The 57671-nt window shown below is 53.2% G+C and carries 54 protein-coding genes (1 of these 54 running past the window's edge); 30 read left to right on the top strand and 24 right to left on the bottom strand.

What is annotated here, in order from left to right; genetic code table 11:
* The 19 genes from NZ823_03950 to NZ823_03860 form a co-directional block, all read right to left on the bottom strand.
* Positions 1–19: the 5' end (the start) of an NADH-quinone oxidoreductase subunit J gene (locus tag NZ823_03950; protein ID MCS6804281.1), read on the bottom strand. The gene continues 623 nt to the left of window position 1, outside the view; the window shows 19 of its 642 coding nt (coding positions 1–19); its start codon is at positions 17–19; its stop codon lies off the left edge, out of view.
* A gap of 3 nt (positions 20–22) precedes the next feature.
* Positions 23–1036, bottom strand: a complete 1014-nt coding sequence (gene nuoH, locus NZ823_03945; protein ID MCS6804280.1) for an NADH-quinone oxidoreductase subunit NuoH — start codon at positions 1034–1036, stop codon at positions 23–25.
* 130 nt (positions 1037–1166) lie between these two features.
* Positions 1167–3356 (bottom strand): molybdopterin-dependent oxidoreductase, encoded by a 2190-nt coding sequence (locus NZ823_03940; protein MCS6804279.1) that lies wholly within the window; start codon positions 3354–3356, stop codon positions 1167–1169.
* Positions 3357–3369: 13 nt separating this feature from the next.
* The gene (nuoF, locus tag NZ823_03935) at positions 3370–4632 is read right to left on the bottom strand and encodes an NADH-quinone oxidoreductase subunit NuoF (GenBank protein MCS6804278.1); all 1263 of its coding nucleotides are present in this window, start codon (positions 4630–4632) and stop codon (positions 3370–3372) included.
* Between the two features lie 91 nt (positions 4633–4723).
* On the bottom strand, positions 4724–5188 hold the full coding sequence (gene nuoE / locus NZ823_03930) for an NADH-quinone oxidoreductase subunit NuoE (protein ID MCS6804277.1): 465 nt from the start codon (positions 5186–5188) through the stop codon (positions 4724–4726).
* Positions 5189–5198: 10 nt separating this feature from the next.
* Positions 5199–6404 carry an NADH dehydrogenase (quinone) subunit D gene (gene nuoD, locus NZ823_03925; protein ID MCS6804276.1) on the bottom strand — a complete coding sequence of 402 codons (1206 nt, stop codon included), beginning with the start codon at positions 6402–6404 and terminating at the stop codon, positions 5199–5201.
* Between the two features lie 3 nt (positions 6405–6407).
* Complete coding sequence (locus NZ823_03920) at positions 6408–6872, bottom strand: NADH-quinone oxidoreductase subunit C (protein MCS6804275.1); 465 nt, start codon at positions 6870–6872, stop codon at positions 6408–6410.
* Between the two features lie 61 nt (positions 6873–6933).
* Positions 6934–7509: an NADH-quinone oxidoreductase subunit B gene (locus tag NZ823_03915; protein ID MCS6804274.1), complete on the bottom strand. Its 576-nt coding sequence runs from the start codon at positions 7507–7509 to the stop codon at positions 6934–6936.
* Positions 7510–7589: 80 nt separating this feature from the next.
* Positions 7590–7970, bottom strand: coding sequence for an NADH-quinone oxidoreductase subunit A (locus NZ823_03910; GenBank protein MCS6804273.1), 381 nt, complete (start codon positions 7968–7970; stop codon positions 7590–7592).
* Positions 7971–8431: 461 nt separating this feature from the next.
* Positions 8432–9565, bottom strand: coding sequence for a glycosyltransferase (locus NZ823_03905; GenBank protein ID MCS6804272.1), 1134 nt, complete (start codon positions 9563–9565; stop codon positions 8432–8434).
* 209 nt (positions 9566–9774) lie between these two features.
* Complete coding sequence (locus NZ823_03900; protein ID MCS6804271.1) at positions 9775–10950, bottom strand: glycosyltransferase family 4 protein; 1176 nt, start codon at positions 10948–10950, stop codon at positions 9775–9777.
* The gene (locus NZ823_03895) at positions 10947–11996 is read right to left on the bottom strand and encodes a glycosyltransferase family 4 protein (GenBank protein ID MCS6804270.1); all 1050 of its coding nucleotides are present in this window, start codon (positions 11994–11996) and stop codon (positions 10947–10949) included. Before NZ823_03895 ends, NZ823_03900 begins: the two co-directional genes overlap by 4 nt.
* Before the next feature lie 52 nt (positions 11997–12048).
* Positions 12049–14256 (bottom strand): glycosyltransferase, encoded by a 2208-nt coding sequence (locus NZ823_03890; GenBank protein ID MCS6804269.1) that lies wholly within the window; start codon positions 14254–14256, stop codon positions 12049–12051.
* Complete coding sequence (locus NZ823_03885) at positions 14256–15719, bottom strand: O-antigen ligase family protein (GenBank protein ID MCS6804268.1); 1464 nt, start codon at positions 15717–15719, stop codon at positions 14256–14258. The genes NZ823_03890 and NZ823_03885 overlap by 1 nt, the downstream gene beginning before the upstream one ends.
* A 190-nt stretch (positions 15720–15909) precedes the next feature.
* Complete coding sequence (locus tag NZ823_03880) at positions 15910–16668, bottom strand: class I SAM-dependent methyltransferase (protein MCS6804267.1); 759 nt, start codon at positions 16666–16668, stop codon at positions 15910–15912.
* Between the two features lie 3 nt (positions 16669–16671).
* Positions 16672–17802 (bottom strand): glycosyltransferase family 4 protein, encoded by a 1131-nt coding sequence (locus NZ823_03875; GenBank protein ID MCS6804266.1) that lies wholly within the window; start codon positions 17800–17802, stop codon positions 16672–16674.
* Positions 17789–18952, bottom strand: coding sequence for a glycosyltransferase family 4 protein (locus NZ823_03870; GenBank protein MCS6804265.1), 1164 nt, complete (start codon positions 18950–18952; stop codon positions 17789–17791). Before NZ823_03870 ends, NZ823_03875 begins: the two co-directional genes overlap by 14 nt.
* Positions 18953–18963: 11 nt before the next feature.
* Entirely contained in the window at positions 18964–20211 is a 1248-nt protein-coding gene (locus tag NZ823_03865; GenBank protein ID MCS6804264.1) for a glycosyltransferase family 4 protein, read from the bottom strand.
* Positions 20208–21182 (bottom strand): glycosyltransferase family 2 protein, encoded by a 975-nt coding sequence (locus tag NZ823_03860; GenBank protein ID MCS6804263.1) that lies wholly within the window; start codon positions 21180–21182, stop codon positions 20208–20210. The genes NZ823_03865 and NZ823_03860 overlap by 4 nt, the downstream gene beginning before the upstream one ends.
* Positions 21183–21309: 127 nt before the next feature.
* Here NZ823_03860 and rpmH point away from each other — a divergent pair, with 127 nt between their 5' ends.
* The 12 genes from rpmH to dnaN all read left to right on the top strand — a co-directional run bounded on the left by rpmH (position 21310) and on the right by dnaN (position 33833).
* Positions 21310–21453 carry a 50S ribosomal protein L34 gene (gene rpmH / locus NZ823_03855; protein ID MCS6804262.1) on the top strand — a complete coding sequence of 48 codons (144 nt, stop codon included), beginning with the start codon at positions 21310–21312 and terminating at the stop codon, positions 21451–21453.
* Between the two features lie 361 nt (positions 21454–21814).
* On the top strand, positions 21815–22090 hold the full coding sequence (yidD, locus tag NZ823_03850; protein MCS6804261.1) for a membrane protein insertion efficiency factor YidD: 276 nt from the start codon (positions 21815–21817) through the stop codon (positions 22088–22090).
* 31 nt (positions 22091–22121) lie between these two features.
* Positions 22122–23936 (top strand): membrane protein insertase YidC, encoded by a 1815-nt coding sequence (yidC, locus tag NZ823_03845; GenBank protein MCS6804260.1) that lies wholly within the window; start codon positions 22122–22124, stop codon positions 23934–23936.
* 126 nt (positions 23937–24062) lie between these two features.
* Positions 24063–25451 (top strand): tRNA uridine-5-carboxymethylaminomethyl(34) synthesis GTPase MnmE, encoded by a 1389-nt coding sequence (gene mnmE / locus NZ823_03840; GenBank protein ID MCS6804259.1) that lies wholly within the window; start codon positions 24063–24065, stop codon positions 25449–25451.
* An 8-nt stretch (positions 25452–25459) separates the two neighbouring features.
* A complete protein-coding gene (gene mnmG / locus NZ823_03835) occupies positions 25460–27367 on the top strand; it encodes a tRNA uridine-5-carboxymethylaminomethyl(34) synthesis enzyme MnmG (GenBank protein MCS6804258.1) in 1908 nt (635 codons plus the stop codon).
* Positions 27342–28061, top strand: a complete 720-nt coding sequence (gene rsmG, locus NZ823_03830; GenBank protein ID MCS6804257.1) for a 16S rRNA (guanine(527)-N(7))-methyltransferase RsmG — start codon at positions 27342–27344, stop codon at positions 28059–28061. The genes mnmG and rsmG overlap by 26 nt, the downstream gene beginning before the upstream one ends.
* Before the next feature lie 225 nt (positions 28062–28286).
* Positions 28287–29075, top strand: coding sequence for an AAA family ATPase (locus NZ823_03825; protein MCS6804256.1), 789 nt, complete (start codon positions 28287–28289; stop codon positions 29073–29075).
* Positions 29044–29895: a ParB/RepB/Spo0J family partition protein gene (locus NZ823_03820; GenBank protein MCS6804255.1), complete on the top strand. Its 852-nt coding sequence runs from the start codon at positions 29044–29046 to the stop codon at positions 29893–29895. The genes NZ823_03825 and NZ823_03820 overlap by 32 nt, the downstream gene beginning before the upstream one ends.
* A 14-nt stretch (positions 29896–29909) precedes the next feature.
* Positions 29910–30332: a polymer-forming cytoskeletal protein gene (locus NZ823_03815; GenBank protein ID MCS6804254.1), complete on the top strand. Its 423-nt coding sequence runs from the start codon at positions 29910–29912 to the stop codon at positions 30330–30332.
* A 21-nt stretch (positions 30333–30353) separates the two neighbouring features.
* Entirely contained in the window at positions 30354–30545 is a 192-nt protein-coding gene (locus NZ823_03810; GenBank protein ID MCS6804253.1) for a hypothetical protein, read from the top strand.
* A 524-nt stretch (positions 30546–31069) separates the two neighbouring features.
* Entirely contained in the window at positions 31070–32455 is a 1386-nt protein-coding gene (gene dnaA / locus NZ823_03805; protein ID MCS6804252.1) for a chromosomal replication initiator protein DnaA, read from the top strand.
* Between the two features lie 265 nt (positions 32456–32720).
* Positions 32721–33833 carry a DNA polymerase III subunit beta gene (gene dnaN / locus NZ823_03800; protein ID MCS6804251.1) on the top strand — a complete coding sequence of 371 codons (1113 nt, stop codon included), beginning with the start codon at positions 32721–32723 and terminating at the stop codon, positions 33831–33833.
* A 78-nt stretch (positions 33834–33911) separates the two neighbouring features.
* On the opposite strand, the gene NZ823_03795 is transcribed toward dnaN, so the two are convergent.
* Positions 33912–34103, bottom strand: coding sequence for a twin-arginine translocase TatA/TatE family subunit (locus NZ823_03795; GenBank protein MCS6804250.1), 192 nt, complete (start codon positions 34101–34103; stop codon positions 33912–33914).
* Between the two features lie 247 nt (positions 34104–34350).
* On the opposite strand from NZ823_03795, the gene NZ823_03790 reads away from it, so the two are divergent.
* The 11 genes from NZ823_03790 to NZ823_03740 all read left to right on the top strand — a co-directional run bounded on the left by NZ823_03790 (position 34351) and on the right by NZ823_03740 (position 45273).
* Positions 34351–34779 (top strand): ATP synthase subunit I, encoded by a 429-nt coding sequence (locus NZ823_03790; GenBank protein ID MCS6804249.1) that lies wholly within the window; start codon positions 34351–34353, stop codon positions 34777–34779.
* Positions 34776–35660: a F0F1 ATP synthase subunit A gene (gene atpB, locus NZ823_03785; protein MCS6804248.1), complete on the top strand. Its 885-nt coding sequence runs from the start codon at positions 34776–34778 to the stop codon at positions 35658–35660. Before NZ823_03790 ends, atpB begins: the two co-directional genes overlap by 4 nt.
* A gap of 257 nt (positions 35661–35917) precedes the next feature.
* Positions 35918–36253, top strand: coding sequence for an ATP synthase F0 subunit C (locus NZ823_03780; GenBank protein ID MCS6804247.1), 336 nt, complete (start codon positions 35918–35920; stop codon positions 36251–36253).
* A gap of 79 nt (positions 36254–36332) precedes the next feature.
* The gene (locus NZ823_03775; protein ID MCS6804246.1) at positions 36333–37250 is read left to right on the top strand and encodes a sulfurtransferase; all 918 of its coding nucleotides are present in this window, start codon (positions 36333–36335) and stop codon (positions 37248–37250) included.
* Positions 37243–38481: an MFS transporter gene (locus tag NZ823_03770; GenBank protein ID MCS6804245.1), complete on the top strand. Its 1239-nt coding sequence runs from the start codon at positions 37243–37245 to the stop codon at positions 38479–38481. Before NZ823_03775 ends, NZ823_03770 begins: the two co-directional genes overlap by 8 nt.
* Positions 38465–38932 carry a tRNA adenosine(34) deaminase TadA gene (tadA, locus tag NZ823_03765; GenBank protein MCS6804244.1) on the top strand — a complete coding sequence of 156 codons (468 nt, stop codon included), beginning with the start codon at positions 38465–38467 and terminating at the stop codon, positions 38930–38932. The genes NZ823_03770 and tadA overlap by 17 nt, the downstream gene beginning before the upstream one ends.
* 240 nt (positions 38933–39172) lie before the next feature.
* Positions 39173–39955 (top strand): thiazole synthase, encoded by a 783-nt coding sequence (locus NZ823_03760; protein ID MCS6804243.1) that lies wholly within the window; start codon positions 39173–39175, stop codon positions 39953–39955.
* Positions 39956–40030: 75 nt separating this feature from the next.
* Entirely contained in the window at positions 40031–41557 is a 1527-nt protein-coding gene (locus NZ823_03755; GenBank protein ID MCS6804242.1) for a DASS family sodium-coupled anion symporter, read from the top strand.
* Positions 41558–41603: 46 nt separating this feature from the next.
* Entirely contained in the window at positions 41604–42902 is a 1299-nt protein-coding gene (locus NZ823_03750) for a hypothetical protein (GenBank protein ID MCS6804241.1), read from the top strand.
* A 91-nt stretch (positions 42903–42993) separates the two neighbouring features.
* Positions 42994–44493, top strand: coding sequence for a hypothetical protein (locus NZ823_03745; GenBank protein MCS6804240.1), 1500 nt, complete (start codon positions 42994–42996; stop codon positions 44491–44493).
* 39 nt (positions 44494–44532) lie between these two features.
* The gene (locus tag NZ823_03740) at positions 44533–45273 is read left to right on the top strand and encodes an ABC transporter ATP-binding protein (protein MCS6804239.1); all 741 of its coding nucleotides are present in this window, start codon (positions 44533–44535) and stop codon (positions 45271–45273) included.
* A gap of 138 nt (positions 45274–45411) precedes the next feature.
* On the opposite strand, the gene NZ823_03735 is transcribed toward NZ823_03740, so the two are convergent.
* Genes NZ823_03735 through NZ823_03720 form a run of 4 tightly spaced genes read right to left on the bottom strand, consistent with a single transcriptional unit; the run spans position 45412 to position 48414 of the window.
* Positions 45412–46527, bottom strand: a complete 1116-nt coding sequence (locus NZ823_03735) for a right-handed parallel beta-helix repeat-containing protein (protein ID MCS6804238.1) — start codon at positions 46525–46527, stop codon at positions 45412–45414.
* 47 nt (positions 46528–46574) lie between these two features.
* Positions 46575–47087: a hypothetical protein gene (locus NZ823_03730; GenBank protein MCS6804237.1), complete on the bottom strand. Its 513-nt coding sequence runs from the start codon at positions 47085–47087 to the stop codon at positions 46575–46577.
* Complete coding sequence (locus tag NZ823_03725) at positions 47071–47481, bottom strand: nucleotidyltransferase domain-containing protein (protein MCS6804236.1); 411 nt, start codon at positions 47479–47481, stop codon at positions 47071–47073. Before NZ823_03725 ends, NZ823_03730 begins: the two co-directional genes overlap by 17 nt.
* 48 nt (positions 47482–47529) lie before the next feature.
* Positions 47530–48414, bottom strand: a complete 885-nt coding sequence (locus tag NZ823_03720; GenBank protein ID MCS6804235.1) for an NAD(P)-dependent oxidoreductase — start codon at positions 48412–48414, stop codon at positions 47530–47532.
* A gap of 30 nt (positions 48415–48444) precedes the next feature.
* Here NZ823_03720 and NZ823_03715 point away from each other — a divergent pair, with 30 nt between their 5' ends.
* From NZ823_03715 to csm5, 7 genes are all read left to right on the top strand, one after another.
* Positions 48445–49599 carry a hypothetical protein gene (locus NZ823_03715; protein MCS6804234.1) on the top strand — a complete coding sequence of 385 codons (1155 nt, stop codon included), beginning with the start codon at positions 48445–48447 and terminating at the stop codon, positions 49597–49599.
* A 571-nt stretch (positions 49600–50170) separates the two neighbouring features.
* Complete coding sequence (gene cas6 / locus NZ823_03710; GenBank protein ID MCS6804233.1) at positions 50171–51253, top strand: CRISPR system precrRNA processing endoribonuclease RAMP protein Cas6; 1083 nt, start codon at positions 50171–50173, stop codon at positions 51251–51253.
* 136 nt (positions 51254–51389) lie between these two features.
* Positions 51390–53972, top strand: a complete 2583-nt coding sequence (cas10, locus tag NZ823_03705) for a type III-A CRISPR-associated protein Cas10/Csm1 (protein ID MCS6804232.1) — start codon at positions 51390–51392, stop codon at positions 53970–53972.
* Positions 53973–53975: 3 nt separating this feature from the next.
* Positions 53976–54410: a type III-A CRISPR-associated protein Csm2 gene (gene csm2 / locus NZ823_03700; GenBank protein MCS6804231.1), complete on the top strand. Its 435-nt coding sequence runs from the start codon at positions 53976–53978 to the stop codon at positions 54408–54410.
* A gap of 19 nt (positions 54411–54429) precedes the next feature.
* The gene (gene csm3, locus NZ823_03695; GenBank protein MCS6804230.1) at positions 54430–55266 is read left to right on the top strand and encodes a type III-A CRISPR-associated RAMP protein Csm3; all 837 of its coding nucleotides are present in this window, start codon (positions 54430–54432) and stop codon (positions 55264–55266) included.
* Positions 55266–56300 (top strand): type III-A CRISPR-associated RAMP protein Csm4, encoded by a 1035-nt coding sequence (gene csm4, locus NZ823_03690; GenBank protein MCS6804229.1) that lies wholly within the window; start codon positions 55266–55268, stop codon positions 56298–56300. Before csm3 ends, csm4 begins: the two co-directional genes overlap by 1 nt.
* 55 nt (positions 56301–56355) lie before the next feature.
* A partial coding sequence (gene csm5 / locus NZ823_03685; GenBank protein ID MCS6804228.1) for a type III-A CRISPR-associated RAMP protein Csm5 occupies positions 56356–57671 on the top strand: 1316 nt, incomplete at its 3' end.

The raw sequence follows: 57671 nt of genomic DNA, 5'->3' as shown, positions 1-57671 counted from the left end.
ACTGGCCACTGCCAATCAACGACTACCACAACGCCAGCACCGCCGAGATGACGATGTTGAGCATTGCCATCGGCACAAGAAATTTCCAACCGAATCGCATCAACTGGTCATAGCGGAAGCGCGGCAGCGTACCCCGCAACCAGATGTACACAAACAACAACGCCCCCACCTTGAGGGCAAAATAGACAACACCGAGCAACGGCACGCGATCAGCGCCTGGCCCGTTCCATCCACCCAGAAACAGCGTCGTCGCTAGGGATGAAACAGCAAACATCGCGGCATACTCGGCGACAAAGAAAATAGCAAACTTGATGGAACTGTATTCGGTATGATAACCGGCGACCAGTTCGGTTTCCGCTTCGGGCAAATCGAACGGCACGCGATTGGTCTCGGCCACTGCTGCGATAAAGAAAATCAGAAAACCGAGCGGCTGATACCAGAACACGTACCATCTGGGAATGAATCCCAGGTAGGTTCCCGCTTGTTGTTGCACAATCTGTTGCAGATCGAGCGTGCCAGCTTGAATCAACACACCGACGACAGACAGCGTCAAGGCCAGCTCGTAGCTGATCATCTGCGCGGCTGACCGCAATCCGCCCAGCAGGGCATATTTGCTGTTGGATGCCCATCCGGCCAGCACCACGCCATAGACTTCCAAGCTGCCCAACGCCAAGATGTATAACACGCCGACATTGAGTGTGGTAATGTACAATCCGATTTCCTGCCCAAAGAGCGTCATCGAGCCGCCAAACGGAATAACGGCGAGCGTCATCATCGCCGGCACAAACGACAGCAATGGCGCGAGCGTGAATAGAATTTTGTTGGGCGTATCCGGCGTGACGTCTTCTTTGGCCAGAAACTTGAGCAAATCGGCCAGCGGTTGTAACAATCCCCACGGCCCAACGCGATTCGGTCCCACGCGATACTGAATCCAGGCCAACACCTTCCGCTCAATCAGCACCAGGTAGGCTAACGTCGTCATGATCACAAAGAGCGCCACGACGATCTTGAGCGTTGCTTCAATGGCTATGTTCATTGATGTTCTTTCCCACCACGAATTCAGTGGTCAGTGGACAGTTGATGAGCGCTGTCCACCGTCCACTCTCCCATTCAGTGACCAGTGGAGAGGTGACGCGTGCTGTCCACCGTCCGCTCTCCACAGTCCACTACTCCTGCCCATTCCACCCAAACACCTTGGCCAGCAACGGCACGTGTTCCACCAGCGAACCGCGCTCGAATAATCCTTCGCCAAGCGGCGGCGGCTCGTTGATCATTGCGCGGGTCCGATCCACTGCCTCGACTTGCGCTTTGAGTCGGCTCATAATCTTTTCAATATTGATGCCGTGAGCCATTGGTCGTTGCGTTTGCACAGCTCCCTGTTGACCAAGCAACGCGTAGGTGATGCCTTCATAGCCCGGAATCTGTTCGGCCATGTCTTTGAACAGCGCTGGGGCCGAACTCTTCAAATCCATATCCTGACCCATGCATTTGGCGACCAGACGAATAATCATCCAATCGGGCCGACGTTCGCCGGGCGCATCCAGCGCGCGACGCACGCGTTGCACCTGACCGCCGTCGTTGGTAAACGTGCCGTCAATTTCGGCGAAGCTCATCGCCGGCAGCACCACATCGGCGCGTTCGCATGATGGCGTCATGAATAACTGGTGCATGACGACAAATTCGGCTCGTTCCAACGCATCGCACCACTGAGCGCCGCCATAGCGGATCAGCTCCGCGCCGACCAGATAGAGCGCCTTGATGCTTGGCCCGACATCTTCCGGCGCTGGCAAGTCGTCGGTGAGTCCCATATCGAGTGCGCCGAGCGAATTGTTAAATCGCAAGAGCGGCAGCAAACGTACCTGACGGCCATCCGTTGACCATCGTTGGCCAAGCATCGCTGCTGCTTCCATCGCCGCGCCGCGAACCTCCGGTCCGATTAGGAACACGACATCCTGGCTTTGTTCGAGCGTATGGCGCAGGCCGCGTAGCTGCTCGATGCTGAGATTGGTGCAGGCTGCGGCCGTTTCCAACTGCGTCTCATCAAGCAGCGCCAAGATGAGCGCCGGTTCTGAGCCAGACCGGATATGCAAGAACTCTGCCGCGTGTTGCATGCGCCGCAGCGGTCGCGCGTTGGCATAGATCAGTCGTGACCCATTCTCTCTGACGGCAAACCGCAGGCTGTAGGCAGTCAGCGGGTTGTATTCGGGTGGATTACCGCCAATGAGCAGCAGGGTTTTTCGCCCTGTGCGAATCTCTTCCTGCGTTGCCAATGGTGAGCTCAGATGCTTGAAGAACGGGCGCCAGTCGTCGGCCACCAAGCTGACACGGGAAGCGCCAATCACCTCACGCGCAAACTTGTTGAACACGTAGAGCACTTCATTAGTCAATCGTGGCGAGCCGATGCAGGCAATACTATCCGCGCCGTACTTGGTTTTGATTTCTTTCAATCGGGCAGCAACGAGCGCGATAGCTTCGTCCCAGCCGGCCGGTTCCAACTGGCCGTTGCGACGAATCAGCGGCGTGCGAATACGGTCCGGGCTATTAGCAAATTCATTTCCGTAGCGTCCCTTGATACACAGGAATTCGTGATTGATGCCGGTCATGTCTTTGGCCCAAGCGCGTACGATTTTGCCTTCACGCACGCTCAATTTCAACTGGCAGCCGTCAGCGCAGTAGGTGCAGGTCGTGATCGTGTCCTCAATATCCCATGGACGCGCTTTGAAGCGGAAATTGGCGCTGGTCAATGCCCCGACCGGACAGACCTCAACGCAATTGCCGCACTGCTCGCATTCGAGCGTCCCATCTCGCTTATTGCCGATGATGACCGAACGCGCGCCGCGTCCCAGCACGCCGAGCGCATGGTCGCCAACCCACTCATCGCAGGTGCGAATGCAACGATAACAGAGAATGCACCGCTGCGGGTCCAGATAAATGAACGGGCTGAGCGCTCGCTCGTCCTGATGGTTCTTTGTCTCCATCATGCGAGCGAACAGATTGCCGAAGGTGAAGCTCATGTACTGCAATTCGCACTCGCCGCCCTTGTCGCACATGGGGCAATCCAGCGGGTGATTTGACAGGATGAAATCAACCATGCCTTGCTGCGCTTGCTTGATTTCATCCGATTGTGTCGTCACGATCATGCCGTCTTGCACGCGCACAGTGCAGGCTGTTTGCAGTTTCGGCATGCGCTCAATCCGCACCAAACACATGCGGCAAGCGGCCTGCGGTTGCAGTTTGTGATAATAGCAGAAGTTCGGCACATAAATGCCGTTCGTTTCGCAAACTTCTAACAGGTACTCTCCCTTGGGCGCTGTGAACTCTCGACCATCAATGGTCACTTTCACCAACTCTGTCATGACCCCTGATTCCTCATACGGCGACGCTGACTCGCCGTTGAACGTAGCGCTCAAACTCGGCGCGGAATTTCTTGACCGCCGGCGCTACCGCCCATGCAGCGGCATCGCCCAGCGGACAATGTGTGCGACCAAACATGTTGTCGGAAAGCTCGATCAACATGTCAATGTCCCGCTCGGTGCCGCCGCCGCGCAGCAAGCGTCGGAAAATTTTTACCAACCAATTCGTGCCTTCGCGGCAGGGCACACACCAGCCACAGGATTCATGTTCGTAAAATTTGATGGAACGATAGGTGGCTTGCACGATGTCGGTCGTCTCATCCATGACGATCACGCCGCCGCTGCCGAGCATGGAACCGATCGCGGCCAGGGCCTCAAAGTCCAGCGTGATGGTTTCGGCCTCCTCGGCTGTGAGAATCGGCGCTGATGTGCCGCCGGGAATAACAGCTTTCAGTTTTCTGCCGCCGCGCACGCCGCCACAATCTTCGATCAATTGCTTGAGCGGATAGCCAAGCGGGCGCTCATAGACGCCGGGTCGCTCGACGTGTCCACTGACCGCGAACAAGCGTGTGCCACCGCTTTTCTCGGTGCCTAAGCGTCGGAACCAATCGCCGCCGTTGACGATAATCGGCGGAACCGAAGCAATCGTCTCGACATTGTTGACGACTGTCGGACAGCCGTATAAACCGACCAGCGCGGGAAACGGCGGCTTGATGCGCGGATAACCGCGCTTGCCTTCCAATGATTCCAGCAACGCCGTCTCTTCGCCACAGATGTACGCGCCGGCGCCCGGATGAACGATCACGTCGCAATCGAAGCCGGTGCCCAGGATGTTCTTGCCAACGTATCCACGGGCGCGCGCCTCCTCGATGGCCTGCTCGAGCCGCTCCTTCAAATACCAGTACTCCCCGCGAATGTAGATGAACGCCAGATGCGAGCTGATGGCATAGGCGGCAATCATCATGCCTTCCAGCAGCGCGTGTGGGTCTTTCTCCATGATCGGCCGGTCCTTGAACGTTCCCGGTTCACTTTCGTCGGCGTTGACGACCAGATAGATTGGCTTCGGGCTATCCTTCGGCACAAAGCTCCACTTCAAGCCGGTCGAAAAGCCAGCGCCGCCGCGCCCGCGCAATGCCGATTTCTTGACCTCCTCGGTGATTTGCTCCGGCGTCATCTCGGTGAGCGCTTTCTGGAGCGCCCTATATCCACCGTGCTGCAGGTAGACATCCAGCGTGTGTGAATTGGGAATATCGAATCTGGCACTGAGCACTTTTTCCATAACCAAACACATCCAACCGCCACATCACACGAACTGACGCCACGCTTTCGCCGTTGCGTCTATCGGCGATGTCGCGGCGACAGACGCGCTGCTAGGGCAGCGCGTCCAAAATCTGATCCACCTTGTCGGGTGTCAGATTCTCGTGATAGTCAAAATTGACTTGCATGGCCGGCGCCCCACCGCACGCGCCTATGCATTCAACTTCGACGAACGTGAATTTGCCATCGGGCGTCGTTTCGCCCAAACGAATACCGAGTTTGCGCTCGATGCACTTCTCAATGTGGTCCGAACCCATCAACCAGCAAGAAACATTGGTGCACAATTGAACCACGTATTTGCCCACCGGCCGGCGATAAAACATCGTATAGAAGCTGGCTGTGGAGAGCACGTCCAGATAGGTCAATCCCATACGTTGGGCGACGTACTCCATCACGTCATCGCTCAAATAGCCGTTCTCAGCTTGAGCGACATAGAGAATCGGCAGCAAGGCCGAGCGCTTCTGCGGGTACTTGGCTAACAATTCATCAATTCTCTTTTCTGCTTGTTGCGAAAACATGCTTGGCTCCTCAGCGATCCACATCTCCCAGCACAATATCAATACTGGCAATAATGGCGACGACGTCAGCCACCAGGTGGCCTTCGATCAAGCGTGGCAGCGCCTGCAAGTTGCCGAACGACGGCGTGCGCACGTGCATGCGATAGGGTTTTGGGCCACCGTCGCTGACGATGTAAAATCCAAGCTCGCCGCGCGGACTCTCGACCGGCATGTAGACTTCGCCTGCCGGCACCGGAAATCCGTCGCAGGTGATGAGAAAGTGATAGATGAGTGCATCCATCTGCGTCTTCATCAGGTGACGATCGGGCAACACAATGCGCGGCGCATTGGCTTTGACGGGACCGGACGGCAACTTTTGCACGGCTTGACGAATGATCTTGACCGATTCCTTCATTTCATCCACGCGCACCAGGTAGCGGGCATAGACGTCCCCTTCACGGCGAGTGGGAATATCAAAATCGTAGTTCTCATAGCCGGAGTAGGGGCTGGCCCGGCGCAAATCGTGAGCCAGACCGCTGCCGCGCAGTGCCGGCCCGCTGATGCCCCAATTGATTGCTTCCTCTGCGCTGATGTAGCCCAGACCTTCGGTGCGCGCGCGAAAGATCGGATTGGTCGTCAACAACGTGTGAATTTCCGGCACTGTCTCCCGCTCGAACGTGTCACACAGATCAAGCACCCGTTGCGTCCAGCCGTCAGGAATGTCTCGCGCCAGACCGCCCACGCGGAAGTAACTCGGCATCATGCGGCCGCCACAGGCCGCTTCAATCAGTTGCAACACCATCTCGCGAACGCGGAAGCCGTAAAAGAAGAAACTCATCGCGCCCAGCTCGAGCCCGTGTGTGGCGATCCAGATGGCGTGGCTGGCCAGACGTTGCAATTCTGTCATGATGACGCGAACGGCTTGCGCGCGCGGCGGAATCTCTAGCTCCAACATTTTCTCCACCGCCAGCACGAAGCCCAAATTGTTGCCTGTTGAGTTCAGGTAATCCATCCGGTCGGTGATGGTGATCACGTGATTGTATTTTTTGTACTCGGCCAGCTTCTCCATGCCGGTGTGCAGGTAGCCGATTTCCTGATCCGCTTTGACCACGCGCTCGCCATCCAGCGTCAGGATCACGCGCAGCACGCCGTGCGTCGAGGGGTGCTGCGGCCCCATGTTGATCACCATTTCAGAGTCCAGTGGACTGGCTTTCACCTCGAGCAACGCTTCCGTCATGACTTACCTCGTGTAGCCGCGCAGTGGGAAATCTTTGCGCAGCGGATGCCCTTCGTAATCATCCGGCATCATGATGCGTTTCAAATTCGGATGTCCGTCAAAGCGGATACCGAATAGATCATAGACCTCGCGTTCATACCAATCGGCTGATTTCCACACCGACGTCACTGTCGGCACCGATTCATCTTCATTGACTCGCACTTTGACGCGCAAGCGGTGGCGGTGCGTGTAGGAGTAGAGGTGATAGACGACTTCAAACCGAGGATCGGCATCCACGCCGAGGTCCACGCCGGTAACCGTAGCGAGAAAATCGTAAGCGAGCGCCGGCTCGTCGCGCAAAAACTGGCTCACGCGCACAATGGCGTCCGGTTTGACGACCACCGTCAATTCGTTCCACTGCTCCTTTGATTCGACAATCTCTGTTGCGAATCGGGCTTGCAGTATACTCAACTGTGCCTGATTGTTCATAACCCGAATGATGAATGCCGCGCGACATCTGCTGAAACACAACCACGGCTCGGGCCTTCATCTATTTCATATAGGCTTTATCTGGGAAGATTGGCTCCTTGGGTAGCACCCGTTTGGGTTTCTCCGCCATCTGTTCGTGCAGTCGCTGCCGCTCAATTTTTTCTTGTAGCTTCATCATGGCATACAACAACATCTCCGGCCGGGGCGGGCAGCCCGGTACATAAATGTCCACAGGAATGATCTTATCCACGCCCTGCACCAGCGCGTAATTATCAAACATGCCACCCGTCGAGGCACACACACCCATCGAAATGACCCATCGCGGTTCAGCCATCTGCTCATAGAGTCGTTTGACCACCGGCGCCATCTTCTGCGAGACGCGCCCGGCCACGATCATCACGTCGGATTGGCGCGGCGAACCGCGAAACACCTCAGCGCCGAACCGTGAAATGTCATTGCGCGCCGAGATCATCCCCATCATCTCGATGGCGCAACAAGCCAATCCAAATTGCATCGGCCACATGCTCGATTTGCGCGCCCAGCCAATCAACTCGTCGAATTTGGCCGTCAACACGCCCGATAAACCGCTCTTGGCTTGCGCCTCGCGTCGTTGTGCGTCGAGCCAGTTCTCATTCATAACGATCACCAATTCCAATCAAACGTTGGAGGTTTACGATGAAACATGGATGGCCATGCGCCTGTCATCCATCATAACGATCACCGATTCCAATCAAACGTGCCTTTCTTCCACACGTAGACGTAACCAACCAATAAGATGGCAATGAAAATCATCATCTCAACGAAAACGAATGCCTTGGAAAACTCCGCAGCCAGATCATGAAACACCACTGCCCACGGAATGAGGAAAATTGCCTCAATATCAAACAAGATGAAAATCATGGCAACCAGATAAAACGCAATACTAAAACGTTCGCGCGGCGAGCCAATGGGGTCTTTGCCACACTCATACGCCATATTCTTTTCCGGCGTCGGGCGACGACGGGCAATCAACCTAGGCAACAACAACATCACACCGCCAATGAGCAACGTGAAAATCAGCAGGATCAAGACCGGAATGTACTGTGCGGTTTCCGACATGATCGTTCACATAACACTGAATGACTCGCCGTCTCTATTTGAAGCGGGAATATAGTGCCAAGGTTTTGAAATTGTCAAGAAAAGGGCATGTCGCACAGGAATTCACGATGAGGACGAGAATGATTGATCCGGTTGGCAATCCAGGCTGTCGCAGACCGACGCAGCAATCCTCGCTCTCGCAGACCGGCACAGCAATCCACGTCATCGGAAAGAATATTTTTGCCCAAGAAAACCTGTCGCGCAGTGAGGCTATGGGGAAAAAACATTGCAAGCACATCGTTCCTCCGAGAATGTGGCACAGACGGTCCCGCCTGTGATCCATTCTCATCGTTTCTGGGCGGCGCGACCGGCAACATGAACAATTCCTCTCGTGGATTTGTCTAGGCCTCATGCCTCGTCCCCTTGCTGTCCGACCCAAAAGATGCACTCAACCACCTCGCACTCACGCCCGTGCGAGTTCATCACTCTGAGTTGATCCGGGCCGGCGGAGCATCGCACACGCTCCGGTAAAGCGCCAGCAAACGCTGACCCATACGCTCGCGCGTGAACTCACGCGCAACGCGACGACGGCCACCATCACCCAATCTCAATCGCAGAGCCTGATCCGTGAGCAACGTCTGAATCGCTCGAACCAACGCGCCCACATCATTGGGCGGGACAACAAGACCTGTCTCGCCGTCCTGATTGACCCACGGCACACCGGACTGCAAATTCGTGCTGACCACCGGCTTGCCACAGGCCATCGCTTCAAGCTGCACCATGCCGAACGCTTCGCTCTTGTGTGTTGAAGGCAAAACAAAGATGTCGCAGGCATGATAAAACGCGGCCAACTCTTCCAACGGGCGCTCACCCAGCCATACAATTTTGCTTCTCAACCCATCCCGCTCGACGAGCTGTTCAAACTGTGGCCTCAACGGACCATCGCCAACGATCAGTAACCGAGCTGGTATTTCGCGCATCGCTTTGAGTAACACATCCAACCCTTTGTAATAGACCACGCGCCCGACGAATAACAGCAACGGGGCGCCATATTGACGCCGTATCGCTCGCGCCGCCACCATAGACCGGCCAGCATCTTGCAAGTAGCTCACATCAATCCCAAATGGCACGACAACGCACTTCTCACGCACAGTCGCTAATGCCGGCCAATGTTCAATCGCCGGCGGCGAACTCACCACGATGCGATCAGCCAGCCGCAGCATCCGTTGCTGCCATGGAGCGTAAACGCGCCCCAATACTCTTTGTCGCACCCATTCACTGTGAAACGATACGATCAGCTTGCCTGACGGCTTGACAACCTGATACGCCACCGTCGCCAGCGGATTCAGTTCATGAAGATGAACGATGTCCGCTTTGATTGTCTTCAAATAGTAGAGAAACGTCGGACACACCGAAGTCGCCGCCACCGTGCCCCAACTGGCCGCACGCAACACATCTACACCATCCACCATTTCACGCACAGTTCGTGCCTGAGAATTGGCGACCAGCACACGTAACTCAACATGATCCTTGATCGCCTGACAGATGTTCATCAACACCGTTTCCATGCCGCCAGGATGAGGGGGATAGAATTTTCCGACTTGCAATACTTTCATAGGTTGAAGGAGTCAGAAGTCAGAAGCCAGGAGTCAGAAGCCAGGAGTCAGAAGCCAGAAGCCAGAAATCAGGAGCCAGAAGCCAGGAGCTAATTGAAATAACTAGCTCCGGTCCACTGACCACTAGCCACCAAACACTGTCCACTTCTCCTGTTCAATGTCTACTAACCACTGTCCCCTGTCCACTGACCACTGGCCACAACCACCGATCACCTTTCCTCTTCATTGCCCACTGACCACCGTCCACTCATCAACGATTCATAGATCGCTTCAATCCGATGAACCTGCCGCTGTAACGAAAAATGCTGCTCGACACGCCGACGGCCTGCCAATCCGAATCGCTTGCGCTCTGATTCGTCCTGCAACAATCTCATGATCATACCCGCCAGTTGTTGGGCATCGCGCGGCCTAGTCAACAAGCCGGTCACTTCATGCTCAACAATTTCTGGCACTCCGCCTGCATTCGAGGCGATCACCGGTTTACCACACGCCATCGCTTCAATCAAGACACGGCCGAACGGCTCCGGCTCAATTGAGGCGTGGACGACGACGTCGAGTGTATTGATGACGCGGGCGACATCCGAGCGAAAGCCAGTGAACCTCACATACTGCTCAAGGTTGTTGACCCTTACCCACTCCTCAAGCTGTTGTCGGTAGCCTCGATGGCCGGCGGTATCGTAAATCTCGTCGCCGATGATCCAGAAGGTCACCTGATCTACTTGCCGACTGACCAGCCGAGCTGCGTCGAGGAATACATGATGCCCTTTCCACGGCGCGAGCATGCCGATGATGCCGACGCGCAGAGAACCATCGCGCTGCCTCTCGACCGGCGAAAAACTATCAATGTCAACGCCGTTGTGGACGACAGCAATGTTCCGCATTCGACCCAAGTCAGCAGCGACCGCATGCGAGTTGACAATGATCAATGACGGGCATGCCTCGGCCAACCGCACATACAGCGGGTAAAAACGGCGCTGACGCACGAAATCGTGAAGATGCCATATCAGCGGCGTGTTAATCACAAGACGAAGCGCGCCACTCAGAAAATGCATCTTGATGCCGTGTGCATGAACGATGTCAATCCTTTCTTGTTCGATGATCCGCTTGAGGTGAAACAGCCCGGTCAGAGCGCGGGCGAAGGCAGGCAGCATGCGCCCGATCTCCATCCAGCGACTGTAGCGACCCAGTCCAAGCAACGGCTCGAATGGGCTCATAAGTCGAACGTCAATGCCGGCGTCGCGCAGTTTATCAAGGAGCGGCCCCGGCTTTGGCAGAACCACCAATGACGTGAATCGCTTTGCATCCAGATGGGTGACCACGTCGTGCAGCACCCATTCGGCGCCGCCCAGTTGCGATGATGAATTGAGAAACAAAATCCTAATCACGCGTGCTCTGCATGGATGCGTTGGTAAACGGCCAGCGTCTGGCGCGCTGTCTCAGTCCACGTAAACGCCATGGCCCGCAAGCGGCCTCGCTCAATGAGCTGCTTTCTCAATGTCGCGTCATCGAGAACTCTGGCCACAGCTTCGGCCAACGTCATCGGATTGATCGGCGCAACCAGCAGGCCTGCATCGCCCAGCACTTCCGGTAGAGGACCAACATGGGACGCAATGACCGGCGTGGCTGACGCCATCGCTTCCAACACCGTCAGGCCGAATCCCTCGTATGTTGACGGGAGCAGTAATACATCGGCAGCTTGATAAGCGCAGCGAAGGTCATCCAGTGAAACCTGCGGTCGTTGGTGGACGCGCGACGCAATATCCAATGCGGCGATCAGCCGGCGATGATCGTCCGTGAACCGTCCGCCAATTTGAAGAAGATGACCATCAACGTGTGACTCACTCAGCCACTGCTTGAACCCGCGCAGCAACGTCGGAATGTTTTTTCGTGGATCGCAACTGCCCACGTGCAACAGCAAGGGTGCTTGTTCAGGCACACGCAAGGCGTGCCGGAACTGCTGCCGCGCGTCCAGGCTCACCGGTTGGAAAAACGCTTCCTCGACGCCGAGATGAACAACGCTGATGCGCGCTTCGGGGAAATCCGTCAGTTCAAGCAACTCTCGTTTGGTGAAATGCGAATCAGCAATGAGCCAGCCAGCTCGCTGCATCTGGGTCATAACCCAACGCAGCAATCGGTTGCGGAGCCGCTCGCGCCACGAGTCGGCGCGCTCATTGACGAGACGCAGCGGGTAGACATCATGCACGGTCACGACAGTTCGCGTTGCGTCAAGCGCGCCTACCAGATGACCGTAAGAATGATCGAGCACGTGGTAAACGTCAGCTCGATACGATTTCGCCCTTTGAGGATAGACGACATACCGAGCGATATACCGATGATGTCGCGGCGACGGTTTGACAGCGACGAGCTCGAATTCTCCGTCATTGGCAACGGCGCGTAGTCCGGCGGTGAGCTTGTTTGCGTAAAGGTCCATGCTCTTCCAATTTTCAATCGGCAAATCTGGAAACAAGCACACGCGCACAACATCATACTCCTATCAAGCCGGAGATCACGTTTTTGAGCCGCTCAGCCAACACATCATAATCGAAATACTCAGCCGCCACGCGCCGGTTGCGCTCGCCGCGTTCAAGCTGGGCGCGGTCGCGCACAATGGCGCGGATGCGCTGGGCGAGCCGTTGCGGATACTCTCTATCTTTGACGCCTTCATAATCCACGAGCATGTCCTCGTCCAACACGAGCGCAGCCTCGCCCACGCGGGTCGCCAGAATGAATCGTCCGGCGGCTAGATAGAGTGGCAGTTTGCCGGTCGTTCTCACCTGACCAACCAGATCGTTCGTCTGCGTAGAAATGCACACATCAATCAGGTTGAGGTAGAGCGGCAATTGCTCGTGCGGCACATAACCAAGAAACAGCATATTGTCTTCGAGGCCATACTCCCGGCAACGTGCCTTCAGTCGCGCAATGCCGTCGCCATCGCCGATCAAAATGCCTTTCACCGGCTCGCCTTTGAGCAGCCGCAGCGCCTCAACCAGCTCCCAGCCGTAGCCCATATCCCATCGCTCGTTCCAGATGGATGTCCCGACAAGTCCGATGGTCAACACATTCTCCAACGCCAGTTGCCGGCGCAGCGCCGTTGCGTCCACAGGTCGAAACGCTTCCCGTTCGATACCATCTTGAATGACCTCGACGCGATGGAGGCCTTGTGACTGGAGCCATTGCTTATGGCGCGTGCCACGCACAATGAGATAATCGGCCACGTTTAACGACAGCGTCTCCAGTTGCTTTGTCAACCAAAGTCCTAAACGGCTTCGTGTGCCCATTGATTTGGCCAGCTCATAAATGACATCGCCTGTATCAACAACAACCCGATTGTTTGACCAGAGCTTGTAAAGCGCCGCCGCCAGCACGCCGGAGTAGCTCATGTCGAACACATAACTGAGCGACGGCTTGATACGAAACAACGCTGCTGTCAATCGCAACAGCGAGCCGATTTTGCGTCGGGAGCGATACAACAGATGAATGTCATAGCCTTCCTGCAATCGCTTGGTGAACGCTTCGGCGCGCGCGCTCAAGGGGGTGGTTGGACCGCCGTTGATCAGAAACGCAATTGTTGGTTTGGCCGAGTGTTTTTGCTCATACGCTCGTCGGTAGACGGCCATTGTTTGTTCGGCGACGTGATCCCACGTGCGTGCTTCAACCGTTTGGCGAGCGTTTGCGCCGAGTCGTTCTCTGAGCTGAACGTCAGTCATCAAGCGTCGCAAGGCCACGCTGAATGATGTGGCATCATCGGCTTTTTCAACGATGATGCCGCTCCGTTCATGCTCGATCAATTCGGCGGCGCCTGCTGCCCGACTTGTGACAACCGGCAAGCCCATCGCCATCGCTTCCGTAATGACCATGCCGAACGCATCGTAGAACGTGGGGAATAAGAGCGCGTCGGCGGCAGCGTAGATTCGTTCAATCTGGTCGGTCGGCGGACAAAAGATGACGCGGTCGCCGGCATTCAATGCTGTTGCTTGTTGCCGATAGGAATCTGCTTGTGAGCGGGAGACGAAAACCAATCGCGCGCCCTCGACGCGAGCGATGGCTTCAATGGCTGTGGCAGCGCCTTTCTGCAAATCACCGACGTACAGGGCGACGAAATCTGTGTCGGCCAATCCCCATACGGCGCGTGTATGCGCCCGATGGCGCGCTCGTTGATTCGGATGAAATCGTGTGACGTCCACGCCGTGATGAATCACATGCACATTTTGTGTGCGACCGTAGTGCTGGCGTAAATCCTGGCGCACGGCTTGGGAAATGGCAATGACGTGCGATGAATGCGCTGGCTGATAGACCCATCGTTCCATCCGTCCGACGAGCGCGCGAAAGAGGCGTTGCTGCCAAGTGAGTCCGCCTTGATACGCTGCCTGTGCGGCAAACCAGCCTTCCTGACAAATGTGCGCCGTCACTACATCAGCCCGCCAACAGGACAAACCTTGAGCGTGAACGATCTCGAACGGGTCGGTGAGTTTCAGCGTCGCCGGCAGGATGAAGGTCAGGATCGTGCTCAACGCGCTCGCGCGCCACGCTGGGACATGATGGAAATGAATGTTGGCCGGCTGATCACCTTCGATCCGGTTGGCGAATACATGCACGTCGTGCTCGCGAGCGAAGCGTTCGGCCAACTCGGCCACATACCGGCTGTGGCCGCCGGCTTTGTGATAGTCATGCACAACGAAGGCTATTTTCATCACGGCGCTACGTTCGCACGGCGGCGTGCAGCAGCAGTCGCCACCTGGCGTCGAGCGACCTCAATCGCCGCGCCTTGTCGGCGGTCAGCCCAGATTATCTGCAATTTGAACAGCGCGCCCATGAAAAACCACCACAACAAGCCATGAGGAATGCCGAGAAATGGTGAGCCAACCAACGTTGTAATGCCAACCATCACGCTGCTGCCGAAGATGGCCAATGCGGCATCTTGTGATGGCGTCGTGCGTAGCATCCGCAGTGATTTAACACCACCTCGAATGGCCGTCAGCATGATCAACGAGAGCAGCGCCAAGCCCACGATGCCCATTTCCACCATGATTCGTCCATAATCACCATCGGAAAAGATGAGCTGCAATGTTGGATACTGTTGCAGCAGATAGAACGGCACGCCATGACCGGTGACGCCGAGGCCATGCCCCAATGGCGCTTGCATGAGCGATTCCCAGCCAGTAATGAACGGATTGGATAGCCGCCCGAGCAACACGTCGAGGTTGGTCAACGAAGCGAACCGGCTCGCGGCGCGCCCTTCCGTCAGGCTGATGCCGAGTTGAACGCCTATCAGGATCAGAATCATGACCGTGACATAGATGCGGAAATGGCGCTTGTACCAGTAAAGAATCACCACGCCAATCACCATCATGAGCAACGCTGCGCGCGTGCCGGTTAGCACAAGGCTGGTCAACATCGGCAGGATCGCCAATCCCAGTAGCACCTTCTGGCGCGTTGAAACCTTATCGCTGATGGCGAGCGCCAACGCGATGAAGCTGGTATATGACATCATTGTACCGAATGCGCCTGCCGAGACGAACGTGGAAAAAATGCGAAATTCCAACTCACCTTCCTCGGTGACATAGGTAGCAAACTGGTGACGCTGCGAAGCGATGACATCGTCGCTCAGCACACTCTCGATGCCAGCCGCATATTGGTAGATGCCGTAGGCGCCGGCGATCATCCCTAGCAGAATAACAAGACGCAGGTAGAACTCAACATGCCGCTCGGATTTGATGAGATCATAACCGATGAAAAACGCCAGCGATGATACACACCAGCCGCGAAAGGCTGATAGACTAACCAGCAACGGAACATCAGGAAAGAAAATGTAGACAAAGCACACCATGTAGAAAATCAGCAGCGGCAGCGTCAGCGGCGTTCGCGGCAGCCGCAGATGAGAGAGCCGATCCGTTCCCGTCAACCAAAATAACAGCGTCACACCCAGACCGATGTCGAATAGGAAATAGCTTAGCGGAATCGGATAACGATCCTTGATATAGGCGATGAAAAAGCCGATGACAATCGTGCCAATCAATGCGCTATGCACGAGCTGATCCTGAACGAACAGATCACGCCATCCCAGACCAACCAGTGCAGGCGAGCGTCGGCGCGGATAACCAGCAATGAGAACAGGCGCCTTATCCGCCCTCCGTCCATACGTCCTTATGTCCATAGCCTTCCTGTGAGAACAGCTTGAATGAAACCACCGCTGATGGTTTCGTGTGATTGCTTCTCAATCCGCGCTTTCTCATCCTGCCAGAACAATCTGAATGAAACCACCGCTGATGGTCTCGTGTGATTGCTTCTCAATCCGCGCTTTCTAATCCTGCCAGAACAATCTGAATGAAACCACCATTGATGACTTATGATGAACGTTTAACACCAATGCCCCACAAATGAAAAGCGAAATAACGGGTCAAGCCGCTTGTTCGGACCAACCGCTTGAGCCATCCCTGCTCAATAGCAAAATGGTATTGCACCGATTTTTGCTCGAATACTGCCATTGCTTCTCGAAGACTCTGCTTGGTATGCAAATTACAATGACCGGCCAGCCGCGCTTCGCCCTCCCACGTAATCAGGGCTGGAACGGGTCGCCCAAGCAGCTTGTATAACAGACGCTTGGCGTGCTGTCCATAGCGAATGAATTCTTGCGTCGGTCCAGTGTGAATGATCAGTCGCCCACCCGGCTTCAACAGGGCATGACAACGGGCAATGATCTGGCGCAGCCGATCTTGCGGGACATGTTCGACGAAATCCAACATCAGGATCGAATCGAACTGATTGGAGCAAAATCCTAAATCAGCCGCATCCATCTGAACAACGGCCGCTGCGGCGTCGGCCGGGAGTTTGTTCAGCAAATGTCGGGTCAGCTCAATAGCATGCGGGCTGAAATCAATGCCGATAGCGCGCGCGCCCCGTAGTGCGCAGGCCAAGACAATTTCGCCACGTCCACAACCGACATCCAAGATGAGCTGCCCAGGTCCCGGTTGGGCTAGTTCAATAGCTTTTCGGCGAATCGGTTCAAGCTCACGCCCATCGAATGAATCGAATAGCTCGTGACCGCCACATCGCGTGCGGTAGTAATCGCCGGTATAAAATTCTGGGCCAGCCGGTTCCGTCATTGGTCAACACTCTAACACAGCCGCCAGCGCCGATTCGACCTTTCGGATCATCGTCTGCTGGCTGAAATGCTCCAGCACGTGCGCGCGCGCGGCTTGACCCATCGCCTCTCGTAACGAGGGACGCTCGATCAACACCGCGAGCGCGTGGACGAGTTGCTGAACATCGCGTGGCGGTATGATCATTCCGGTGTAGCCGTCAACGACCGTCTCGCGCGGGCCGCCGACATCAGTCACAATCACCGGCTTGCCAGCGGCCATCGCTTCGACAACAGCCAGACCAAATGATTCGGGCGCTGTGGCCGGATGCACGAAGACGTCAATCGCACTCAGGAGACGATCAATGTCATGACGCAATCCGGTGAAGACAATATGATCGGCCACGCCTAGCTCCACAGCTAATCGCTTCAACATTGATTCATAGCCCTGGCTCTTATTGAACAGCTCGCTGCCGACAACTAGAAACATGACCTGCCGATAGCGCTCGATCAGCAGCGAAGCTGCGCGGATCAGCACATCCTGTCCTTTGCCGGGCTGGAGACGGCTGATGGCGGCGACGACGGTCGCTCCCGGCTCGATGCCAAATTCTTTCAAGACCAGTTGACGATCCCACACTCTGTCCGGCGCCGGTTCAATGCCAGGATGAATGATGGTCAGTGGCGTTCCGTTCAAACTCAAGGCGTCGGCATGCGCGCGCGCTGCAATATATGAACTCGTGATGATAAGTTTGGCCGGGACGGCGGCAGCCAGTTGATCAATCCAATTGGTGAGCGAGGCAATGCCGTGCTGCCACCATATTGCATCAACGTTGGCGCAGAGCGCCGCTACGCCACCATATAGATGACCATATCCGAGCGAACTTAACACCAGTTGAATAGACTCGTTGATGATAAGCTGCCGCCCAGCTTTCACCGTTCGCCAGTAATTGACCGGATCGCTCAGTCGCGTGATCGGATCGAGGAATGTTGGAACACCGAGCGCTTGAATTTCTTGCACGAGCGAGCCGGGCCGCAAAAACCACGCTACCGGCTCAAATCGCCTCCGATCCAGATGGCGCGCGATAGCCGCAAAGACACGCTCGGCGCCACCACGCTCACCGACAGGGAAAACCAACAGGATTTTCCTAGGCGCGCTCATGCGCATTCTCCATGATGGATAGGAGCCGCTGTGTGACAACCGGCCAACTGAAATGATCCCGGTAAAGCCTTTCGCCAGCCTCGGCCAGTTGGCGTCGCCGCGCCTGATCAGTGGCCAGCATGCAGACATTAGCGACAAAAGCCTGCTGATCGTTGACAGGCGACAGAGTCAGCGCGGCCGAGTTGGTAAGCAATGGATCGGTTCCCGGACCCGACGTGGTCACAACAGCAAGACGATGACTGAGCGCCGCCATGAGCGAGGATCGCCGACTCGAGACGCCGTCCACCAGCGGCAGCAACAGCACATCCATCAGCGATAAGTAACGAGAGACCCACGCCGGCTCAACGTAACCCGTACATATCACCTGCCAGTTCATGCCATGTTCAGAACTGCCAAGCGAACCCGCTAGCTCTCCAGAAGCCGGGCCAACATAGAGCACTTGCGTCCGTTGACCACACGCCTGAAGCGCGGACAAACTCTCCCTGACATACGAAAGCAATACGGAATCGTGAAGCGTACCGAATAATCCTACAACGAAACTGTCGCCAGCCAGTCCAAGTTGTGCTCGCGTCGCTCTCTTCTCCGCGTCGCTGACAATCGTCACCGGAATGTTCGATGGCGATGGCAAGTAATGAAAATGAGAGAGCCACATCGGAAATAATCGTTGGAGTTTCTGCTGCCATACCTGCGTCGAAACACCAACCCGACAGGCCGCCGCAACGCACATCATCAGCATGAGTCGTTGCAGCAGACCGGCAATCATACGCTTCGGTCTGAGCGACCAAGCCAGATAGAGTTCATGAAGCAAAAGAAAAATCCTATAGCCGTGAAGTCGCCACCACCAGAGCATCAACGGCAACGCCAGGTTGATGCCGGCTCGACCATACATGTGCGGCACATACTGTACGATCAACCAATCAGGTTGAAATTCGCAGAGCACTTGTTGAACGCGAATGATCCCGAAGAGATTCCACGACCGGACGCATGGCTCGACACGCACACCGACCATCGAGTGAGCACCGCTGTTGCGCTGCGAGGTGATGACGGCGACTTCAGCCTGTTGACCGAGATGCGCCGCCAGCGCCGCTGTATGGTCGGCCAGCGCGCTGCGCTCAGGCGGAAAATCCGGACAGAGTATGGCCAGCCTCATACAACAGCAAGTCACCGCCGATATGGAAAGGTCGCTAACGCATCCCAGCGTTTTGATTGCTGAGCAGCGCATGCCTGTTGGTAGATTTGTAGCAGGGTATCAACGTGTCGCTCGATGTTAAATCGCTCAACGGCCAGCCGGCGCGCCTGTCGGCTCATCGCCGCGGCTAGCTGCGAATCACTCAGAATTTTCTTAATGGCTCCAGCCAGCGCAGGGAGGTTTTTCACTTCCACCGAAAATCCGTTTTCGCCATCATGCAACCATTCAGAAATGCCACCAACAGCAAACGCGACAACCGGCTTGCCATGCTTAAGCGCCTCCACACCAACTAAGCCGAATGGCTCAGGCCACAGTGACGGAACAACGACCACACTGGCGTGACGATAACAGCGCTCAAGCTCATCCTGCTCAATCCAGCCTGTGAATTCGATCAGATGACGCGCCGGGCAGTTGGCGGCCATTCGCCTGAGCTGCTCGCGTTCTGGGCCATCGCCGACAATCACGACCCGACAAGGCATGTCAATATACTCCAACGCCGCCAACAGGTAGTGAGGCCCCTTGACCTCATAGAGCCGACCAACAAATAACAACACCGGCGGGTCAAGGGAAATCAGTGGCTCATCAACCAGACCTGCGTGAATGTCTATCCCAATTGGATTAACCACGAGATGCTCAGCATCAATGCCCACACTGATCAGTTCTTGCTTCATGTAGTGGCTGGCTACGATGAGCTTGGATAGTTTCGGCACCACCTCTAGCCAACGGCGCACGACGCCATAACTGGAGACAATCCGCCAGGGCCGCTGACTGCCGCAATGGTGAAGGTACGGCGCCATCAAACAATAGGGGCCGAACGGCCGACGACAAACCTCCTGCGTCCGCCGATAAAACTTTCCGTTGCCGGGGCAAAACTTGACGCTATGCGCATGAACAAATTGTACGGTTGGTCGCAATGTGGCTAAGTACTCTATCACGTCAGGCTCATCTAGGTTGTGCACCTGAATCACATCAGGAGCTATCTGTTCGATAGCTTGTCGGACGCGCTCGAATCGTTGCGAACGGCTGAAGCCCGATGCTTGCCGCAAGCAGGCTAGATGAATCTCTTGCCGGTCGGGCACGTGGAATAACCGATCCGATGAAGCAGCATATAGCACAGCGACCGTCACGCCACGTCGCTCTAGATGCGCAGATGTCTCCAGCAGATATTGCTCAACACCGCCAACTGGCGCATAGTGTTCATTGATTTGCAGCAGCTTCATAGATGCTGAGTTCGCGCCGTTGACATCCGGTTAGCTTGATCAAACATTGTCTGATGTAGTGTGCGCTCGCCAATAAACGTGGCTTCATACGCAGCTCGAATCAACGCAACCAACGCACGCCAGAGGCTTATAACCAGACAATCGGGTCGTAGGATATTGGCTCGATTGACCACGTGCTGGCGCAAGAGCTTCAGAATTGGGACGGCGCTATGATATGTTGGAAAGTTTTTGAAGAAGAAATAAAACTTGGGCCGTAACTCTTCAACCTCAGGCACAGACCTTCGCCGCCGCTCGACACGACATCCACCGCGCGGCGCAGCCAGATGATGAATGCCAGCACGTGGCTCATGCAGAATCTTTCCGCCAGCCAGATGAATGCGCCAGCCAAAATCATAATCAGCATGGTAATCATAGCGGCCATAGTTTTCATCAAAGCCGCCAACGCGCCGCGCTACCGAGCGGCGAACCGAACAATTACCGGAAAGCAGCAAAATCTTTTCTGTGCGGATAGCCAGGTTTGCCGGCACCTGCATCCAGCCGAGCGGCTGTTGTTGCGTGATGGCCGGCAGCTCGTAAATCAGCGGCAGCGGCTGACCACGCTCAGACCAAATCGCGCCTGTCACGGCAGCGACCGACGGATCACGGAAATTGGTCAGATGGGCGCGAATGAAATCCTTTTCAATCAGGATGTCATCATCAAGAAATAGCAAAATCTCGCCTGCGGCCTCGACGATCCCACAATTGCGTGCCCGCGACGCGCTGGGCATTTGCTGGTGAATAAGACGGATCGTTCCCGCCACTGCCAATTGGTTGAGAAATGCCTCAGTCGCCGGCTCGTGCTGAGGCGTTTGATCAATGACTAAGATTTCATCAGGTGGATAATCCTGATCGAGGAGTTGTTGTAGCGTATGACAAAGCTCCGCTTCGCGACGATAGGTAGGAATGATAACGGAGACTGTCAGCTCTCTCATGATCTTTCGGCCAAGCCATTCTAGCGAGGTCATCGGCATGCGTCAAACGCATCAACGATGTGCTTGACAGCCCCTTAGCGGCTTTGTATTCTCTTTCGTTTCAGAATCAATTAGGAGTCATCTCATCATGAAACGTACTTATCAACCCAATAATCGGCGACGCGCCAAGACCCATGGATTCCGCGCCCGTATGAGATCGCGCGGAGGCCGTGAGGTGCTCAAGCGTCGTCGCGCTAAGGGCCGAAAGCGCCTCACACCACATCACTATTAATGCATCCCAATGAGCGCTTCAGCAAACACGAGCGAATCCTCAAACAAGCTGATTTCCGGCAGGTCTACAGCCGTGGCCGGCGCTACCATTTCCCTTTATTCACGATCTTTGTGCTTGATAACGCCCAGGACGTATGCCGCTTGGGCATCACCGTCACCAAACGCATCGGTAGGGCCGTGGTGCGAAATCGCTGCAAGCGACTCCTGAAGGAAACATTTCGCCGAAACAAACGGTTTTTTCCTGTTCCAATGGATATCGTCGTCAATGTCAAACACTCTATGATCAACGCGACATACGCTGAGGTGGACAAACAATTCCGACGTTTTATTGAAAAATTGATGGAGGCAAGCGAAACGAATCGATGACGTGGCAACAGCTTGGCAAACAAATGGTGACTTTGCCAATTCTCGCCTATCAGTATGGCGTCTCACCATTGCTCTTGCCTTCGTGTCGTTTCATCCCGAGCTGCTCTGAGTACGCAAAACAAGCCATCGAGCGGTTTGGCGTTCGACAAGGATTGATCATGAGTTTGCGCCGCCTTCTGCGATGTCATCCGTTTCATCAGGGCGGGTATGATCCACCCACTGACGAGCCAATGGGCGACACTGGCCAGTCGTTCAGCGTCAAGGAGACATGAAGCGCACTGACAAAACTGAAAACTAATTCCTATGGAAAAGCGACACCTACTTTTCATCGTTCTCTCAACACTGGTGCTGGTTGTTTGGTACTACCTGTTCCCGCCCCAGGAAGTGCCGCCCCCCGCGTCGCACACGCAAACAGCAACCAAGCCTGAAACAGCTTCACCCGATACCAATCTGAGCACGTCCAACCAACCACCTGTGACCAGCTCGCCTCTACCGCCGGAGCAGCCTTCCACCAATGCGCCGCCAGCGCCAGAACGGCTGATTAAAGTACAAACGCCATACTGGCGCGCCACCTTCACGACGCGAGGTGCCGTGCCCGTTAGCTGGACAATTAAGAAAAATTACGCAGGGTTGCGCCCACTCATTCGGGGAGCCGATGGCAAAGAGTTAGAACTCATCACACAATCGCGGGATGTCTTAGACAAGCTGGGCGCGCCTCTGGAACTCGTTACCTCTGACCAACAGATTAACCAAACACTCAAATCCCATACCTACGCCGTCTCCCAATCTGCTGAGACGATGGAATTGGGCGAAAGCGACAGTCATGTACTTATCTTCTCTTTGCAAGCAAATGGGCTGGAAGTGGTCAAGCGATTTGTGTTCCGCGGAAACCGATATGATTTTGAATACGCCGTCACAGTGCGGCAAAACGGACAGCCCCTAGATACACAGATAGTTCTGGGACCGAACTTCGGTGATCAGAGTGTCACTGAGCTTGGAGGCTACATTGCTGGTCCAAGCGTCGTAGCAGATGTCAACGGCGTCGTGGAACGCGTTGATGCCAGTAACACCAGTGTTCAGCAAATGACTGGTCAAATCAACTGGATCAGTGCCGATGACAACTACTTCGCCCTGGCTCTGATCCTCGCCCAGCCGGTAGCCCAAGCAAGCATTCGCCATACAACCCAGATGGTCAATATCAACGGCACAGAGACACCAAAGCCGATTATCGCCACACTGACACCGATTCCTCAACAGATCACCCATCGGATGTTCGTCGGGCCTAAAGACCATAAAATTCTCGCTGAACTGGGTCGGGAACTGAAAAACCCAAGCCTTGAGCACTTGATCAGATACGGATTCATGACCTCGATCATTAAACCGATTGTCGTCGGTTTCTTGATCCCCGTCATGAACCTGGCCTACAAACTCACGCATAACTACGGAGTAGCCATTCTTCTGATCACCTTCGTCATCAACATGCTCTTCTTTCCCTTGAAGTGGAAGGGCGCTATCAAAATGAGACAAGCGCAAGCTATGCAGCCAAAGATGAAAGAGCTGCAAAACCAAATGAAACGATTGAAGAAAGACGATCCCAAGCTAAAAGAGCTCCAGATGGAGCAAATTCGCTTGATGCGCCAAGCCAACCCGTTGGGCGGATGCCTGCCGTTGCTTGTACAATTGCCATTCTTCTGGGCCTTTTTTGTGTTGCTGACAGTTTCTATTGATGTGCGCCACGCCCCCTTTTTTGGATGGATCAATAACCTTTCGCAACCCGATACCGTCTCTTTGTTCGGTTTCGACATGCACGTGTTGCCGATTTTGATGTGCCTTTCTATGATGGCCCAAACATTTGTGATGCCACCTCCGCCTGTCGCTCCAGACGATCCAGCACAGGTGGCCCAACAGAAAATTCAAAAAATCATGATGGGCGTGCTGATGCCCGTGCTGTTCACCTTCTTATTCTTCTGGAAAGCCCCTAGCGGCTTGGTACTCTATTGGATGTTCAGTAACATCGTGGCAACTGCCCAACAACTGGTGATCAATCGCATGATTCAAGCGAGTGCCGAGCAAACCCAAACAACCCTGGAGCCCAAACAAACTGAAGCTGCAAGTTGAGCAGGGCTTATACCAATTGTGAAGAGAACGATCACGTTCACGGAGCCAAGAAGCATGGCAGAACCTGAACTGACTGAGCGGCAATGTGCAATCTTCACTCGGTATTTGGTATTATAAAACCTCGGTGTGTTCGAGAACACGAACCTTGACGATACGATCAGCGCTATAGCGACGGCGCCAGGCCGTGGTGGCATTGGTATTGTTCGCTTGAGCGGAAGTAAGTCCCTATCCATTACTGAGCAGCTCTTCCGCGCTCGAGACCAGCGCCCTCTTGCTGCCAACATGGCGCGTGTCGGCTATATCTTTGATCCCCAATCAGGCGAAATTATAGATGAAGCTGTCGTCACGTTCTTCCAGAAACCAAAATCCTATACTGGGGAAGACCTCGTCGAGATCGGTTGCCACGGCAGTCCGATTGTACTGCGCCGCCTTCTAGAGCTCACCATCGAACGAGGAGCTAGACCAGCTCAACCTGGGGAATTTACGCTGCGTGCCTTTCTCAACGGGCGTATTGACCTTACTCAAGCCGAGGCGGTACGTGACCTGGTCGAGGCTCAGACAACCCATCAGGCCAAGGTGGCCGTTCAGCAGCTACAAGGCAGTTTGTCAAAACAACTACAGCCCATCAAAGAATGCCTCAAAGAGATGATCGTCCACCTTGAGACCGCTGTCGAATTTGTTGAGGACGACGTCAGCCCTGAGTCTTTAGACCGCATGAGCATCAAGCTTGATGAACTTTTGAAGGAATTAACTACATTAGAACAGTCTTTTGGCTATGGGCGCATTCTCCGCGAAGGCATCGAGCTTGTCATTGTAGGTCGGCCTAACGTTGGTAAGTCCAGCATTTTCAATAGATTATTAAACAAAGAGAGAGCCATTGTGACAGACATCCCAGGCACAACCCGTGATACCTTAAGCGATGCTGTTTCAATCGAGGGAATACCCGTTTACCTCACTGACACGGCGGGTATCCGTTCATCAACCGACCCAGTTGAAAAGTTAGGAGTTGTTCGTACTCGCACCGTTATGACAGAGGCTGATTTAATTTTGGTGGTTCTCAATGGAGCCGAGGAATTAACACAAGAAGATATGAATATTCTATCCGACACTAAACCGTTCCCAAGACTGATTGCGATCAATAAATCTGACCTTCCATCTGAACTTACATACGAGAGAATCGAATCGGCTGCTAACGGCTCAGCTTGGGTCCGTGTTTCTGCATTAACCACAGCAGGATTTGACGAGCTAAGAAAAAAAATTGTGGAAATGGTTACACAACATAGTACGGTGGGTGTAGAAAATGTTATACTCACCAATTCTCGACACCACGATCTGATTGTACGGGTGATCGAATCGCTGAAAGAGGCACGGAAAGCAGCAGAGGAAGGTTACTCAGAGGAAGTGGTTCTTGTAGGCTTACATCAAGGCTTGAGACTGTTGGGAGAAATAACCGGGGAAACGACAATTGAAGATATACTGGACAAGATATTTTCCACATTCTGTATAGGCAAATGAACGGGCAAATGACTCGATACCAGTTCGACGACCAATTCGATGTCATCGTAGTCGGAGGTGGCCATGCTGGGTGTGAGGCGGCATGGGCATCAGCTTGCATGGGACAGCGTACAGCTTTAATTTCAATCAAGAAAGACCTCATCGCCCAGATGTCCTGCAATCCAGCCATTGGCGGAATAGCCAAAGGGCACCTAGTAAGGGAGATTGATGCCCTAGGCGGTATCATGGGTCAAGTTATTGATCGTATCGGTATCCATTTTCGCTTGCTCAATCGTAGTCGTGGTCCAGCCGTTCAGTCACCCCGTGCCCAAGCAGATCGAACTGCCTATAGAAGTGAAATGCAACGCAGGCTGGCTCAACTGCCTAATCTCCAAATTATTGAAGGAGAAGTTGTTGACCTCATAATAGATAAAGCCCGCGTTATTGGCGTTGAGCTAACAGACCACAGACGGCTTGGCGCAAAAGCAGTCGTTATGACAACCGGCACGTTCTTGAACGGCCTTATCCATATCGGCAGAACAACCTTCACAGCCGGACGGTGCGGAGAGAAAGCGTCCATTCGCTTGGCCGAATCCATCAAAGGATTCAAATTCCGTGTTGGTCGCCTGAAAACAGGTACACCACCTAGACTCGATGGCCGAACAATTGACTTTTCAGCAACTGAGCGACAACCAGGCGATGATCAACCTGTCCCATTTTCTTTTACCACAGATAGAATTAAGCAACCTCAGATTGATTGCTTCATCGCCTATACAACACAAAAGACACACGAGATAATCAGACAAAACATTGATAAATCTGCACTTTATAGCGGATCAATCGTTGGAATCGGACCACGTTACTGTCCTTCAATAGAGGATAAAGTGGTTAAGTTTTCCGACAAAGAGCGTCACCAGATCTTTCTTGAACCCGAAGGATATTACACAAACGAAATTTACCCAAACGGATTGTCTTCAAGCCTGCCAGCAGATATTCAACTGAAAATGCTGAGAACAATTCCAGGCCTTGAAAAAGTCAAATTCATCCGTCCTGCCTATGCCATCGAATACGACTTCGTGGATCCAACTGAACTACACCCATGGCTTGAAACCAAAAAGATTCAAGGATTGTTTCATGCGGGACAAATCAACGGAACAACAGGATACGAAGAAGCAGCGGCCCAAGGAATCATGGCAGGCATCAATGCAGCACTAAGAGCACGAGGCGATGATCCACTGATTTTACCTCGAACTCAAAGTTACATCGGTATCTTAATTGATGATCTAGTAACCAAGGGGGTTGATGAACCTTATCGAATGTTTACATCTCGGGCAGAAACCAGACTCCTTTTGCGTTACGATAATGCGGATGCAAGACTCACGGAAATTGGGTACCGTCTAGGACTGATTTCTAGCGACCGTTACTTCTCATTCCTCAGCAAACAGAAACGGATAAGCCAATTGAAAAGCTTCTTTATCAATCAAAAAATCTCTCCACAATCTCCCGGTGCTGAACTCTTTTATCACCAAACAGCGATCAAACTAACCGAACCAACTCAAATAGCCAACCTGATTCGTAGACCAGAAGTTTCATGGCAACACCTCATTCAATTCATTCCACCAGCTCTCAGGGAAGATCTAAGCCCAGAAGAACTATCCGTCGTTGTTAATGACTTCAAGTATGAAGGATATGCCATCAATCAACAACAACTTGCACGGAAAATAGATAAAGCTGACTCACAGCCAATCCCACCTACTCTTGATTATCAGAGTATCCCCGGTCTCTCTCGCGAGATGGTCGAAAAGTTCACACGAGTTCTTCCGCGTACAATTGGGCAAGCCCGCAGAATTCCTGGAGTCACGCCAGCAGCTATCTCTCTTCTGTATCTTCATATTCAACTTCGATCCAAACGTGACCAAACAAAAGCACCACGATAGAGCGGCTGCCTTCCAGCAGGCTCTTCACCAACTAGCCCCATCTTTTGGGCTCAATATGAACGATGCGCTCGCAAAAGCCCTCTCTGACCACTATATAGCCATGCTCAAGTGGAACAAAGTTGCACACTTAACATCGGTGGTTGATCCCTATGAAGCAGCCAGGATTCATTATTTGGAGTCGCTCTATGCTTCCCAGTTCATCCAACCACAGCTGGAATCACTAGTTGATATTGGGTCAGGTCCGGGGTTTCCAGGTATTGTGCTAGCTACTATAAGACCAACGCTTAAAGTGGTTCTCATCGAAAGCCAATCTCGCAAGGCTTCATTCCTTAAAAACATATCGCGAGAGCTTGGACTTTCGAACATTGCCGTTTTTCATGGGCGATTTCAAGAGTACCAAAACCAGTGTTTTGATTTGGTCTCTTGCCGTGCTATTGATAAAATGGCAACTATCTTGCCGGAGATTTTTTTATTTGCCAAAGCCTGCTATCAAATCCTGTTTTTTTCCGGCAATGAACTGTTTTACAAATGCTTAGACTTATTCAAAGAAAATTGGGATGCCACCAGATACAAAATCCCTTTATCAAGGAATCGCTGGATTATTTCATTATTAAAAATTGTTCCACGTGAAACTAATACCAATTGCGGCGGAAAAACCCACGTTCATGGAGCCCAAAAGCCCGCCGAGACCTGAACCGCCTGAGCGGCAATCTGCGATCTTCACCCGGCATTTGATATGAGACTTAACAGCGTTTCACGTGAAACGAAACCCTGTTTCGATCATTTTTGGCCGTGCCGAAACCCTTAATTTGATGCGGATTTTGGTTTCACGTGAAACAACCCCCGTTTCGATTATTTTCCTTTCATTTTCTATTGAATTGTGGTATTTTCAAGAAAACTTGGATGAGAGTCCTTGCATATGGGACGAATCATATCAATAGCCAACCAAAAAGGGGGAGTAGGAAAGACTACGACTGCCATAAACCTCGCTGCCTCTATGGCAGAGGCTAAAGCTAAGACGCTCCTTATAGACCTTGATCCTCAAGCTAATGCAACATCAGGTATGGGTATTAAAAGGCAAGCCTTCACCAGAAGCATGTACCACGTGCTTGTCCTAGATGAGCCTATCCATACTGTAATACAGCCGACAGAAATTGAGAGCCTTTTTGTCTGTCCATCGGACCGAAATCTTACGGGTGCTGAGCTGGAAATGGTTGAGCTTGAGCGACGTGAATTCAAACTTAAGCAAGTTCTTGATCCCATTAGGGATTCATACGATTACATTATCATTGATTGCCCTCCCTCACTTGGATTGCTAACACTTAATGCCCTTACAGCGGCTGACTCTGTCTTAATACCTATTCAATGTGAATACTTTGCTCTGGAGGGCGTTTCTGACCTGTGGGACACTCTTGTTCGCATCAGGCGTACACTGAACCCTACTCTGTCAATTGAGGGGTTTTTGCTGACTATGCATGACGAACGAACAAACCTATCAAGTCAAGTAGTCAGCGACTTACGAGATTTTCTCGGCTCACAGGTTTTCAAAACTGTCATTCCTCGCAATGTGAGACTAGCAGAGGCGCCCAGTCATGGCAAGCCAATCATCCTATATGACTCACGGTCTAGAGGGGCTGAACGCTATCGTAACTTAGCTCAGGAGGTGAGATATAACAATGACAAGAAGAGCGCTCGGCAGGGGGCTTAGTGCATTACTAGCTGAAGCCCAACCTCGCGAGGAACAGTTTATAGAAGTTGACATTGACTCTATTGATCCCAGTGAGTATCAACCTCGAACCAGCTTCAATACCCAAAAACTAGAAGAGTTAGCACAATCTATTCGCGAAAACGGGATCGTGCAACCGTTACTAGTTCGTCGAAATGGATTTCGATACCAACTAATATCTGGCGAGCGCCGTTGGCGTGCTTCCCAAATGGCTGGGCTAAAAAGGGTTCCTGTTGTTGTTCGCGATATACCCGACGAAAAGGTCCTTGAACTTTCCCTGATAGAAAATATTCAACGCGAAAATTTGAATCCAATCGAAGAAGCTCAAGCTTTTCAAAAACTTATTGATGTGCTGGGGATAACCCAGGAGGAGGTAGCTAAGCGAGTGGGACGAGATCGAACTTCGATAACGAACTACGTTCGCTTACTTAAACTTCCAAAAGACATTCAGGAGCTGGTAGAGCAGGAGCGCCTTTCAATGGGTCACGCTCGTGCAATTTTGGGACTCATGACGCTTGACTTGCAACGACAACTCGCCCATGAGGTTATTGCGAAAGGCCTTTCTGTCCGTGCCACAGAGCAAGCAGTACAAAAATTGAACAATGCGACAAAAAAGGTAACCAACAAAAAGCCCAAGCAGCAAGTCACCTTTGACGCAAATGTACACGCTGCTGTTGAAAAGCTCCGTCGGAAGCTTAACACCCAAATCCGTGTCTTTCCTACCGCAAAAGGAGGAAAACTAGAGATAGAGTTTTACTCAGATGAAGACTTTGATCGAATTTATAAAATTCTCATGCAATGAGGAAGAACACCAACATGAAATTTCGCAATCTCAAAGCTCCTCAAGTACGTGGATTCCTCGATCTAGGAACAGAAATCGTTGGAGATTTACGATTTTCCGATGTTCTTCACCTACACGGAAGGCTTAAGGGAGGTATATTTTCCGAAGGAGAACTCGTCATAGGTGAACATGGTCTTGTCGAAGGAAACGTTGAGGTTGCTGTACTAACATTAGGCGGGACAATCACTGGAAACGTGGTTGCTACTGAAAAGATTCACCTATTATCCACAGGTCGAGTCCAGGGAGATATTTTCACACCTATCCTCAAAGTTGATGAAGGTGCAATGCTGGAAGGTGTTGTCAACACCATAAGGCCTAATGAAAAAGAGCCTTCTACTTTAATCCGAGAACCAAAATCGTCCATCTTGGCCGACACAAACGGTGTACATACCGGGTAATTTTAACGTTGGGAGGTAACAATGTTAAATAACGAGAATCAAGTCCAATCAAATGCCAATGAAGAAATTATCTACCATGCAGTTGAAAAAGAAGGAGTAATAACCGCTATCTGGGAAATGAAGGGAAAGAAGCACATTCGGACAATTGATCCCAATAGTACCGAAGGTCGCAGAATTCTTGATTCATATAAGCCAGCAGAAAAAAACGATTAATATTGCAAATTGCATATACTCTTCATAAGCAACGCCTGTCTGTTTCTCGATCTCTGCACTTAGAATCTGGATGGAGCTGGTTTCTCACAAGCAGCCTTTGTCGGCTTCTTTCTACTGTGATAGTCGTTTGCCCCTGAATCGTGCCTCCCATTATTTATAGCGATGTTCGCTTGTCGTCGGCCTCCTTCTACTGGGGTGGTCGTTTGCTTCCCGCAGATCAAAGCTAGCACTCCGTTAATTCAATCAAGAATGTATAAATTTGGGATTAGCTGTGGATTTCTCTTGCAAAAGAATGGAAAATATGTTACCCTAGCAAAAGTTTTCAACAGGTTAAATTATTGTAATTTATAATGTTACGTACTTAAAACTTATTTTCAGGTGGATTATAACAGGGCTGTGGAAAAGTTGTGGAAAAAAACATTAGTTATTAAATATCAATGACTCTTAAATGCAATCTGGGTTTGCCATTTTCAATATTGCAGATAGAACTTAAAGATTACATTTAGGACAACGAAGATATGACGATGGCGACGTGGGAGTCAATTCTAGGAATGATTGAGAAAAGGGTGAATCATCAGAGTTATAGCGCGTGGTTTTTATCCATGAATTTCATAGAAATTAAAGACAATAACATCATCGTTGAGGTTGCCAATGAGATGTTCCGTGATTGGGTGGTAGATAACTACATGGATGTTATTAAAGACTCACTAAAAGAACTAAACTTAGGTCATTTACAGATGCGATTCATCATAAAAGGACAAAACAACTCCCCTCAACCTGATAATAACCTCCCTATACAAACACCAATAAAACTTGACAATCAGAACTCGTTTTTCGATTTAGAGGAAGAGGAATTTGCCTCACCCGCAGCGAGATTCGTTGATATTGAACCTGTTGACTTACCGCTAAATCCCAAGTACACGTTTGAAACGTTTGTCGTAGGAGCCTCGAACCAATTCGCCCACGCAGCAGCCATGGCTGTTGCTGAATCGCCGTCAAAAGCATACAACCCGCTTTATATTTATGGTGGTGTAGGCCTAGGAAAAACCCACCTCATGCATGCCGTAGGACACGCCATAAAAGCCCGCAACAAGCATTTAAGGTTATGTTACATATCCTCCGAACGATTCATGAACGAGCTAATTAATTCAATTCGATATGATAAGACTTTGACTTTCCGTGAAAAACACAGGAACATTGACATTCTTCTCATGGATGATATCCAATTCCTAGCCGGAAAAGAGCGAACCCAAGAGGAGTTTTTCCATACGTTTAATGCGCTGTACGATGCTCAAAAGCAGATCGTTATTAGCAGCGACTGCCCTCCCAAGGATATTCCCACTTTGGAAGAACGGCTGCATTCACGCTTCGAATGGGGCTTGATTGCTGATATTCAACCGCCTGATTTGGAAACCAAAGTGGCTATCCTCAAACGAAAGGCAGAACAGGAAAAAATTGACCTTCCTGACAACGTTGCTCTTTTCATCGCAAGCAAAATAAAATCCAATATCCGTGAACTGGAAGGAGCGCTTGTTCGACTTGTAGCTTACTCCTCTCTGACAGGATCACCTATAAACCTAGCCCTTGCCCAAGAAACTCTGAAAGGAATCATTGATGAAAATGAAAAAAACATCACAATTGAGCTTATTCAGAAGGTCGTTGCCGAACATTATGGGGTACGAGTGGCAGACCTAAAGTCCAAAAACAATTCGCGCAGTGTCGCTTTTCCTCGTCAAGTTGCGATGTACCTTTGCAAAAGACTAACGAAAGCTAGTTTCCCTGAGATAGGAAGGGTGTTCGGAGGTAAGCACCATACCACTGTTTTGCATAGCTATAATAAGATTAGCGAGCTATACGAAAAACAAGAAGATTTCCACAGATTTATCAACAGCCTAATTTCTAGATTTTAGTTATGTTAAATATAATTTTCCACATCCCCCCCCTGTGGACGACCTGTGGAAAAAAAATAATGGGCTCCAGGAAAACGAGTTTTCCACAGATTTTTATTTTTTCCACAGTTTATTCACATTTTTTTCAACAGGCTACGCTCTGCCTAATAATTGATAAACAAACAAATACAAAGTTATTCGACTTTTCCACAGGCCCTACTACTACTACTATCCTTATATATCAGCATTTTTATAACAGATAACAGTGAAAGGGAGACTCACATCAATGTTACAAATCAAAGTCAAAAAATCCGATTTTCAGCAAGAATTGGGACTTGTGCAATCGGTCGTAGAGAAAAGAGCGACAATTCCAATTCTTTCCAATATCCTCATTGAATCGTCCGAGGCTGGCATTATCATTCATGGAACCGACTTGGACGTTAGTTTGCAAACCCAATGCCCTGCTGTAGTGGACTCTTCGGGTGGTGTGGCCATTGATGCAAGGAAACTATTTGAGATTGTCCGCAGTCTACCCGAGGCGGAGATTCACCTCAAGGGCGATGAAAATAACCGTGTTAGTTTGCAATGCGAGCGGGTGCGCTTCAAAATAGCCGGTTTGGGAAAGGAAAATTTTCCCCAGATTCCCAAATTTCCGTCGGCACGGTTGAGTATACCAGGTGGTACATTCAAAGCCTGCATTGCGCGAACCATATTTGCAACCACGCAGGAAGAATCGCGGTATGCGCTGTCGGGCATTCAACTGGAGGCGCTCTCCGATAACGTTTTGAGAATGGTTGCGACTGATGGGCATCGGTTGGCGATTGTTGATAAGCAAATTGAGACGTCGCTATGGGAAGAAGGTCTGAAGGTATTGATTCCCAAGAAGGCGCTTCATGAGTGCAGCAAGCTGATTGCGAACCCCGATGAGTTTGTTGACATCAGCGTGGATGAAAATCACGTCTATTTTCGCGTTGGTCATCGGGAGTTGGCGGCTCGCCTGTTGACCGGTCAATTTCCAAACTATGAGATGGTTTTGCCCAAGGACAATGATCGGATTGCTCAAGTCAGTAGTGAAGCGATAGCAGCGGCGCTGCGGCGCGTCTCACTGGTAAGCGATGAGCGCAGTCATGCTGTGAAGTTGGAGTTTCAGTCTGGGCGCATTGAGTTAACGTCTCGAGGCAGCGTAAGTGATGAAGAGGCAGTTGAGGATTTGCTGGCCGATTACGAAGGTGACCCGTTTGAGATCAGTTTCAACAGTCGTTACTTACTAGACTTTTTCAACGTTGTTGACGCTGCTGATGTGCGGATTGAATTGATGAGCAACACAAGTCCAGCATTGATCCGGCCGGCCACTGAGCAAGAGGGGTATAGATATGTTGTTATGCCGATGAGAGTGTAGCGTCACGCACGAAAGGCCGGCTGATTTATGGAACATTCGCATTGTGGGATGCACATCTGAAACGGGCAAAATATCTTCTCAGCCTAATTTTTCGGGTAGGCGCTCAGTTTCATGTGTGTTTGATGATTGTTGTTTGTCTTCTAATTGGGGTTCAGCCACTCCTTTCTTGAAAGCACGGATGCTTTCTCCCAGTCCTCTAGCTAATTCAGGCAATCGTCGCGCACCAAACAGCAGGAGAATGATCAACAAGATGATGATTAGTTCAGTCATCCCTAAGCTTCCAAACATACTCAGTTACCTCTCAGTTAATATGAACCTAAAACTACGCTCAATTCTAAACCTTGCCATTTGTCTAAGTCAACGAACAAGCTCGCGCGGGCATTTGTAGCGTTGAGAGATTCAGTGGTTGTGCCGGTCTGAAATTTGGCCGCTGGAGGCGTCAGTCTTCTAACCTTCTTGACTCTAGACAAAATGCAAAGTCCGGCGATATGATACCGGCCTTTCTACTGATCTTCGTATGGATTTGAACAAGGTGTCTAGCTACGATAGCGATATTGTACCGACTCGCCGACGGCTAGAAGTGAACACGTATCTCGTATTCGCTGGGATGATCATAACGTCGCTCGTTGTGGGGGATTCAAGAGCCATTTTCGGGACGCTGCTTGGAGGAGGACTAGGTTTGCTCAATTACCGCTGGCTTTCTTCGAGTTTGAGTGTAATCATCCCGACGGCTGCTCAGATTAACCGTGTTCCTCGCTGGACAGCGGCAAAATTCGTATTGCGGTATGTGGTGGTTGGTTCAGCTATAGGATTGGCTTTGTGGAGTGGCTGGTTTGATTTGTTATGGTTGGTTATTGGCTTTTGTTGTTGTGTTATTGCCTTGATGATGGAAGCGGTGTACCAAATTTGGCTGATGATGGGACGTAGCGAGGAGGGGATAAAATGATTGGGATCATGATGAGTTTGGCGCCACAGGCCGCAGAGCATGCTGCTGGGCATAGCGACTCAAGTGGACACCATGTTTCGATCATTACTGAGTGGGTTAACCATCTGCTTGGTCCGGCGGTGTATCAGCTTCAGAAAGCGATCATGCCGTCATTGTATGGATTATTTGGCGCGGAGTGGCACGGTGACGCCAATATGCCGATTCCGAACCACATGGTAATGTTCTTCATCGCCGTCTTGATTTCGACGGTAGTTTTGTATTGGTTACGAGGCAAGCTTTCGGTTGAACGGCCCACTAATCGGCAGCAAGTGTTTGAATTATTGATTGACGGGATTCGCAGTTTAATTAGGGAAAATATCGGGCCGCATGGAATGAAATATTTTCCCGTGATTGGCACGTTTGCTGTGTTGATCGGAGTCTGCAATTTGATGGGGCTGATTCCATTTCTTCAACCTCCGACGGCGAATTTCAATGTGACGCTGGCGTTGGCTGTGATGTCGTTTCTTTATTACAACTATGTTGGCATTAAAGAAAACGGACTCTTCGGTTATCTCAAGCATTTCGCCGGGCCGAGTGCAGCCATGGCGGTATTGTTTTTCCCGGTAGAGATTATTTCCAATTTGGCTCGTATTGTTTCGTTATCCATGCGGTTGCTGTGGAATATATTTGGTGATGAAACGCTAGCGGGAGCATTTGCTCAAATCTTTGCCTGGGTATTGCCGATCATGTTAATGCCGTTGGCATTGTTTGTCGCGCTGATGCAAGCGTTCATCTTCACGATGCTCTCGATTCTTTATGTGAGTGAGGTGACTCATCATCATGAGGCGCATGAAGTGAGTATTACGCGGGAGGAAGCGCATGGTGTGCCTGCGCAAGCATGAATGGATTGAAGCGGAGAGCGAAGGGCGTGCTTATGAGCATGCCTTTGGCTCTAGGCTTCAGACCTAGAGCAGAGGAACCGATGACTTGGACGCTCCGCAAGATAATCAGTTCGCTGTTGTATGGAGCTTTTGTTGTAAGAGGGAGACAAGAGTATACCTGGCAGCGAAGGACTTATATTCTCGCCAAGCAGTCGGCGAGGGTGGGAACGTGGTCAAGCATTCAGTTCCTTTGCACACTCTAAGCATAGGAGATAAGCATGCGGACCAAGCTACGTTCTGTTGTTCTTTCGATGGGGACGTTTTTAGCATTCTCGGTGCCCGTTTTTGCACAGGGGCAAGCATCGCATAGCGGTGGCATGACCGACAAATCATGGATGGCCATCGCCATTGCGCTAGGCATGGCCATTGCGGCTGGCCTGGCAGCCTTGGCTGACTCACGAGCGATCAGCGCGGCCTGTGAAGGAGCGGCGCGTAATCCTGGCGCTGCCGCGCGTATTCAGACGTTGATGCTGATCGGGTTGGTGCTCATCGAAACGTTGGTGTTGTTTACGTTCGCGATGATCTTTCTGAAAATTCCTACGCTCACTCTATAAGTAGGTTGAGCGGCAGAGAGGGTGACACAGGAGAGTGACTCGGACAGTCCTCTCCTGTGGTCTCAGCAGGTGTTGCAAAATGAGAAAGGGATTGCTCGTTCTGGTATCCTTGATGATGTTGCTGGGCATGAGCCATGCCGCGACTCGCAACCGCTATGCTCAGCCTGATATGCTTGTGGAAACAGACTGGCTGGCTCGTCATCTGGACAATCCACGCATTCGAATTGTTGATACTCGCTCTGTTGAGGCGTATGCCAGCGGGCATATTCCTGGTGCCGTGCATTTTGATACGGCCAAGCTCCGCACTACGGATAGTGAGACTGAATACATTCCGCTGCCTGAAGATTTCGTGGTGATGATGGGGCAGTTAGGCATTTCTCCAAAGACCCGCGTGGTGATCTACGATGACCGCGGCGGCGTCGTTGGCGTGCGACTTTGGTTTGTGTTGGATTATTACGGGCACCGCAAGGTGAGTCTCCTCAATGGCGGGTGGAACAAGTGGATCAAGGAAAAGCGGCCTGTGACGACAGAAACGCCGATGGTCGCCAAAACGGCATTCACAGTCAGGCCCAACCGCCAAACGGTTTGTACTTTAGAGCAAGTGAAAACGAGTTTGCACAACCCGAATGTTATGATTGTTGATGCGCGGTCGCCGGATGAGTATACTGGCAAAGACAAGCAGAGAAACCAGCGCGGTGGGCATATCCCCGGCGCGGTGAATATTGAATGGAAGAATAATCTCGCAGATGATGGGACGTTTAAGTCAGCCGATCAATTGTGGCGTTTATACCGGCAGGCGGGCCTCAAGCCTGACAAAGAAATTGTTACCTATTGTCAGAGCGGCGGTCGTGCGTCGCACACATTGTTTGTTTTGCGATTGATTGGTTTTCAGAGGAGTCGCGCTTATTACGGCTCGTGGCAGGAATGGGGCAATCGTGATGACACGTTGGTTGAGACGGCCACTCCGCAACCGAACACCCTTCCCGAGCGTGAATGAAGAAAACTACCGCCAACCGTTCGACAAAGCTCTGCCTGGTCGCCGACTCCACCCGACGGTGATTGCTGCTGGCTGGGCCAGTTTTCTCAACGATGCCAGCAGCGAGATGATTTATCCGTTGTTGCCTGTCTTCCTGACAAGCGGATTAGGTATCAGCATCTGGTGGGTTGGTGTTATTGAAGGCATTGCTGAGAGCACGGCCAGTTTGGTTAAGCTCATTTCCGGGTGGATTTCGGATCGCTGGCGCAGGCGAAAGCAACTGGTTTTGATCGGTTATTTGCTGGCTGCGGTTTCTCGACCGCTGCTGGCTGTGGCTGTGACCGGCTGGCAAGTTTTAGGACTTCGCTTCGCGGATCGTATCGGCAAAGGCATTAGAGGAGCGCCGCGCGATGCATTGGTTGCAGACTATACGGAGGCGTCTGATCGTGGATTGGCCTATGGCTATCATCGCATGATGGATCATGCCGGCGCTGTAGCCGGGCCGTTGTTGGCGGCATTTTTGTTGGCCACATTCGAGGTAGGGTATCGGGCAATGTTCGCCTGGGCAGCGGTGCCGGCGGCGTTGTGTGTCATCACAGTTTGGATATTTGTCAAAGAGCCAGCCTGGAAACAGCCTCAAGCACAAACATGGCCAGCGCAGTCACTGACACATTGTTGGCGGACTGTAGATGGGCGGTTGAAAGGGTTATTGTTAGCTGTCGGGTTGTTTGCCTTAGGAAATTCCAGTGATGCGTTCTTGATTTTACGAGCAAGAGAGCTTGGTGTGAGGTTGGAGCTCATTCCTATCATTTGGATCGTGCTCCACTTGAGCAAGTCGTTACTCTCGATTCCGGGTGGGGTATTGTCAGATCGCATTGGCCGCCGCTCGACAATTCTGATGGGGTGGATGATTTACGCCTTGGTGTACATTGGCTTCGCTTATTCGTGGGCGGCGTGGCAGGCATGGGCATTGTTTGCTGTTTATGGCTTGTACTTTGGGCTTACGGAAGGCGTCGAGCGCGCGTTTGTGGCTGATGTCGTGAAGCCAGAGGAACGAGGAACGGCGTTTGGCTTATATAATTTTGTCATTGGGGTTGCTGCCTTGCCGGCCAGTGTAGTATTTGGCGGCATGTGGCAGACGATTGGTTTTCGAGGGGCGTTTCTTTTTGGAGCTGGGCTAGCGCTGGCTGCCTGTGTGGTGTTGATACTGCTAACCAGGAGGATGCAAGCGACTGATGAGTGTGCCGCTTGATCACGTGTGGATGCAATTTGCCCTGGACGAGGCAGAGGATGCCCTCAAGCGGGACGAAGTGCCTATTGGGGCGGTTGTTGTCCTTGAAGAGCGCATTATCGGGCGGGGACACAATCGCGTCATTACGGATCATGATCCGACGGCGCATGCCGAAATTGTCGCGCTTCGGGATGCCGCTCAAACGATTGAGAACTATCGGCTCGTTGATGCCACGCTCTATGTAACGATTGAGCCGTGTGCCATGTGCGCCGGAGCGTTAGTCAATGCCCGGATCAAACGATTGGTGTATGGAGCGAAAGACGAAAAAGCGGGCGCGGTTGAATCGGTGTTTGGTATTTGCACGGATCCACGGCTGAATCATCAGGTTCAGGTTCAAGGCGGCGTGCTTGAGCAAGAGTGCCGTGAGATCATTCAGTCCTTTTTTCGTCAAAAGCGTGCCAATTCGCAGTGAGCTGGTCGGAGCAGGTGGCGCCTGATTGCAGCTCAACGAAGGACAGAATCTCGCACTCGAAGTGGTGTGAGCAGGTCGGCGCATGATTTCAACAGTCGGTATTGCTCGATGCTCTCTGAGGCGTCTCTTGCAGGTATGGCGTTAGGTTTTTCAGGTGACGTGGCCTGATGTTTTGCCAAACGCAGTTCAGGCCGGTAGAATGAACATCTATCATCCTCAACAAAGGAATTGCAGGCTATTATGGAGACACGAGATGATTCTCTCATCATTGCCGGGCACACGTTCCGCTCCCGGCTGATCATTGGCACAGGCAAATATACTTCTCCGCAGATCATGCAGCAAGCGCACGAGCGCAGCGGGGCTGAGCTTGTCACAGTTGCGGTCCGGCGCATCAACCTGGATCGTCGTGAGGACTCGCTGTTGAATTACATAGACCTGACCAAATTCAAGCTCCTACCCAATACGGCAGGTTGTTACACTGCTGACGAAGCGATTCGCACAGCGCATCTGGCCCGCGAAGCGCTTCAGACGCCGTTTATCAAGTTGGAGGTCATTGGCGACGAACAAACGCTGTTTCCCGACAATCAAGCGACGTTGGAGGCAGCGGCTCGCTTAGTTAAAGAAGGGTTCATTGTCATGCCCTACGTTACCGATGATTTGATCATTGCCAAAAAGCTTGTTGATGTCGGCGTTGCTGCGGTCATGCCGTTGGCGGCGCCGATTGGGTCGGGACTGGGCATTCAAAATTTTTCCACCCTGCGTATCTTGCGTGAGATGGTCACGGAGGTGCCGTTGATCGTGGACGCCGGCGTCGGCACAGCTTCGGATGCGACCATCGCAATGGAGCTTGGTTACGACGGCGTGCTGATGAACACGGCGATTGCTCAAGCCAAGAATCCGCCGTTGATGGCTGAGGCCATGAAGCACGCGATTATCGCCGGGCGGCAGGCCTATCTGGCTGGGCGAATTCCTAAGAAACTTTATGCCACGGCCAGTAGCCCATTGGAAGGTGTTGTCCGGTAGCGATCATTTGTCACGTCTCATAGGTCAATTGTAATTTTGTGCTGGCAATGACTGATGGTGAACAACGAGTGACGAATGACGCGCTCTCAACCGACACGGGATAATGGCCTGACCATCGCCGAGTGGCGCTTTGACCGGTTGCGGCGACAGTCGGGGTTTGTGCTGGCCCCTTTGGTGTTTATTGGCTTGCTGCTGTATCCCATGCCGTCGCTCACGCCGCAGGCGCATCGTCTGGCCGCCATTGCAGCGGCCACCGCGGTGCTATGGATGACTGAAAGTCTCCCCTTGCCTGTCACCGCGTTGCTGGCGGCCACGGCTTGCGTTGTGTTGCGGGTGGCAAAAGCGCAGGAGGTCTTTCCCACATTTGCTGATCCGGTCATCTTTCTGTTCATCGGATCGTTTATTCTCGCGCGGGCAATTTTTGTTCATCACTTGGATCGGCGGCTAGCCGAGTATGTGATCAATCTGCCCTGGATTGGCGCTCGTCCGGCGCGTGTGTTGTGGGCGATGGGCGCGTTGACGTTTTTTATTTCGATGTGGATCAGTAACACGGCGACGGCTGCCATGATGCTGCCCATTGGTCTTTCGATTATTGGCCGATTGCCTACAGTTAATGGAGAGCTGCTGCCGCAGGACCGCCGCTATGCCGCCGCGTTGATGCTCATCATCGCTTATGCGGCATCGGTTGGTGGCATTGCAACGCCAGTGGGAACGCCGCCGAATGTGCTGACGATGGGTTTTCTCCGGCAACTGACGCCCTACAGCATCTCATTCTTTGGCTGGATGTTGGTTGCGTTGCCGATTACGTTGCTGATCTTCGGGCTCATCGCTCTCTTGTTGGCGTGGTCATCACCGGCGTCGGTCAATGAGCTTTCGTTAGTCAATGCGCCCGCGCGTGGCTCGCTGACTCGGGCGCAGCGAAGCGTCGCCATTGCTTTTACGCTGACGGTCACGCTCTGGATACTTCCCGGCGCCATAGGAATTTTCCTTGGCCCGGATCATCCCTGGTCACGTGCGTTGCAAGAGGTGTTGCCGGAAAGCGTGGCCTCGCTCATTGGCGCGGTCTCGCTCTTCATTCTGCCGGCTGATCCAGAGGTGCCCGGCGTCACTCGTCGCGCGATGCGATGGTCTGAGGCAGCGGCTATTGATTGGGGCACGGTGTTGCTGTTTGGCGGCGGGCTCACGCTGGGCCACTTGTTACGTCAAACCGGGTTGGCCGAGCAGATTGGTGAAGCGTTGAAGGGCCTGGTGCAGGTTGACTCGCCTCTCGGCGCCGGGCTGCTGATGATTTTCGTCGCCACGCTCGTCAGCGTGCTGATGAGCGAATTCCTATCAAACACCGCATCGGCCACCATGCTGATTCCAATTGTGATTGCGACGGCTCAAAGCGCCCAGCTTCATCCGCTGCCGGCGACGCTTGGCGCCGCCTTCGGCGCGACGATGGGATTCATGTTGCCCGTTTCCACACCGCCCAACGCGATTGCTTACGGCTCCGGCTATATCCCAATCACGCGAATGGTTCGGTATGGAGTGTTCCTTGATGTGATCGGCATCATTACCATTACGGTTGGTGTCTATCTGTTAAGTTCGTTGATTCAATGAGAGTTCTTCATATTGCTATATTGCTAGTAGCGATGCGGGAGAAACGATGAAAGACAACCATCACTCATTGACTGATTGCAAATCTGTTGAAAGGTGGCTGATTGGCACTGTGCTGATTCTTCTGGTGCGCATGCTGACGGTGGACGCAGGAACGGCTAGCCGGCCGACGCCGATGCGTCATCAACATGAACAGAGGCCGTTTTATGTATTGTTTGATAACACCAAGGGCGAGACGGCTGGCAATGCTGACTGGGTGATTGATGCCACTGGCAATGATCCATTGCGCGTCACGCCGATTGTGCCACTGCCGCCAAATCCCCTTGTGGAAACTGACTGGGATGGCGCGTTATCATCGTGGGGCGTCGAGCTGACTCGCAGCGGCCGCGCGCGTGCCAACTCATTGCCTGCTGTGACCGGACGCATCACGTTCAACGACGTTACCAATCCACAAGACCTATCGAAGTATCACGTCTTCGTTGTTTGCGAGCCCAACATTGAATTCACCGTCGCTGAGCGCCAGGCCATCATCGCGTTCGTTGAAAACGGTGGCGGGCTGTTCATCATCGGCAATCACTTAGGTTCAGATCGCAACAATGATGGTGTGGATGCGCCGCGCATCTGGAACAATCTATTTCTCCAGGCGACGCAATCACGGCTTGATTTCGGCTTGCGCTTCAACCTGGTGAACATCGCGCGTGAGAATCCTGATCTGTTGGGCGATCTCAATGATCCAGATGTTCATGCCATTGTGCATGGTCCATTTGGTGACGTGCGTGGCACAATCCTCCGATCGGGGGCAGACATGCTACTGGAGCCGATGACGAATCCGGCGGCGCGTGGTGTGTTGTTTCGTCGAGGCTTTTCACCGAGCGGGCGCTCAGGCGTCGTTGCGGCATTCAGTCGCGTTGGCCGGGGCCGTATTTTTGCCCTCGGTGATAGTTCCCCGGCTGATGACGGAACGGGCGATCCGACGGACGATCTATTCAACGGTTGGCGTGATCCGGCCGGAACGAATCGCGAATTGATACTGAATGCGACAGTCTGGCTGGCCGGCAGCGCGACGGTCAGCGATGAACCGACGTTGATTGGCATCACGCCCCGCGCCGTTCCTGCTGGACGGACGCTGACCCTTTTGATCAATGCCCGCAACAGTCACTTCGTTGCCGGACAGACGACCGCCTGGTTTGGCGATGACATCGTGGTGAATGCCATCTCGGTGACTGATGCGGAAACGCTCATGGCCAACATCACCGTGCCATTGGGCGCGCCTGCTGGCTCCCGAACTGTCCGCATCGTCACCGGCAATCAGGTGATCGAAGCGCCGGATAGCTTGATTATTCCCTGAGGCATCAATCCCTGAGGCATCAACGGAGTAAGTATCACTCATCGGCTCACCGATAGAACGATTCAATAGATCCATGCGCTCGTCAGGCAACATGCATAGTTTTCGACTTATCCTCCGCTACAGGTCGCTCAGCTTCAGGCGCTGGCTCAAAGCAAATTCCTTCACGCTGTTTGTGCTCGGGCCGCTGATCCTGACAGGGTTTTACTTGATGCTAGAGCCGTACCTCGTCAAACTGACGGCGCTCGCGGGCTTTGCCGCGTCGCGGTGGCCGATTGCTGATTTGAGATTGCTCTCGCTCGCCTTGACGATTTTGCTCATTGCCGCGTCCTTGTCAGCGACGCTCAAAGATGTCTATGCCACGCATTCAGCCGACGCTTCTCTGGATGCGTTGCCGATTCCGCCACCTGTACGATTCAACGTCACGCTGCTGATTCGATTTTTGAAAAATTTGTTGGCATGGTTAGTCCTGTTGGTGCTCCTGCGCCGGCTGAGCGACGAGCGCGCCGTCGGCGTCGCCTGGACGCTGACTCACGCGGCGCTGATGCTGGCGGCTTTTTTGAACATTGCCGTATTGCAAATTTTGGCGACGCTGGCACTGGTTCATTATCAACTGTTCAGCTTGGGCCGAATCGTGATTCAGGCTGTTCTCCTGCTTTTGCTGGTCGCGCTGACGCGCTGGCATGAATGGTTCATCGCGCCGTTGTTGCCGCTGGCAGCGCCCGCTTTGATTTTTCAGAAGAGCTTCGGCGAGGCATTGGGTCGAAGTGAGCATGAAGCGTCGGCAGGCATGCTCGTGGCCATCGCTCTATTGGCATTTGGTGTGCTTTACTTCGTGACGCAATTTGTTTACCAACAATGGCGGGATGACGACCGTGAGCTGGCGCGTGATGCCTTGCTTCAACGTTCGAATCGTCGTGAGTGGTTGCCTGGGTTGTTGACTCGCCTGTTGAGCGAGCCTATTGCTTCGCAAGTGATACGCGATTGGCGCTTGACGCGGCGCGGCTTTTCATCGGCTGTGTATCTAGCGATAGGATTTCTCTTGCTGTTTCAGGGTGCGTTGGTGTTGGCCAGCCAGCGGTATGAGCTGAGCGCTGAATGGTTCACCCGATTGGTGTTAGTCTGTGGCGCGTTTAGCGTGTTTAGTCTGACGGCGCTGGCTCCGCTGCTGCTGAAATATCAACTCCCTTACTTCTGGGTGGAGAAGTCAACGGGCGTGTCGCCGGAATTGGTCTGGAAATCCAAGTTCTGGTACGCGCGATTGATGGCAGTGCCCGCATGGCTTGTCTCGGTGGCGGTGGCGCTGCCGCTGGGTTCGTTTAGCCTCGTTGATCAAGTATGGCTCGTCTTGAAGCTGCTCGTCATTGCGTTTGTAGTTGCATCGCTGGTGGGCGTCATGGCATTCGAAATTGCTTCACGACCGCTGCTTGGACTGATCTTCAGCGGATTGGCTGCGCTGGCCGTGGCGAGCTTGTTTATTTTCTATTGGCGATTTTGGTTGCTTTGGTTGTACGGGTACGTGATGGGCGTGCACTACTTGGGCGAACGGGCGCGGTCGCGCGTTTCGTTCACTGAGGTCGAAGCTGAGGCATGAAGCCATAATCGGAGGCTGTTAATCACAAGAAGAGATCGCATGAGTGAATCCCCTTTGCTGAATCATATTCCGGCGCTCCAGCTTCGTGAGGTGACCAAGCAGTACGGCCGGATTGTCGCTGCTGACAATGTCTCACTGACCATTGATCGAGAAATTTTCGGCCTGCTTGGAGCGAACGGAGCCGGCAAGTCAACGCTGATGAAAGCCATTCTTGGTTTAATCAAAACGGATGCCGGCCAGATTCACGTCTGCGGGTATCACACGCGCCACCAGCCCATCGAGGCGAAGAAACGAATCGGCTATTTGCCTGAAGAGCTTCATCTGTATGATCGTCTGACGGGCTGGGAATTTTTAACTTTTATGGCAGGCCTCAAAGGACTCGATCATGCTGACGCGATTGAGCGGGAGCTGGATTATTTCGGACTGCATGAGAAGCGGCATCTCTTGATCGAAGAATACTCGCTCGGCATGAAGAAGAAAGTCGGATTGATTGCCGCGATGATGGGCGCGCCGCCGTTGATTTTGCTCGATGAGCCGCTCAACGGGTTGGATGCCGAGAGTATGCGCTTGCTGCGGTTGCGTATCGAAGAGCTTCATCAGCGTGGCTCGACGTTTGTGATCTCTTCACACGTGATGGGGCTGGTCGAGCGCCTTTGTCACCGCGTGGCTGTGCTCAAACGCGGTCGGATTGTGATCGAAGGCGCGCCGCGCCATCTGCGCGACATTGCTGGCATGGCCGGTGAGCCGTTCGAGGATGTCTTCCTTCACTTTGCGCGATGAAGTTGCTCAGGCTGGCCGCCGATGAAAAATCTTATCAGCGGTTTCATCGGCGGCTCGCCGAGCTGAGCAATCGCTTCAGTTATCGTCAGCGCGGATGAAAAATCTTATCGGCGGTTCATCGGCGCTTTGCTTCTTCACTCAGCGAGAGCGCGAACACGGCGGCAATGCCTTCGGCCCCGGATAGCTCGTGCCGCCCAGATCGTCCTCAGTCACATTTTCCTCGAAGCAATTTCCTTCTCCTGTGCCGTCCCAATAGATATTTGCGCCGGTGGGAAAATCTGGCACCAGTGGCGCGAGTCGCTCAGCGTCTGGGCTGCGGCCATTGCGCAGCGCCAGATTCCTCACGATCCGATTATTGTCGGGAATGTGATCAATCATCGGATCGAAATCGTCGAACAGAACAGGCAACCTGGCTATGCCGATGCCGAACGAGTTATTTTCAAGGATGATGTTATCCGCGATGGTCACCTCATTGGCTCCGACGAGCAAAATGCCGCCGCCGACCGGAATGACCTGAATGAACAGCTCCAGCGCCCGATGATCGCCAGGATTGTTGTTATGGTGCGTGTAATTCTTGGTCACCGTGATCCGATTGGTTCGCGTCACTTGCAACAGCGGCAATTCGACAATCAGAATGCCGATGACGTTATCGTAGGTTTCGTTCTCGGTGACCGTGCAGTCATCGGAATTTTCGATTTCAATGCCGTTGATATTGCCGTGGGCCACGTTGTGCGAAACGATCACATTGGACGACTGACCAACATAAATGCCTGTGTCGGTATGCCCAATCACCAGGTTATTGGAGATGACCCCGCCGGTGCAGAATATGGGAAACAGACCGTATTCGCCGTTGTTCTCCAGCCGATTATACGTCAGGCGAAAATCTCTGACGCGCGTCAACAAGACGCCATTTTCGTTGAAGCCCTTGATGAGGAAGCCGCTCAGCTCGAACCCATGTGCGCCCGGTCGCACCTCAATGCCATTGGTTGCATTGACGCCCTGATTACTCAACACGGTTCCGTTCTCCTGAGCGCCTGCTCCAATCAAACGGATGCCAGGGCTTCTGACGACGAGTGCATCCCGGTACTCGCCCGGCGCGACGATGATCGTGGTGTTAGCCGGCGCTTGGCTGACGATTTGGCCGAGCCGGTCGCCTGGCTTCACATACACGATGGATTGAGCGTGAACCGATTGGATCGAAATGCCCCATACGACGGTAATGACGCTAACGACTTTGATGATCGTAGATTTCATGAGACTCCTCCTTGATGGTTCGATGAACTGAACAAGCGCGCAGGATTTTACCGGATTGAGTCGGCGCTGTCGAGCCGGTCGGCAAGTTCAAGCAGGTAGGTTCGGAAGCGTTCCAGTGGTTCATTCAGAGCGGCTGACACGGATACGACCCGTTCAGCCAGCTCGAGAACCCGTTGACGATCCAATGACATCATGTAAGCGTGTCTGAAGAGACGGTGAAATCGCCTGAGCTCGTCCAGGTGATCCTTCAGCGTTGTCGTTAGCACCGCTGGTCGTACTTGGGGAATGTCCAGCGCCATCTGATGGAGTAATTCTTCGTGGTAACGTTCCGGACGGGCAATCGGCACAGTGAACACGGCGCCAGTGCGCTCAAAGACGTACTCGCACAGTCCATAGAAATTGTGGATTTCGTAAGCGACGGCGATGAGGTGGGCTTCGCTTGATAATTGTTGCGCTTCTTGCGCGCGCGCTGAGACGTGCGCCGGTTTCTCTTGAAGCATCGAGTGTGCCATCGTTAGTTCAGCCACCAGGGCCTGCAAGCTGTTACTTGTCGGCGTCATAGATGCACACTCCTTGCGCGAGTATCCATTGGCCCAGCGGTGTGGTCGGGTCAATGTCAACTAACTCGACCGTCCGGTCAAAGTGTTGATCGAGGGCCGCGCCGAGTCTGAAAAACTCCACGCCTAGCCGACCGACGATGCCCACATCCACGTCAGAAGTTTCAAAGCAAAACCGTTCAGGGATCAACACCGAGCCAAACAGGTAAAGCTGTCGCACAGCAGGGAACTGTCGCGCCACTTCATGGACCGAACGGGCGCAACGCAAAAGACGTTGACGTTCAGTCTCATTTCGCTGTTGTTCGCGCTCACGCTGTCGCCGCAGACGCGCGACAATCGCTGCCGTCGCCTCATCGCTGAAGGCTACATGCTGTGTTCTATCCTTCTCGCTGTCCATAGCAAGCAAGTGTGTGGCAGTATAGCGTAACTTGATTAGGAGCGGCGATCAGTAGATATTGATGAGGCCCTGCGTGCCCTGCTCGCCGAGTCCTCGGTTGACAGCCTCGCTAAACAGCGCGTAGGCCAACTCGGTGCCGGGCAATGTGCCGCTGAGGCTCTTGGCAAATTCCAATGCCAGCCGCAAGTCTTTCTGCTGAAGTTTCATCATGAAGCCGGGCGTGTAGTCCTGCTGCAAAATTTTCGGCGCCGCATGAGTCAGCATCCACGAACCGGCAGCCCCGCTGGACACCACGTCGAGCACGTCGGCCAGATTCAATCCGGCCAGCTTGGCCAGATACAAGCCTTCCGTCATCGCCACGATATTCAATGCTGCGATCACTTGATTGATCATTTTTGTGCGCTGTCCGTTTCCACTTCGGCCCATGTAGACGATCTTCTTTCCCATCGCTTGAAAGATGGGCAGGCACGTCTGGAATGTCTCTAGATCGCCGCCGACCATGATAGCCAGCGTTCCTGCGGTTGCGCCTTGCAGGCCGCCGCTGACGGGCGCGTCGAGCATCCGGCAACCTTTCTGTTCAAGTCTGGCGGCCATTTCCTCTGTGGCGGCAGGCGAGATTGTGCTCATGTCAATCAGTATTTTGCCTGGCGTCACTCCATCCTGGACGCCATCCGGACCAAACAAGACGCGCTCGACATCCGGCGTATCCGAGACGATAGTGATGATGACGTCGCTGCGCCGCGCCACATCAGCATAGGATGTTGCTTCTACTGCGCCGGCCTCCACCAGCGGCTGACATTTCGCTCTCGTGCGATTGAAGACTACTAGCGGGAATCCCGCCCTCATCAGGTTATGCGCCATCGGCTGGCCCATGATGCCCAGGCCGATGAATCCAATTCTCATACTCATCTGCCTTTCTCCTTCCTTGCTCATTTTGCTGATGCGCACTAAAGTAGCCAACGCATGGTTGCGCTTCAAGTCGCCAACAGCAGAGTAACTCGATGGCTCATCGGCGTGTGGTTGATAGTGGGCCTACTCATCGGCTGTGCGCCGAATGCAACCGTGCCGCGCCAGCACCGACTGGCCCAACTCTCTGCAAAATTGTCGGAGGAAGGCGGCTACTTCCCCAGCGACAACCTCGTCTCCAACGAAGAAGGTTATCAAAAAGTGTTGAACAAACTCGACGAGCTGAACGTGCGCGGCGGCGTCTATATCGGTGTGGGACCTGAACAGAATTTCACCTATATTGCTCAAGTGCGCCCGACGCGGGCATTCATTCTGGATATTCGCTACGATAACCGATTGCAGCACCTGCTTTATAAGGCGTTGTTTCTCATGGCGCGAAACCGCGCTGAGTTTCTTTCGCTGTGGCTCAGCCGACCGTTGCAGTTAAAACACTCATGGGTGAAGCGGGCCACGATTGATGAACTGATCGCAGCGATTGAGCGGACGGCGCCCAGCCCAGCCTACTATCAGGCGAATCTGAAAAAAGTCTACGCGCTGATTGAACGCCGCTTCGGCCTGCCATTGACCGAACAAGACCGCGCGCGGCTCGACTTCATTTACAAGAGTTTTTACGAGCCGGGCTTGGAGATTCGCTACGAATCGCATCTGCGACGCGACTGGCGCCGGTTCCCGACATTGAAGTCCCTGTTGTTGCAAACCGACCGGCGGGGCCGCCGACGCGCCTTTTTGGCCTCGGAAGACGATTTCCAGTTTCTCAAACAATTTCAGCAGCGTGACCGGCTTGTGCCCGTGACAGGCGATTTCGCCGGACCCAAAGCACTGCGCGCCATTGGCGACGAGGTCAGGCGAAGCGGTGAGCGCGTCTCCGTCTTCTATGTCTCCAATGTCGAGTTCTACCTGATGCAACAAAATTCCTTCTCTACGTTCGTCGAAAGCGTCAAGTCATTGCCTCACGACGATCGCACGTTGATGATCCGCAGCTACCTGGGATTCGGCCACCAGCATCCAGAAACTATTCCCGGTCATCTACTGGCGATGTTGCTCCAACGGATGGAGAAGTTCATCGAGCTGGCAGAGGCGGGTCGTTATCGAACATACTCGGACATCGGGCTTCTGGATTACATCCCGACTCGCGGTAATGACACTCAATAGCCACATCGTGTCACCCGTGGAGCAGTGTTCACACTTCTAGCATTTTTCAGAGTATATTCCTGCACGGGGATGGACGCTCCGTGCAATGGTGGAGCAGTGTTCACACTTCTAGCATTTTCAGAGCGGTTTGTGAATGAGTTTGTCCTGGGAACGCCCGCTTCCGGCATGGATTCGCCCGCAGATGTGGGGCTCCTGGCTAAAGGCGACTGAAAATCGCTCTAGATTTTTACTGCCACGCTTGCGGTGATCTCTCGCGGCGGGTTCCTGCCAACGGATCAAAGATTCCAACGGATGGAATCGCCGTTGAAATGACAATCGCTGCCTCAGATTTTGCTTGACAGCGTTGGGAAAGGTGCGATAGATTGCCGCCGGCTGTGAAGTGAGACGTTATCAAAAGCGAATAATCTTCCCGAGCAGACCACAGCCGCCAATTCAGCAGTTATAGAGAAATAGCTTTGGTTTCCGTGTGGGTTCAGCGGTGATGAGACTCCGTTGAGGAGTCATCATGATTCACAGCGAGGGCGTCATGTCCTTAGCATTAACGACTCGGATTAGCACCTTCAGATTCACTATGCGCACTGAGACTGAGGCGTGGTTGCCGCGCTATAAAGGCTCAACGCTGCGGGGTGCATTCGGAAATGCGTTGAAACGCGCTGTCTGCATTCGGCGCGATCTGAATTGTGAGATTTGCTTGGTGCGCCCAAGCTGCGTCTACACGCAGGTATTCGAGACGTTGCCGCCCGAAGGTGTAGCCGCCTTTCGCGGTCAGAAAGTTGCGCCGCACCCCTATGTGCTGGAGCCGCCGCTTGAAGAGAAGCAGCAGTACGCGCCGGGTGAGCCGTTGACGTTCGGGCTGACGCTCATCGGTCGAGCGATTGATTATCTGCCTTACATCATCTTTGCTCTGGATCAGGCGGGGCAAAAGGGATTGGGTCAGCGGCGCGGGCGATTCGTGTTGGAATCGGTCGCGTGGCGCGATGGCGATGGTCATGAGCGGGTGATTTACGAAAGTGCGACGCAGCGTCTGGCATCAGGTTCATTCAGTATGAGCGCCGAGGAGTGGATTGCCCACCGCCACGCTCAAATCTCATCAAACCTTGAATCCTCGACTCTGTCCAACACTGCTGAACTGCATGCGCGAACCACTGGCGGAGAATCTGAAATTTCAAATCTCCAATCGTCACATTTGCGCCTCGTTTTCCTGACGCCTGTACGGCTTCAGGTTCAGGGCGACTTGCAAGGGGGCATCAGCTTTGAGCTGCTGGTTCGCAATCTGCTCCGGCGAATGTGGCAATTAACACTTGTGCACGGCGGCGGCGAGTTGGTATTGGATCATCGAGCCATGATTGAGCAAGCCCGGTCGGTGATGACCGTCAGGAACGAGCTTCGCTGGCTTGATTGGGAACGGTACTCCAATCGGCAGCAGACGAAGATGAAGCTTGGCGGGCTGGTCGGCGAAGTGGAGTACGGGTTTGCAGGAGCGGCGGAGCTGGGCGCATTTTTGCCGCTCGTGATCTTGGGCGAGCTGCTGCATGTGGGCAAGAACACGACGTTCGGGCTGGGAAAGTATGAAATTGCAAGCCTGCGACCGCTGACTGATGCTCTGGCTCTGCCGGGGTGTGTGCCGTCGAGCGAGAGGAAGTCAGCGGAATAGGGTTACTGCAATGTTACTGGTGTGGATGAACGCAGACCGACTCTGCTAATGTCGGGTCCTTATGGAGATGAATGTAAATGGCTCATTGATTCACCGATCGAGGATTTTGCGGACATGGGATTGGAGGGGAAGGTAGATGAATAAACAGGATGAAGGACTGATTACTTTAGGGGCGCTGCTACATGATATTGGCAAGGCCCGCGAGCGGACGTTCCAGCCGCTGCCTGACTGGGCCAGGGGCGAAGCCTTCCAGGCAAAGTATAGTCATGAACCATTCAGCGCGCTCTTTGTGGATGAGTGGATGAGCCACTGGCCGACAGATCAACACACCTTGCGGCGGTTAGTGCTCAAGCATCACGATCCATCTTTATATGACGAGTTATTGGTTTCACTCGCAGATCGTTTGTCCGCCAACGAGCGCGCGGAAGCAGAGGGCAACGAGGAAGGCGCACGCGGGCGGGCAGAGAGTGTCCTGCGGAGCGTCCTCTCGCGGGTCAGGTTGGAAGGGAGAGGAGCCGATGAGATATATCACAAGCTCCTGGCCTTATCGCTTAATCGTCAAGTATTGATGCCAGGCCGAGATGAATCCGGCTCAGCAGAAGCTTATCAAACTTTATGGCAAGCCTTCACTAACGAAGTCACTCGCGTGCCACCTGGCGACATTCCGACGTTGTTAGCTGTTTTGAGGAAATACACCTGGGCGATTCCTTCCGACACGCGCTACAAAACGATTCCCGACATATCCCTCTATCACCATTTGAAAACGACGGCGGCAATTGCGGCTTGTTTGGTCAGAGCACGATTAGAGGAGCGTGAGGTGCAGACGCTCTACGGGGCGCTCTCACATCGTTATTTCAAGCAACCGTCAACGCCGACTGAGGATGAGTTAGTGAATCGCCCCCTCTGTGCCTTGGCCAAAGGCGACATTTCGGGCACCCAGGATTTCCTCTACCTGCTCACCAGCAGCGGAGCCGCGCGCGGGTTGCGCGGGCGGTCGTTTTATCTTCAACTGCTCACCGAAGTCATCGCGGCATGGATTCTGCGCCAGTTTGCTTTGCCGATGACGAATCTTCTCTTCGCTGGCGGCGGCCATTTCTACTTGTTGTTGCCGTACCGGGAGACCGCTGAGCGGTTCGACAACCTGCGGCAGCAAATCAGTCAGAGACTTTGGAAAGCACACAAGGGCGACTTGTCGCTGACAGTAGATTATGTTCCCGTTGCTGCCGTTGACTTTTTGGAGCATGACGCGGGCGGCAATGCTTTTGCCCACAAGTGGGACGAGGTCTCCCGCCGAGTCAATGAGCGCAAGCAGCGAAAGTGGCGTGAGCTGGACGGTAATGAGATGATGCTGACGCTGTTCACTGCTCAGCAGCTCGGCACGACAGCAGAAGAGATGTGCCAAGTTTGTCATGGCGAATGGAGACAAGGAAGAGATGAAATGGATGATGGCATCCGAAAATGTCGTCGGTGCTACCAATTTGAAGGACTAGGTCAGTTGCTGCGTGAGCCAACGTACCTTGTGCTGTTCACTGTCCCTGAGCGCGAGCCACCCGACCCATGGGATTGGCGGGGCGTGCTACAGGCATTCGGGGTGTTCCCATGGTTAGTCCATGAAGGCGAAGATGTACCTGAGAAACCGAACGGGGCAACAGGCGCGTTGGTTTACACCTTTCATACCTCTGGTCCACTTGACTTTCTAACTGATGAGGTGAAGGCTCGATTCCGCTGGGGGGACATGCCCGTCAGTTTTGATTCTCGTTTGCTCGCGGATGCAACTCCGATGAAGCGGGAGAGTAATGGCGAGCTTGTTATCGCCGAATTCAGCGATCTTGCCGAGGCATCTGAGGGAGTCAAGTGGCTTGGCGTGCTACGAATGGATGTGGACAGTCTTGGCGATGTCTTTAAGAAAGGACTGGGCAACAACGCGACGATTTCGCGGATGACCACGCTGAGCGAGTCGTTACGCCTATTCTTTGAAGGCTGGGTTCCACAGTTGTGCCAACAATACAACCCTGTGGCGCAGGGCAGCACACGACCAGAAAATAAGGACGCGTTGTACCTGATCTACGCAGGCGGGGATGACCTGTTCGTTGTCGGCGCGTGGAGCGTGCTGCCGAAGTTGGCTCAGCAAATCCGGGATGACTTCAGAGAGTTCGTTGGCGGCGACCATATCACGCTATCAGGTGGGATCGCCATCGAGCACCAAAAGTTTCCACTTTACCAACTCGCCAATAATGCCAAATATGCGCTCGATGACCAAGCGAAAGAGCACACGCGGACTGTTGATGGGCGTTCAGTGAAGAAGGATGCCCTCAGTTTCTTGCAAACTCCACTTGGATGGGAGCGGTTCAACGAGATAGCAGAAAGACAAGATGAATTACGGGCCATGCTCAGAGGCGATGGCGGCACGGTCTCGCTGCCGCGCGCCTTCCTGACCCGATTGAGCGAAATCCATAGTCTGTACGAGGAGAATCGTCAGCGTCAGCGTCATCGCATGAACGCTAAGGAGATAACCCTGGCACAAATGGAGGAGGAAATTGCCTATGCCAAATGGGTGTGGCGGCTGGTGTATCACCTGAGCCGCTTCGGAGAGCGTTACACAGATCATCAAGACAAGATTCGTCACCTCCAGCAAGCGATTGCGCGTGATCGAGACGGTCTTATTTCCGTCCTGCACGTCCTCGCCCGCTGGACATCTTTATTGACAAGGGAGGGATAGTATATGCCGAGAGAGAGTCGAGAACATCGCACATCACAACAGCACCAATCAGGGTCTCGCAGCGCCCCTCAAGGGGAGCAGTTATCTCAGCAACAAGTGCAGGAGCTTATCAGGCAAGGTGGACGGCTGTTGGTGGAAGCTGCCGAGAGTCTGGGACCGCGATTGCAGCGGGGCAACCTGACAACAAATCAAATCCGCAACATTTATGGGACAGTCAAGCAAATGGAAATGCGAGGCTTCGATGCCAATGAGTTCGTGCTGCTCAAGCCAAAGCTAGCCTATGCTGCTGCCCGTGCTAACTCTAATGGAGCACGCGAGCTGAAAGATGTGCTTTCGTGGGCGATTGATGAGGTTGGGAACGATGAAACCAAATTCGCCCGTTTTGTAGATTTCTTCGAGGCCGTTTTAGCCTATCACAAAGCGGCAGGAGGAAGGTGAACATCAAGGAGGATTACCTATGCCCAACATAACACTGAAAGGAAAGGTCATCATCACCGGCGAAATCGAAGCCGTCACGGGATTGCATATCGGTGGTGCGGCGGCAGGATTGGACATCGGCGGGATTGACAATCCCATCATTCGTCATCCTGTCACTCGTGAACCCTATATTCCCGGCTCTTCGTTGCGTGGAAAGATGCGCTCGTTACTCGATAGGCATTTTGGGAATGACGTCAACAAGTTTATCCAACGGCGGGAACCAGTCGTCCGAGTCCATGAGTGCGAGACGGAAGATGCCTATGCGACGTGTGCTGTGTGCCAAATCTTTGGTGTCACTCCAGGCGATCAGCGTCGGCAGTGGACACAACTGAAACCGACTCGCCTTCTGGTTCGTGACGTAATGTTGGCAAAAGGCCATGAGGCGACTGAGAGGCTGCGTCGAGCAAAAACGGACTTGCCGTTCACAGAGGTCAAATGGGAAGCAGTCATTGACCGTATCACTTCGGCAGCAGTTCCGCGCCAAAACGAGCGCGTGCCTGCTGGGGCAGTCTTTGCCCCACTTGAACTCGTGTACAGCCTCTACGATCTCAACGGTACAGGTTGTCAGGCCGATATTGATTGGTTGCAGCACGTTTTCAAGGCGATGGAGCTGCTTGAAGATGACTACGTGGGCGGTTACGGCTCACGTGGGGCGGGGAAAATTGCTTTCACCAATGTGACTGTAACGTTCAAATCTCATGACTACTACCAGGGTACAGGGACTGTTTTGATGCTCGATCAAAACAGAAAGATTGGCGAATTGCAGCCCAGCCGCTACGCCCAATCAATCCAACAAGCGGTCGGAGGGACACAGTAATGCCCGCTTTTTCGACCTACCGGCTGACTTTTCGGTCGCCATTGCACATTGGTGAGCGCGGCGTCGGGCTGGAAGTGACGCGCATTCACCTCCCAGCCGATACGCTCTTCAGCGCCATTTGCTCGGCGTGGCGGCAACTCTATGGCGTGGATGCGTTGCGCCGTGATGTGCTGGATTGGTTCACCGATAGTGACAGCCTCCCATTCTTCCTCAGCTCAGCATTTCCATTTGCAGGTGCTGTGCGGTTCTTCCCAAAGCCACTAGCGCGGTTGTCCACAGTGAATGTCAGTGATGACGACTACAAAGCCTTCAAGCGGGTGCGGTTCGTCTCTGAGCAATTGTTTACAGCAATTGTTGGAGGGGGAGAGATCACTTTTACCAAAGAGCACTGCATCAACGGCGAAGTAGCGTGGGTCACCGAGGATGAGAAAGAGCAGCTTAAGGATTGGACGGATGATGCTACGGGCGACATTGTATTATGGAAAACTGATGTCCTCCCGCGCGTGACGCTCGACCGCATCACTTCAGCGTCACAAATCTGGCATTTTGGCGAGGTGATGTTCGCTGAAAGGGCAGGGTTGTGGTTCGCTGTGGAATTCAATCGCGATCATGGCGACGAGTTGAAGCGCAAATTTGAAGCTGTCTTGCGACTGCTGGGCGATTCAGGATTAGGCGGCGAACGCAATGCTGGGCGTGGATTGTTCAATCTGGGTGGACCAAGCGATGAGCCGTTGCCTGAAGTCAGTAATCCCAACCGCTTTGTCACGCTTTCGCCAGTGTGCCCCAAAGATGCCGCACAGGCAGGGGCGCTGACGAGAGAAGAGGCTGCCTACGAGCTAATGCCTCGACGCGGCTGGGTAACATCGCCGGAGGCGAGCAACCTGCGGCGCAAGATGGTCTGGATGTTTGCCGAAGGCTCAGTGTTGATGGGTAACCCTCAACCGCACGCTGGACGATTGGTGAACGTCAAACCGGATGTCTGCCCACATGATGTGTGGCGCTACGGCTATGCGTTTCCAGTGGGCTTGCCGTAGCGCAAGTTGCCAACTTGCGCTACAAGCGGGTCCTGCAATCAATGAGGTGAACGAAATGGCGACGAGAACTTACACGTTGACCTGTCTCTGTCCTGTCCACGTCGGAACCGGGACGCAATTTAGCAAATTCGAGGGCGTCTATGAAGGCAGGCGATGGCACTTGATTGATCTTGATAAGGTGCTCGCGCGCGGCGTAAATGCCAGTCAGTTGGCGACGGCGATGAGCAATCGCAATTTTCTATGGGCGACGTGGCTCTCCACCCAACGGATTCCGCCAGCCGATGTTGCCGCCTACAGTTTGCCGTGCCCGCAAGACCCCGACGAGGTCGCTGTCCGCGAAGCAATGAAGAACGTGCACGCTCAGCCTTATCTGCCGGGCACGTCAATCAAGGGCGCGATTCGGACAGCAGTGCTGTGGCAGTTAATGACTGACCACGCTCCCCATCAAGAATTCGCTGCACGATATGTGACTCTTTGTGTGCGGTCGCGTGACCTGGTCAATGAGATCCAGCGCCGTCGCGCTTTCGACGCGCCCGACACACACCGCGTGGTGCTTGCAGAAACGCTTAACGTGAGCCAGGATGAGGCACGAAGATTTCAGCAAACGCTCTATCGCATCCTTAACGTGCGCGAAGACCGGTTGAGCGACCAACGCGAATGGCGCAACTTCCAGCAGCGGCTGGAGCGACTTGGACGGAACCGCGAGTGGCTCGGGCAGCCTGTCGAACGCGCTGTGTTCGGGCGCGACCCCAACCACGACCTCATGCGCGCAGTACACGTCAGCGACACGCAGCCCGTGAGTATCGAACAGTTGGCTGTCGGGTTAGTATGGACCTACACATTGCGTGGCCATCGGCTCGTGGAAAAACGCGAGCAAGATGGTGAGTACAAAATCTTCGCCGAGTGGCTGACGCCAGAGACACCACTACGGTTAGAGATTGGCGTAGATGATTTTCTCTTTTCTGAAGTAGCCGAGCTTGAACTGCGCTTTCGCGGCGCAAAGGAGCAAGCCATTCGGCAGTTGGCACAGACGTGCAATGCCTACGCCCGGTCCATCATCGCCGCTGAGCAGCAGTTTTACAACGAGTACCCGATGTTCTATGCCGATCGAGAGCATAGCGCAATCCGGGAGTTCTACGCAGAGTTAGATGCAACAATCAACAACCTACCTGATGGCGCGTTCTTGCTCAACATCGGTTGGGGTGGCGGGTGGGAAGTCAAAACCATCGGCGATCTGTTGCGAAACCAATTGGGTGAAGAAGGCTTCAACCAGCTCCGCCAGCGGTATCGGTTGGGTCAGAATCCAAGGACCGGGCAGCTTGATACCGCTCATCCGTTTCCCAAGACTCGGCACATCGCATACGAAGGTGG

It is taken from the genome of Blastocatellia bacterium, from assembly GCA_025054955.1.
GTDB lineage: Bacteria > Acidobacteriota > Blastocatellia > HR10 > J050 > JANWZE01.
Note: the sequence above shows the minus strand (reverse complement) of the source record. Positions and strands in the feature narration are given on the sequence as shown.

Excerpts from the sequence above, each read along its gene's own strand:
- NZ823_03895 (MCS6804270.1), bottom strand. The coding sequence starts at position 11,996 with ATGGACCTTTACGCAAACAAGCTCACCGCCGGACTACGCGCCGTTGCC.
- NZ823_03915 (MCS6804274.1), bottom strand. The coding sequence starts at position 7,509 with ATGAATGAGAACTGGCTCGACGCACAACGACGCGAGGCGCAAGCCAAG.
- tadA (MCS6804244.1), top strand. The coding sequence starts at position 38,465 with ATGAGTGTGCCGCTTGATCACGTGTGGATGCAATTTGCCCTGGACGAG.
- nuoE (MCS6804277.1), bottom strand. The coding sequence starts at position 5,188 with ATGTTTTCGCAACAAGCAGAAAAGAGAATTGATGAATTGTTAGCCAAG.
- NZ823_03715 (MCS6804234.1), top strand. The coding sequence starts at position 48,445 with ATGGTTGCGCTTCAAGTCGCCAACAGCAGAGTAACTCGATGGCTCATC.
- NZ823_03730 (MCS6804237.1), bottom strand. The coding sequence starts at position 47,087 with ATGACGCCGACAAGTAACAGCTTGCAGGCCCTGGTGGCTGAACTAACG.
- NZ823_03780 (MCS6804247.1), top strand. The coding sequence starts at position 35,918 with ATGCGGACCAAGCTACGTTCTGTTGTTCTTTCGATGGGGACGTTTTTA.
- dnaA (MCS6804252.1), top strand. The coding sequence starts at position 31,070 with ATGGCGACGTGGGAGTCAATTCTAGGAATGATTGAGAAAAGGGTGAAT.
- NZ823_03815 (MCS6804254.1), top strand. The coding sequence starts at position 29,910 with ATGAAATTTCGCAATCTCAAAGCTCCTCAAGTACGTGGATTCCTCGAT.
- NZ823_03740 (MCS6804239.1), top strand. The coding sequence starts at position 44,533 with ATGAGTGAATCCCCTTTGCTGAATCATATTCCGGCGCTCCAGCTTCGT.
- NZ823_03865 (MCS6804264.1), bottom strand. The coding sequence starts at position 20,211 with ATGAAGCTGCTGCAAATCAATGAACACTATGCGCCAGTTGGCGGTGTT.
- nuoH (MCS6804280.1), bottom strand. The coding sequence starts at position 1,036 with ATGAACATAGCCATTGAAGCAACGCTCAAGATCGTCGTGGCGCTCTTT.
- dnaN (MCS6804251.1), top strand. The coding sequence starts at position 32,721 with ATGTTACAAATCAAAGTCAAAAAATCCGATTTTCAGCAAGAATTGGGA.
- csm4 (MCS6804229.1), top strand. The coding sequence starts at position 55,266 with ATGCCCGCTTTTTCGACCTACCGGCTGACTTTTCGGTCGCCATTGCAC.
- nuoD (MCS6804276.1), bottom strand. The coding sequence starts at position 6,404 with ATGACGGAAGCGTTGCTCGAGGTGAAAGCCAGTCCACTGGACTCTGAA.
- NZ823_03870 (MCS6804265.1), bottom strand. The coding sequence starts at position 18,952 with ATGAGGCTGGCCATACTCTGTCCGGATTTTCCGCCTGAGCGCAGCGCG.
- NZ823_03875 (MCS6804266.1), bottom strand. The coding sequence starts at position 17,802 with ATGAGCGCGCCTAGGAAAATCCTGTTGGTTTTCCCTGTCGGTGAGCGT.
- csm2 (MCS6804231.1), top strand. The coding sequence starts at position 53,976 with ATGCCGAGAGAGAGTCGAGAACATCGCACATCACAACAGCACCAATCA.
- NZ823_03735 (MCS6804238.1), bottom strand. The coding sequence starts at position 46,527 with ATGAAATCTACGATCATCAAAGTCGTTAGCGTCATTACCGTCGTATGG.
- cas10 (MCS6804232.1), top strand. The coding sequence starts at position 51,390 with ATGAATAAACAGGATGAAGGACTGATTACTTTAGGGGCGCTGCTACAT.
- mnmG (MCS6804258.1), top strand. The coding sequence starts at position 25,460 with ATGACTCGATACCAGTTCGACGACCAATTCGATGTCATCGTAGTCGGA.
- NZ823_03755 (MCS6804242.1), top strand. The coding sequence starts at position 40,031 with ATGACGCGCTCTCAACCGACACGGGATAATGGCCTGACCATCGCCGAG.
- rpmH (MCS6804262.1), top strand. The coding sequence starts at position 21,310 with ATGAAACGTACTTATCAACCCAATAATCGGCGACGCGCCAAGACCCAT.
- NZ823_03790 (MCS6804249.1), top strand. The coding sequence starts at position 34,351 with ATGGATTTGAACAAGGTGTCTAGCTACGATAGCGATATTGTACCGACT.
- csm3 (MCS6804230.1), top strand. The coding sequence starts at position 54,430 with ATGCCCAACATAACACTGAAAGGAAAGGTCATCATCACCGGCGAAATC.
- NZ823_03860 (MCS6804263.1), bottom strand. The coding sequence starts at position 21,182 with ATGAGAGAGCTGACAGTCTCCGTTATCATTCCTACCTATCGTCGCGAA.
- NZ823_03760 (MCS6804243.1), top strand. The coding sequence starts at position 39,173 with ATGGAGACACGAGATGATTCTCTCATCATTGCCGGGCACACGTTCCGC.
- NZ823_03940 (MCS6804279.1), bottom strand. The coding sequence starts at position 3,356 with ATGACAGAGTTGGTGAAAGTGACCATTGATGGTCGAGAGTTCACAGCG.
- NZ823_03820 (MCS6804255.1), top strand. The coding sequence starts at position 29,044 with ATGACAAGAAGAGCGCTCGGCAGGGGGCTTAGTGCATTACTAGCTGAA.
- NZ823_03890 (MCS6804269.1), bottom strand. The coding sequence starts at position 14,256 with ATGAAAATAGCCTTCGTTGTGCATGACTATCACAAAGCCGGCGGCCAC.
- NZ823_03750 (MCS6804241.1), top strand. The coding sequence starts at position 41,604 with ATGAAAGACAACCATCACTCATTGACTGATTGCAAATCTGTTGAAAGG.
- NZ823_03905 (MCS6804272.1), bottom strand. The coding sequence starts at position 9,565 with ATGAAAGTATTGCAAGTCGGAAAATTCTATCCCCCTCATCCTGGCGGC.
- yidD (MCS6804261.1), top strand. The coding sequence starts at position 21,815 with ATGACGTGGCAACAGCTTGGCAAACAAATGGTGACTTTGCCAATTCTC.
- cas6 (MCS6804233.1), top strand. The coding sequence starts at position 50,171 with ATGCGCACTGAGACTGAGGCGTGGTTGCCGCGCTATAAAGGCTCAACG.
- atpB (MCS6804248.1), top strand. The coding sequence starts at position 34,776 with ATGATTGGGATCATGATGAGTTTGGCGCCACAGGCCGCAGAGCATGCT.
- NZ823_03910 (MCS6804273.1), bottom strand. The coding sequence starts at position 7,970 with ATGTCGGAAACCGCACAGTACATTCCGGTCTTGATCCTGCTGATTTTC.
- NZ823_03720 (MCS6804235.1), bottom strand. The coding sequence starts at position 48,414 with ATGAGCAAGGAAGGAGAAAGGCAGATGAGTATGAGAATTGGATTCATC.
- NZ823_03745 (MCS6804240.1), top strand. The coding sequence starts at position 42,994 with ATGCATAGTTTTCGACTTATCCTCCGCTACAGGTCGCTCAGCTTCAGG.
- NZ823_03795 (MCS6804250.1), bottom strand. The coding sequence starts at position 34,103 with ATGACTGAACTAATCATCATCTTGTTGATCATTCTCCTGCTGTTTGGT.
- NZ823_03920 (MCS6804275.1), bottom strand. The coding sequence starts at position 6,872 with ATGAACAATCAGGCACAGTTGAGTATACTGCAAGCCCGATTCGCAACA.
- NZ823_03880 (MCS6804267.1), bottom strand. The coding sequence starts at position 16,668 with ATGACGGAACCGGCTGGCCCAGAATTTTATACCGGCGATTACTACCGC.
- NZ823_03825 (MCS6804256.1), top strand. The coding sequence starts at position 28,287 with ATGGGACGAATCATATCAATAGCCAACCAAAAAGGGGGAGTAGGAAAG.
- nuoF (MCS6804278.1), bottom strand. The coding sequence starts at position 4,632 with ATGGAAAAAGTGCTCAGTGCCAGATTCGATATTCCCAATTCACACACG.
- NZ823_03775 (MCS6804246.1), top strand. The coding sequence starts at position 36,333 with ATGAGAAAGGGATTGCTCGTTCTGGTATCCTTGATGATGTTGCTGGGC.
- yidC (MCS6804260.1), top strand. The coding sequence starts at position 22,122 with ATGGAAAAGCGACACCTACTTTTCATCGTTCTCTCAACACTGGTGCTG.
- NZ823_03810 (MCS6804253.1), top strand. The coding sequence starts at position 30,354 with ATGTTAAATAACGAGAATCAAGTCCAATCAAATGCCAATGAAGAAATT.
- NZ823_03885 (MCS6804268.1), bottom strand. The coding sequence starts at position 15,719 with ATGGACATAAGGACGTATGGACGGAGGGCGGATAAGGCGCCTGTTCTC.
- NZ823_03725 (MCS6804236.1), bottom strand. The coding sequence starts at position 47,481 with ATGGACAGCGAGAAGGATAGAACACAGCATGTAGCCTTCAGCGATGAG.